A 57,138-nucleotide genomic window follows, 5' to 3' on the forward strand; every position below is an offset into this window, starting at 1 on the left:
GCCGCCGCGACGGCGGCGGCCGACCCCGCGGCGCGGCGGGACGCCGACGGCCCCGACCCGGCGCCGCTGGAGATGGCCGAGCCGTCGGGCAGGCGCCCGCCGGCGGGGTTGCCGGTGGCGGTGGAGCTCACGACGATGCCCTGCGGCCCGGCGATCTGGCCCGCCACGCCGTCGAGGCTGACCACGGTGCCGTCCTGCGGCGCGACGAGGTCGAGGTTCTCGGTGGCCTGGAACGCCTGGATGCGGTTCGCCCTCGCGGTCGCGAGCGTCGACTCCGCGCTCCGGACCCCGGCCTCGCCCGGGTCCTCGGAGGTCTGGGCGGTGGCGCCGCCCGCGGCCCCGCCCGACGAGGCCCCGGCGCCCGGCGCGGGGGTGGGCGACGGCTGCTGCTGCGCGGCGACCGGGCCGACGGCCTCGACCCCGCGCGACGAGCCCGCGAAGTTCCCCATGATCTCGGCCTCGCGCTGCTGCCGCGGGGACTGCCGGGGTTGCTGCTGTTGGGGTTGCTGCTGTTGGGGCTGCGTCTGCGGGGGCTTCTGTCCGGCAGCGGGCGCGGCGGGCGCGGCGGGCGCCGGTGCCGCCGGTGCCGCGGCGGGTGCCTGCCCAGCAGGGGCCTGCCCCGCCGGAGCCTGTGCGGCGGGAGCCTGGGCGGCCGGGGCCGCCTGCTGAGCCGTGCTCGGTGGGTTGTCCTTGGCGTAGCGCGCGTCGTCGACCTGCTGCTCCGCCGCGGACACCTGGGCGTCGGCGGCGTCGAGGTTCGCCCGGGCGTACTCGCCGTCGAGCACCGCGACGACCTGTCCCTTGGTCACCCGGTCCCCGAGACGCACCCGGACCTCGGCGATCTTCCCGCTCGCGGAGAAGTTCAGCGTCGCGCTGGTGGAGCTCGTGACGGTGCCCGACGCGGTCACCGTCTCCGCGACCGTGCCGCGCCCGAGGGGCGTGGTGCGCAGCGCGGTGTTCTCGGTGGACGACGACGAGGTCAGCGCGTAGGTGGTGCCCCCGGCCGCGAGCAGCACGGCGAGCAGGACGAGGCCGTTGACGATCCAGAGTCGTCGGGAGCCACCGGTCGCCATGCGCCGCAGACTAGGGCTGCACCGATTCCGCGTTGCGCCCGGGGGGTGACGATGCGGGAGCGGACTCCCGGCTGTGTGACCTGTCGGTGACGCTCAGGCGTACACCGAGGGGTCGAGCGTCCCGATGTAGGGAAGGTCGCGGTACCGCTCGGCGTAGTCGAGCCCGAAGCCGACCACGAACTCGTTGGGGATGTCGAACCCGACGTAGCTGACGTCCACGTCGAGCTTCGCGGCCTCCGGCTTGCGCAGCAGGGTCACCACCTGCAGCGACGCCGGGCCCCGCGACTCGAGGTTCTTGCGCAGCCACGAGAGCGTCAGGCCGGAGTCGATGATGTCCTCGACGATCAGCACGTGGCGCCCGGAGATGTCCCGGTCGAGGTCCTTGAGGATCCGCACGACGCCCGACGACGAGGTCGCCGACCCGTACGAGCTGATCGCCATGAACTCGAGCTGCGTCGGCAGCGGGAGGTGCCGCGCGAGGTCGGTCATGAACATGACCGCGCCCTTGAGCACCCCGACGAGCAGCAGGTCGGGCTCGCCCGGCTTCGGCTCGCCGTAGTCGGCGGCGATGGTGTCGGCCAGCTCCGCGATCTTGTCCTGGATCTCCTGGGAACTGATCAGCACGGACGCGATGTCGCCGTCGTACACCTCGAACGGACTCCTTCGTCGTCACCACTGGTGGCTCACCGCCCGGTACGCGCCGCGCGCACCGTCAGCCTGCCACGCGAGCGGATCACCTCCAAGCCACCGGGTAGTGACGGCGGCCCCTGTCCCCGCCAGCGGGCGACGAGATCGTCGACGGCCCGCACCTGCGCGTCGTCGGACTCCCGCACCCCGCGCGCGGTCAGCCAGGCCCGCAGCACCCGCCGGCGCACGGCCGCGGGCTCCTTCCCGACGATCTCCGTGGCCAGGCCGCCGTCGTCGTCCTCGGCCTCCCGGAGCACCACCGTGGCGAGCTCGGTGAGGGCGGCGTCGTCGTCGGCGAGCTGGGCCGCGGTGCGGGCGAGGGCGGAGGCGACGCCGCCCGCGAGGACCTCCTCGAGCAGCGGCAGCACCTCGTGGCGCAGGCGGACGCGGGTGTAGCGGGGGTCGTCGTTGTGGGGGTCGTCCCACGGCTCGAGGCCCGCCTCGACGCACGCCTGCCGGGTGGTGGCCCGCCGGACCGCGAGCAGCGGGCGGCACCACGGCGGCGTCCGGGCGCGCATCCCGGCGAGCGAGCGGGCGCCCGAGCCGCGGCCGAGGCCGAGCAGCACCGTCTCGGCCTGGTCGTCGAGGGTGTGCCCGAGCAGCACCGGCGCCCCGCCGAGCTCGTCGGACACCGCCCGCAGGGCCGCGTACCGGGCGTGGCGCGCTGCGGCCTCCGGGCCGTCGCTCCCCCGCCCGACGACCACCGGGACCACCCGGGCGGCCACGTCCAGCCCCGCCAGCGCGGTGCGGCCCCGCTCGGCGACCTCCGCCGACCCGGCCTGCAGACCGTGGTCGACCACCACGCCGTGGACCTCGGGCAGCACGAATGCGGCCGCGGCGGCCAGGGCGAGCGAGTCGGCACCGCCGGAGCACGCCACGACGACCGGACCACGGCGTTCGTCGGGAAGGTTCTGGCGCACGGCGCGGCGGATCTCCGCGACGGCCGGAGGAACCCGACTCACCGGTCAGCTCCCGTGGACGCGGTCCATCCACGCGGACGGGTCGGTGATCTCGGAGCGGTGGGGCAGGGTCTCGGGGGAGGTCCAGACGGCGTTGAAGCCGTCCATGCCGATGGTGCCGACCACCTCGTCGACGAAGACGCGACCCTGCTCGTACTGCTTGACCTTGGCCTGGACCCCGAGCAGGACGCGCAGCAGCCGGTCGACCGGCCCGCCGCCGCGACGACGCGAGGTGAAGCGGCCGCGGATGGTGGCGACCGACGGGATGACGGCAGGGCCGACCTCGTCCATGACGTGCTCGGCGTGACCCTCGAGCAACGTGGTGAGGGCGAGGAGGCGATCGAGGATCGCGCCCTGCTCCGGGCCCTGCAGCAGCTCCAGCAGGGAGAGGTCGCTGCGGTTCCGGACGGCCTTCGTGATGTCGGGCAGCCGGTCGAGGGCCGCCGACACCCCGCTCTCCATGCCGGAGGCGAAGGCGGTGACCTCGGAGCGGAAGTGGTCGCGCAGCCAGGGCACCGCGGTGAACTGCAGGCGGTGGGTGGCCTCGTGCACGCAGACCCAGAGCGCGAAGTCGTCGGCGTCGACGTCGAGCGCCTCGCGGGCGGCGGTGACGTTGGGGGCGACGAGCAGGAGGTGGCCGGCGTTGTCGGGGCCGGCGAAGGGGTCGTACTGGCCGAGCACCTTCGTCGAGAGGAACGCCAGCAGCGTGCCCATCTGCGCGCCCGCGACCGTGGCGGTGACGGTGCCGGCCGTGCGGGCCAGCAGACCGGCTCGTCCGCGCGCCGCGGTGGGCAGCGAGACGTCGGCGGTGAGGGTGCGGATGCCCTCGACGCCGGAGGCGATCCAGCCGGGCCGGTCGACCACGGCGGCGTCGGGGATGGCCAGGCCGGTCCCCAGCCCCGTGAGCTCGCGGACGTGCCCCTCCCCCACCCGGGCGCCGTCGGCGAGGCGCGCGACCTCGGCCCGGGCCTCATCGGGACCGACGGCGGGGCCGGGCGGCACGAGCCGGGAGCCGGTCGCGACGGCGAGGCCCCAGCTCACGGGCAGGCCGGTCGGGGTCTCGGTGACGGTCACGGCTCCACCGTACGTTCGCGCCTTGACGCCCCCGGCGTGTGTGCGTGCGTTTCCGTGCCGGAGCACGGAAACGCACGCACACAGGCCGGAGGCCTCACCGGCAGCCGCACCCGCGCAGCGCGGTGGCCAGGGCGTCGAGCCGGGGGCGGGCGCCGATCGGGTCGGGGCCGTTGGACATGAAGGCGAAGACGAGCAGGCGCCCGTCGACGTCGGAGACCACCCCGGCGAGCGCGTTGGTGCCGGTCAGCGTGCCGGTCTTGGCGCGCACCCAGCCGCGGCCGTCGGCGTTCGGGGAGCCGACGGTGAAGCGGTCGACCAGGGTGCCGCTCCCCGCCGCGACCGGCAGGCCGTCGAGCAGCGGGCGCAGCGCGGCGGTGCGGGGGTCGGCGGCGTCGGGGGCCGCGGCCGGGGTGAGGACGGCGGCCAGCACCGAGGCGGGGATGCGGTTCTGGGTGGAGAGCCCGGAGGCGTCGGCGGTGACCACGCCGGCCGGGTCGATGCCGTTCGCCGCGAGGACGGCCCGGATCGAGTCGGCGGCCCCGGCGAAGGACGCGGGCGCGTTCTCGTGCAGGGCGACCTCGCGCCCGAGCGCCTCGGCGAGCAGGTTGTCGGAGTTGACCATCGCGGTGTGCACGAGCTCGGTGAGCGGGGGCGAGTCGACCCGGCCGAGCACGGCGGCCCCGGCGGGCGCCGACCCCTCGCGCACCGTGACCCGGGCCCCGAGGCGCTGCCCCAGGGCGGTCGCGGCGTCCTGGGCGGGGGTGGCCGAGCGCGCGCCGTCGAGCGCGGTGGGGTCGAGGCGGCCGCCGTCGAGCATCGTCGGGACCATCGGGGCGAGGTTGCCGCCCGCGATGTCCACCGGGTCCCAGCCCGGGGCGAGGGCGGGGCCGCTGTAGCGGGAGGTGTCGACGTACACCGTGCGCGGCGGGGTACCGCCGCGGGCGGCGCGGACCTGCGCGACGAGGTCGTCGAGGTGCGCGGCGCCGGGGTAGACCGACTCCCGCCCGGCGGGCAGGGAGGACAGGCTCACGTCGCCGCCGCCGACGAGGACGACCGAGTCGGGCGTCGGGCCCGCGGTGACGGTGGTGCTCAGGCGGGTGTCGGGGTCGAGCACCAGCAGGGCGGCCGCGGCGGTGAGGAGCTTCGTCGACGACGCGGGGACCTGGGGCTCGGCCGGGTTCCGGGACCAGAGCGGGGTCTGCGGGGCGGCGGGGTCGAGGACGACGCCGGTGAGGTCGCCGAGACCCGCGGTCCGGCCCTCGAGGGCGGCGGCGACGCCGGCTCTCGTCGGGCTGGGGGCGGCGGCGGGCAGCGCGTCGAGCCGCGGGGAGAACACGACCGGGGCGGGCGGGTCGACCGCCGCCGACACCGGCAGGCCGAGGGTGCGGGCCAGGCCGGGTGCCGTGAGCACGGCGGCGGTCGCGAGACCACCGAGGAGCAGCACGACGACCGCGGCGACGAGCAGCCGGGTCGCCAGCCGCTGCGAGCGCGGCTCGTCCGCCCGGTGGCTCGTCGGGCGCTCGCCGCCGTCGGCCGGGCCGTCGGGTCGCTGGGAGACCTCGCTCGCGGTCACGGGCCCCCTCCCGGCGCCCGGGGGCGCACCTCCTGCGATCAGACCCACGTCTGGGCGCTGCCGCGGTAGGACAGACTAGATGCGACCGACGAGCCCGCCGGACCCCGTGTGGGTGAGGGGGCTCGAGACGACGCGGCAGGTGCCGCGACGGAGCAGTGAGGACGCGCCGTGGAGTTCGACGTTCTGATCGAGATCCCCAAGGGTGACCGGAACAAGTACGAGATGGACCACGAGTCGGGGCGGATGCGCCTGGACCGGACGCTCTTCACCGCCACGCAGTACCCGGCCGACTACGGGTACATCGAGAACACCCTCGGCCTCGACGGCGATCCGCTCGACGCGCTGGTGCTGATCCAGGAGCCGACGTTCCCCGGCTGTCTCGTGCTCGCCCGCACCATCGGCATGTTCCGCATGACCGACGAGAAGGGCGGCGACGACAAGGTGCTGTGCGTGCCGGCCCGCGACCCCCGCCAGGAGCACCTGCGCGACATCCACCACCTCTCCGACTTCTACCGCCTGGAGATCCAGCACTTCTTCGAGGTCTACAAGGACCTCGAGCCCGGCAAGAGCGTCGAGGGCGCCTCGTGGGTCGGCCGCGCCGACGCCGAGCAGGAGGTCCGCGACTCCTACAAGCGCGCCGAGGAGCACGGCGCGCACTGACGACGCTGCGCACACGACGACGGCGGGTGCCCCTCCTCGGTGGAGGGACACCCGCCGTCGTCGTCCACCGGATTAGCGGTCGGCGACCACCGGCAGCGGGGCCGTGACCGGGTCGGCCTCGTCCTGGGGCCGGGGCTCCGACGAGGCGGGCCGCGGGGGCTCGACCGTCAGCTCGACGGCCGTCCCGTGCCCGGAGACCGTGACCTGTTCCGAGACCGGGGCGAACCCGGAGGCGGTGAGCAGGTAGCGGCCCTCGGTGAGGTCGGTGACCTCGAAGCGCCCGGCGGTGTCGGTCACCGTGGAGGCGACCACGCGGCCGTCGGCGCCCATGAGCACCACCAGCGACTCGGGGACGGTGGCCCCCGACGACGAGCGCACCTGACCGCGCACGGTGTGCCGCGCGACGGGGACGCGGACGTCGTGGCGGGTGCCGCGGCGCCCGGCCGGGGCCGAGGAGTCGACCACCAGCCGCTCCGCCACCGGCTCCCGCCCGGGGGCGAGGACCGCGACGGTGTAGGTGCCGGGCTCGAGCTCCGGGCACTCCCACGTGCCGTCGGCGCCGGTGCGGCGCACCGCGCGCACCCCGCCGCGGGCGTCGGTGACGGTGATCGTCGCGCCGACCACCGGCGCGTCGGTGGTGTCGAGCACCGACCCGCCCACCGGGGTCGACCGCCGCAGGGCGAACTGCCGGCGGACCGGCACCCCGTCGAGCGGGACGAGCTCGGCGTGCGGGCGGAAGGTCGTCGGGTTGGCGACCACCACGTAGTTGCCGGGCAGCGGCGCGTGCAGGCGGAACGAGCCGTCGGCGGCCGAGAAGGTCCGGTCGACCACCGTGCCGTCGAGCGCGTGCAGCGCCATCGGGATGCCGGAGAGGGCGTCGCTGAAGCCGCCGCGGCCCTCGTCGGGACCGTCGGACAGCAGGCCGAGGACCACGGAGTCGCCGTGGCCGGCCTGCCGGTGGTCGGCCTGCTCGTGCTGCCCGCTCCCGAAGGACCAGGTCCCGAGCTGCCCGTCCCCGTCCGACCCGTGGCCGTTGCCGTTCGCGACGTGGCCGTTCGCGACGTGGCCGTTCGAGACCTGCCCGTCGCCCGTCGACCACTGCCCGGTCGCGACCGGCGACTCGTGCCGTCCGGCGCGGGGCACCGGGGACGGACGCAGCACCCGCTCGCTGCCGGCGGCGCCCGCCGCCCCGACCGCGGGGGCCGAGGTCGGGACGTCGAGGCCCCCGCGGGCGGGACCCGTGACCTCGGCGGCCGCGTCGACGCTGCCGGGGCCGGCGCCCTCGGCGGCCGCCTCGGCCTGCCGGGCCTGGATGCCCGAGGTGGTCCGCAGCGGGACCTCCTTGAGGAACCAGATCAGCACGAAGCCGACCGCGATCACGCAGGCGGCGACGAGGAACACGAGGTCCATCGAGGCCGCGAAGCCCTCGAAGAACGGCCGGGCGAGGCGGGGGTCCATCTGCTGCAGCACCGAGGAGTCCTCGGTGACGCGGGCGACACCCGCGGCCGGGTTCAGCGCCACGGCGTTCGCGGGGTTCGCCGCCACCGCCGGGTCGGCCGCCGCGGCCAGGAAGCCGGGGTCGGTCGACGCGGAGCGGAAGGCGGAGATGATGTTCCCGCCGAGCGTGGAGAACAGGATCGAGATGAAGACCGAGACGCCGAGCGTGCCGCCCAGCTGGCGGAAGAAGGTCGCCGAGGCGGTCGCGACACCCATGTCCGAGGCCGGGACGGCGTTCTGCACCGCGAGCACCAGGGTCTGCATGCAGTTACCGAGTCCGAGGCCGAAGACGACCATCAGCACCGCGATCAACCAGTACGGGGTGTCGGCGTGCAGCAGGAAGTGGAACAGCAGCATGCCGACGGTCATGAGCCCGAGGCCGATGACCGGGAAGACCTTGTACCGCCCGGTGCGGCTGGTCAGCTGACCGGAGATGATCGAGCCGACCATCAGCCCGCCGACCAGCGGGATCATCTCGAGCCCCGCCTGGGTGGGGCTGGAGCCCGTGACGATCTGCAGGTACTGCGGGACGATCGCGATGCCGCCGAACATGCCGATGCCGGTGATGACGGCGATGACCGTCGTCAGGCTGAACACGCCGTTGCGGAACAGCCGCAGCGGCAGCAGGGCGTCGTCGCCGTAGGCGCGCTCGGCCAGGACGAACCCGATGATCCCGACGACGCCGATGCCGTAGCAGAGCAGGGCGTTCGTCGAGCCCCAGCCCCAGGTCTGGCCCTGCTCGGCGACGATCAGCAGGGGCACGAGCGCGATGGCGAGCGCGGAGGCGCCGGGCCAGTCGATGCGCCGCTCCCGGCGGGTGTGCGGCAGGTTCAGCACGCGCCAGACCACGACGAGGGCGAGGATGCCGATCGGCACGTTGACGAGAAAGACCCAGCGCCAGCCGGTGATGCCGATGATCGAGTCGGTGCCGGCGAAGAACCCGCCGACCACGGGACCGACGACGCTCGCGGTACCGAACACGGCCAGGAAGAAGCCCTGGTACCGGGCGCGCTCCCGCGGCGGGACGATGTCGCCGATGATCGTCAGCGCCAGGCTCATCAGACCGCCGGCGCCGGCGCCCTGGATCGCGCGGAAGATCGCGAGCTCGTACATCGAGGTCGAGATCGTGCAGAGCACCGACCCGACCACGAAGATGCTGATCGCGAAGAGGAAGAACGGCTTGCGTCCGTAGAGGTCGGAGAGCTTGCCGTAGAGCGGCGTCGAGATCGTCGCCGTGATCAGGTAGGCCGTGGTGGCCCAGGCCTGCAGGTTGAGTCCGTTGAGGTCGTCCGCGATGGTGCGGATCGACGTGGACACGATGTTCTGGTCCAGGGCGGCCAGGAACATGCCGAGCATCAGCCCGGACAGGATCGTGAGGATCTGGCGGTGGGTGAAGGCGCCGCTGTCGGAGGCCTTCTCCGCGCTCACCGGGGGCGAGGCGGTCGTCGTGCTCATCGGTCCTCCTCGGCGCGCGGGGCGCCGGCGTCGTCGTGGTTCTCGAGCGCGGTGGTGAAGCGGTCCAGCAGGTCGACGAGGCGCTCGCGGTCGGCCTCGTCCCAGTCCCCGGTGACCTCGGAGATGCGGCGGTTGCGCAGGTCGCGGTTCGCGGCGAACACGCGGTGGCCCTCGTCGGTGGCGGCGAGCAGGCAGGCCCGCCCGTCGGCCGGGTCAGGACGCCGTTCGACGTAGCCGATGCGGACCAGCGTGGCGATCTGGCGGCTGACCGTGGAGGGGTCGGAGTGCACCGCCTCGGCCAGGGCGTTGGAGCGGTGCGGGCCCTCGATGACGAGGCGGGCCAGCAGGACGTAGGCGGCGCGCTCGACGCCGTCCTCCCGGGCCTTGGCCACCTTGCCGCGCTCGATGAGGCGGATGAGCCGGATCAGCTCGTGGCCGATGCGGTCGGAGGTCACCCACGCCGCGTCGGCCCCCGCGGGGACCGGCGGGAGTCGCCGCTCGCCCAGTGCTGCATTCATTGCGTGCTCCGTACAATCGCTTGGTCGGTACAACTATGCGCTTCGCTACCGACCTCGCGCCACCCGGGTACCACTACCGTGCGACGCCATGAGCGCCGACGTCGCCGAACGGTTCCACGACCGCGTCCGCTACGAGCGGTCCGGCCACGTCGCCACGATCACCTACGACCGCCCCGACAAGCTCAACGCCATCGACGGCGCGATGCGCGAGGGCCTCAACGAGGCGTTCTCCCGGTTCCGCGCCGACGACGAGGCGTGGGTCGGGGTGGTCACCGGCGAGGGCCGGGCGTTCTGCGCGGGAGCCGACTTCGCCTCGGAGGGCAACCCGGCGGGCGACTTCCCCGGCTCGTACTGGGAGCGCCCGACGGTGAACTCCTTCGAGTCGGGCTGGGAGATCCACAAGCCGGTGGTGGCCGCGGTCAACGGGCTCTGCCTGGGCTACGGGCTCACGCTCGTCACGTGGTGCGACATCGTCATCGCCTCCGACCGCGCGACGTTCGGCTTCCCGGAGGTCAAGCTCGGGGTCCCGACGATCGTCGGCGCGCTGCGGCTGCCGGGGCGGATCGGCTGGCAGCCGGCGATGGAGCTGCTCCTGACCGGCGAGACGATCTCCGCGGCCCGGGCGAAGGAGATCGGCCTCGCCCTGCAGGTGGTGCCGCACGACGACCTCCCCGGCGCCGTCGACGCCATGACCACCCGGCTGCTGGCCGGCGCCCCCCTGGCCCAGCGCGCGATCAAGGAGGTCGCGCGCCGGGGCCCGGAGATGTCGCAGACCGACGCGATCCGCTTCGGCGAGACGATGCGGCGCGTCGCGGGCGCCACCGAGGACGCCGTCGAGGGGGCGACGGCGGCCCGGGAGAAGCGGGCCCCGCGGTGGCAGGCCAGGTGAGCAGTGATCCGTGTCCAGACACGGATCACTGCTCGCAGGAGCGTCAGCTCACCCGCTCGAACACGGCCGCGAGGCCCTGCCCGCCGCCGATGCACATCGTCTCGAGCCCGTAGCGCGCTTCCCGACGATCCATCTCCCGCAGCATCGTCGTCAGGATGCGGACCCCGGTGGCCCCCACCGGGTGCCCGAGGGAGATGCCGGAGCCGTTCGGGTTGACCCGCTCGTCGGCGACCAGGTCGATCCCCCACTCCCGGCCCACCCCGAGCGCCTGGGCGGCGAAGGCCTCGTTGAGCTCGATGACGTCGAGGTCGGCCAGCGACAGGCCCGCCTGCCCCAGCGCCTTCTCCGTCGCCGGGACCGGCCCGATCCCCATGATCTCGGGACCGCACCCGGCCACGCCCCAGGACACCAGCCGGGCCAGCGGCCGCAGCCCCAGCTCGGCGGCCTTCTCCGGGGTGGTCACGATGCACACGGCGGCGCCGTCGTTCTGCCCCGAGGCGTTGCCCGCGGTCACCGTGGCGTCGGGATCCTGCTTCCCCATGATCGGGCGCAGCTTCGCGAGCGACTCCAGCGAGGCGTCGGGGCGGATGTGCTCGTCGGTGTCCACGACGGTGTCGCCCTTGCGGCCGTGGATGGTCACCGGCACCAGCTCGTCGGCGTAGCGACCCTCCTTGACCGCGGCGGTCGCCTTCTCGTGGCTGCGCACCGCGAGGCGGTCCTGCTCCTCGCGGCCGATCGAGTACTTCTTCCGCACGTTCTCCGCGGTCTCGATCATCCCGCCGGGCACCGGGTGGTTGACCCCGCCGGCGTGGACACGGCCCTGGGCGAGCGAGTCCTTCATCTCGAACCCGCCGGCCTTGGTGCCCCAGCGGACCTTGTCGGTGAAGTACGACGCGCCGGACATCGACTCCGCGCCGCCCGCCAGCACCAGGTCGTTGGCGCCGGACTGCACGGCCATCGCGGCGTAGAGCACCGCCTGCAGGCCCGACCCGCAGCGCCGATCGATCTGGATGCCCGGCACGGTCACGTCCAGCCCGGCGTCGAGCGCCGCCACCCGCCCGATCGCGGGGGCGTCCATCGTCGGGTAGCAGTGCCCGAACACGACGTCGTCGATCACCTCGGCGGTGATCCCGGTGCGGCGGACCAGCTCGCGGATCACGGTGGCGGCCAGCTCCTGCACCGGGACGTCGCGCAGGGACCCCCCGAATCCCCCGACCGGGGTGCGGATCGGCTCACAGACGACGGCTTCGCTCACGGCTTCTCTCCTGTCGGACGATGTGCGCTCCGCGCCCGTGAGCACTTTCCGGGGTCATGACCCCGGAAAGTGCTCACGAGGCGGAGCCACCTAGAGGATGTAGCGCAGGATGACCTCGGCGACGCACGCCGGCTTCGGCCAGCCCTCGATCTCGACGGTCCCCCCGATGGTGGCCTGCACGCCGTTCGCGACGTCGGCGACGTCCACCAGACGGCAGTGACCCCGCACACGGCTGCCCACCGGGACGGGGGCGGGGAACCGCACCTTGTTCAGCCCGTAGTTCACGGTCATCGAGACGCCGCTGACCTCGAAGGTGTCCCAGCCGAACTTCGGCATCAGCGCCACGGTGAGGAAGCCGTGGGCGACGGTGCGCCCGAACGGGCCCCCGGCGGCGCGCTCGGGGTCGGTGTGGATCCACTGGTGGTCGTCGGTGGCGTCGGCGAAGACGTCGATGCGCTGCTGGTCGACCATGACCCAGTCGCTGGTGCCGAGGTCCTCCCCCACCGCGGCGCGCAGCTCGTCGATGTCGGCGAACTTCCGCAAGGTGTGCTCCTGTCGGTCGGCGGACGGGTCTACAGGTCGGACGCGATCTCCTTCGCGGTGCCGACCAGCGACACGCGCTCGGCGGGGGTGCCCCCGAGCGGCGTGATGTTGAGGGTGGTGACGCCGGCCTCGGCGAAGGCCGCCATCCGCTCGGCCACGTAGGAGCGGGGGCCGATCAGCGAGATCGCCCGCAGCAGTTCCTCGGGGACCTCGGCGGCCGCCTCCTGCTTCTTGCCGTCGAGGTAGAGGTCCTGGATCTTGTCGGCCTCGTCGTCGTAGCCGTAGCGGTGGGCGACGTCGTTGTAGAAGTTCTTGCCCTTGGCGCCCATCCCGCCGACGTAGAGGGCGACCATGCCGCGCATCCCGTCGAGCATCTGGTTCGCCACGTCGTCGTCGTCGGTCACGTAGAACGAGGTCTGCAGGAACACCTGCAGCGGGTCGAGCGACGCGTCGCGCTTCGCCTTCCCGGCCTCGAGCGAGGGACCCCACACCTCGTGCGCCTTCTCCGGCACGAAGAAGATCGGCTGCCAGCCGTCGGCCTTCTCGGCGACGAGCGTGACGTTCTTCGGGCCGAGGGCCGCGACGAGGATCGGGATGTCGGCCCGGACCGGGTGGTTGATCAGCTTCAGCGGCTTGCCGAGGCCGGTGCCCTGCTCGGGCGGCAGCGGGATCGCGTAGTGCTTCCCGGCGTGCTCGACCTTCTCGCGCCGCCACACCTGCCGGCAGATGTCGATGATCTCGCGGGTGCGCCCGAGCGGGGCGTCGTAGGGCACCCCGTGGAAGCCCTCGATGACCTGCGGGCCGCTGGCCCCGATGCCGAGGGTGAACCGGCCGCCGGAGACGTAGTCGAGGCCGGCCGCGGTCATCGCCGTGAGCGTGGGGGTCCGCGTGTAGATCTGCAGGATCCCCGAGGCGATCTCCACCCGCTCGGTGCGGGCGGCGATGAACCCGAGCTGGCTCACCGCGTCGAAGCTGTAGGCCTCGGGGACGAAAACGATGTCGAGCCCGGCCTTCTCGTGCTCGGCCAGCTCGGCCATCGTCTCGTCGAAGCCGCCGGCGTAGTTGAGTCCCATCCCGATGCGCACGACCGTGGAGCCTGCCACGATCTCGGCCCCGTGAGCACCACCGGCCATCGCGTCCCCGTCACGGTCCGCGGCTACGAGACCGACGCCAACCGCCACCTCAACCACGCCGAGTACCACCGGTACGGCGAGCACGGCCGCGAGGAGACCCTGCGCGCGGCCGGGGTCGAGGTCGCGGCGCTGGCCGCTGCCGGGCTGGGCCCGGTGATCCTGGAGACCACCGTCCGGTTCCTCGCCGAGCTCGTGGTGGGCGACGAGGTGGAGATCGTCACGACGACGAGCTTCGGCGCCGGCAAGTCCTTCCGGATGGACGCCGAGCTCGTCCGGGTCCGCGACGGCGCGACCGCCGCGACCCTCACCGGGGTGATGGGCATCCTCGACCACGCCACCCGCCGGCTCGTCGCCGATCCGCGCGGCCGGCTCCGCGAGGTCTCGTCCGACCCCGCGCGGCTCGACGACGTCCTCTAGGTCGGCCAGTCCGCGGCGCGGATGCGGCGCCGCTCGAGGATCGTCCCGATCGTCGACCACTCGTCCCCGCCGAGGCGCGCCAGCGGCGCCAGCCGCCCGATATCGGGGTGCCCGTCGACGAGCGCCTCGGACGCGACCGCGGCGTGCACCACGCGCCCGAACACCATCGTCGAGTCGCCGAAGCACGTCATCGAGTGCAGGACGCACTCGAGGGCGACGGGCGAGCGCGCGACCCGCGGCGGGCGGACCTTCGTCGACGGCTCCCGCTCGAGGCCGACCTCGGCGAACTCGTCGCGGTCGTGGGCGAAGTCGGCGGCCGTGGCGTTGACCTCGTCGACGAGCGACTCCGGGGCCAGCGCGATCGTCATCTCCCCGGTGGCCTCGACGTTGCGCAGCGAGTCCTTCCGCCCGACCGAGGTGAACGCCACGATCGGCGGGTCGACGCACGCGACGGTGAAGAACGAGTGCGGGGCGAGGTTGTCGACCCCGTCCGGCGAGGTGGTGGCGACCCAGGCGATGGGGCGCGGCACCACCACCGAGGTCAGCAGCTTGTAGAAGGTCCGGGTGCCGAGCTCGGCGGGGTCGAAGTCGGTGCGCACGGCGGGGGGAGCCTCCTGGTCGGTCAGTTGCCGGTCGGCACCAGCGTGGTGGTCGGCGTCGTGGTGCGCGACCGCGAGCTGGTGGTGGGGGCCGCGCTCGTCGTCGCGTCGGGGGCGCTGGTGGTCGTCGTGGCCGCGGCGCCGGGCTCGTCGTCGTCCGGGTCGGGCTCGGTCGTCGTGGTGGTGGGCGCGGCGGTGCCGAACACCTCCCCGACGCTCGTCCCCGCGGGCCCGCCGGAGAGCGGGGAGCCCTTCACCCGCTCGATGCCGGTGACCACCACCATGGCGATCAGGAAGATGACGATCGCGGTGGCGACGAGCACGGCGATCCGCGCGCGGGGGAAGCTCGACCCCGCGGGGGCGCCGGCGGCGCCGAGGACGCGGGTCGGGGCCTCGTCGGGCGGCGGCGGGACCGTCGGACGCGGGCGCCGGGCGTCGATCCGGGTGCGCACGTGGTCGCGGGTGCGCTCGAGGGAGCGCTGGTAGAGGGCCTCGCCGACGGTGGTCACCATCGAGGCGACGGCCGCGCCCGCGACCGTGCCGGCCGCACCGCCGAGCAGACCGCCCGCGGCGGCGGTGGTGGTCGCGGCGAGGGCCTGGCCGGTGACGCGGACGGTCGAGAGTCCGCCGCCCCGGGCGGGCGGCGCGGGCGGGGAGGTGGGCACCGCGGCGTGGCGGACGGTGGGCGCGTCGAGCGCCGTGGTCGGGCCGGCCCGGTCGGGAGGAGCCGGAGCGGGGGGAGGTCGTTCGCGGGAGGGGTGACCCGGGGTGGGCACGTCGGCCCCGGGCCGACGGTCAGTCCCCCGACCGTCGATGACGCCCGCCCGACGCGCGGAGCATGACCGGCCGCGAGACGCGCTCGACGCCCGCGGTGGGGTCCTCGCCCCGGAACGACCGCCGCTCGGGACTCCGACCGACGCGGCCGAACGAACGCCTGACTTCGTCGTAGATCGGCGTCTGGGTCATGGCCGCAGACCCTACGACGGTCACACACCGCGATCCCGTGGGCCCTGACCACGCTCCCGGAGCGTTTGTGACGCCTGTGAGCAGGGGAAACGCGCTCGTCGGAGGGGTGACGCCGTCGCGATCCGCAGGAGCGCCGTGCCCACCGCCCGCGGAGTCCACGCCATCGGACGAAGCGATGTGACCGGAACGACACACTGCGTCACGAGGAGTGCCCGTGTACGGCAAACGCCCCGACATGACCGTGCATCAGGTGGAGCCGTACAACGCGGAGCCACCCCGGTCGGCGCTGGTCGGTCGGGCCATCACCCCCGTCGACGCGTTCTACTCCCGCAACCACGGGGCCGTGCCCGTCGGCGAACTGGCCACCTGGAGCCTCCGCGTGGAGGGCCTCGTCGGGAACCCCGGCTCCTGGAGCCTCGCCGACCTCCGGGAGCGCTTCGCCGAGCACACCGAGACCGCGACGCTGCAGTGCGCGGGCAACCGCCGCGAGGGCCTCGTCGCCGTCCGCGACATCCCCGGCGAGGCCCCGTGGGGCCCGACGGCCACGGCGACCGCCACGTGGACCGGCGTGCGGCTCGCCGACGTCCTCGCCGCCGCGGGGGTGTCCGCCGGCGCGACCCACGTCGAGTTCCTCGGGGCCGACCACTGCCCCGAGGCCGACCCGCCGCAGGAGTTCGGCGGCTCGGTACCACTGCGCAAGGCCACCATGCCGGAGGTGCTGCTCGCCTGGGCGATGAACGGCGAGCCGCTGCCCCCGGTCCACGGCGCCCCGCTGCGGGTCGTCGTCCCCGGCTACATCGGGGCGCGGAGCGTGAAGTGGGTCGACCGCGTGCGCGTGCTCGACGGGCCCTCCGCGAACTTCTTCCAGGCGTCGACCTACCGGCTGCTCCCGGCCGACGTCACGCCCACCGGCACCCCGGGCGAGGGCGTGGAGCTCGGTCTCGTCGCGGTGAACAGCGACGTCCTGCAGCCCGACGACGGCGCGACCGTCCCCGCCGGGCCCACGACGGTCCGGGGCTACGCGTTCGCGGGCGGCGACCGGACGGTGGCGCGGGTCGACGTCTCCACCGACGGCGGCACCACCTGGACCCAGGCCGAGCTCGAGGAGCAGGCGAGCACATGGTCCTGGCGGCACTGGTCGGCCACCGTCGAGGTCCCCACCGGCGAGGTCGAGGTGGTCGCGCGGGCCTGGGACTCGTCGGCGGCCCTGCAGCCCGAGCGCCCCGAGCACGTGTGGAACCCGAAGGGCTACGTCAACAACTCGTGGGCACGGGTGCACCTGACCGGGGCGTGACGTCGTCCGGGTCACGGGCCAGCGCCCGGGCCCGGAGCAGGACGTCGTCGAGCATCGCCGGGGTGAGGCGGCCGCTGCGGGTGTTCTGCGGGCTCGGGTGGTAGCAGCCGAGGAGCACCGGCCCGGCGTCCGTCCGGTGCTCGGCGCCGTGGCCGAACGCCGGTCGCGGCCGGAGCCCGGCCCAGTCGCACGCCGCCTCCCACGCCAGCCGGCCCAGGCACACGACCACCCGGAGCTCGCGCAGGGCCGCGACCTCCTCGGTGAGCCAGCCCAGGCAGGCGTCGCGCTCGGCGCGCGTCGGGCGGTGCTCGGGCGGCGGGCACCGCACGGCCGAGGCCATCCAGGCGCCGTGCAGGCGCAGCCCGTCGTCGCTGTGCTGCGAGGTGGCCTGGTTGGCCAGGCCGGTGCGGTGCAGGGCGGCGACGAGCGTGTCGGCCGACGGGTTGCCGGTGAACGCCCGGCCGACGCGGTTGCCGCCGTGCGGGGCGGTGGCGAGACCGAGGAGGTGGATCCGTGCCCGCGGGTCGCCGAAGCCGGGGACCGGGCGCGCCCAGTAGCCGCCGGTCGGGTCCACCGCGCGCCGGGCCGCCACGAGCCGCGGGCAGGCCGTGCACCCGACGATGCGGCCGGCCAGCTCGGTGAGGCGGAGCTCGTCCCCGTCCATGGCGCCACGGTAGGACCGCGTCGGATGTGGCACCGTCTGCCCCGTCGGCAGCGGGCGGGAGGAGCGCGGATGGCGGAGACCCCGGGAGGTGCGGCGCCCTCGGAGGAGGAGCGCACCGACGGTGCCCACGCCGAGCGCGAGCCCGACTACCGCTTCACCCTCGCCAACGAGCGGACCTTCCTCGCCTGGCTGCGCACGTCGCTCTCGCTGCTCGCCGCCGGGGTCGCGGTGGTCCAGCTGGTACCCGCCTTCCCGATCCCGGGCGCCCGCGCGGTGACCGGCGGCCTGCTCACGGCCCTCGCGGTGATCGCGGCCGGCTCCGGGGTGCTGCGCTGGCGCAGCGTCGAGACCGCGATCCGCCACGCCCGGCCGCTGCCGCCCCAGCGCATCCCGTGGGTGCTCGCCGCCGGTCTGGTGCTGCTCGCCCTCGTCTCGCTGGTGCTGGTCGTGCTGCGGGGCGCGACGTGACGAGCCCGTCCGACGCCGGGCTGCAGGCCGAACGCACCGGCCTCGCCTGGAGCCGGACCTCCCTCGGCGTCGCCGCGAACGCCGCGCTGCTCGCCGTCCGCGAGCTCTCGCACGCCCAGCTGACGCTCGCCCTGCTCCCCACCGGGCTGGCGGTCGTCATCGCGATCGCGACCGCCGTCTACGGGCGCCGCCGCACCCGCGCGCTGCGCCTCGCCCCGCTCCCCCACCCGGTGGCGGCCCGGGGACCGGTCCTGCTGCTGGGCTGGTCGGTGGTCGCCCTCGCGGTCCTCTCGGGCGTCGCCGTCATCCTGTAGCGGTCACCGCACGAAGGCGCTGTGCCCGGTGATCCGCTTCCCGACGATCAGCGTGTTCATCTCGCGGGTGCCCTCGTAGGAGTACAGCGCCTCGGCGTCGCCGAAGTACCGGGCGATCCCGTTGTCGATGATGATCCCGTTGCCGCCGACCACCTGGCGGCCGAGCGCGACCGTCTCGCGCATCCGGTCGGCGCAGAACTGCTTGGCGAGCGCCGAGTGCGCGTCCGAGCCGCCGCCGATGTCGATGAGCTGCGCGTTCTGCGCCGCCATCCCGATCGAGGCGGTGGTGTTGCCGAGCATCTGCACCAGCGCGTCCTGGACCATCTGGAACCCGGCGATCGGGCGACCGAACTGCTCGCGCTCCTTGGCGTAGGACAGGGCGAGCTCGTAGGCCGCCATCTGCACGCCGACGCAGGCCCAGGACGCGTTGCCGCGCGTGCGTCGCAGGACGCCGCCGGTGTCGGCGAAGGTGCCCTGCCCGCCGGAGAGGCGGCGGTCGTCGGGAACGCGGACGCCCTCGAGGCGGATGTCGGCGTTCTGCGTGATCCGCAGCCCGGTCTTGCCCTCGATCTTCGCCGTGGTCACCCCGGGGGTGTCGCGGTCGACGACGAACCCGCGGACGGCCTTGCCGTCCTCGGCGTCCCGCGCCCACACGACGATGATGTCGGCGAACGTGCCGTTGCCGATCCAGCGCTTCTCGCCGTCGATGACCCACTCGTCGCCGTCGCGGCGGGCGACCGTCTCCATCCCGCCCGCGACGTCGGACCCGCCGTGCGGCTCGGTCAGCCCGAAGGCGCCGATGATGTCCATGCGGGCCATGGCCGGCAGCCACCGCTCGCGCTGCTCCTCGGTGCCGGCGGCGTGGATCGAGCCCATGGTGAGGCCGGAGTGGATGCCGAAGAAGCTGTTGGTGGAGGCGTCGATCCGGGCGATCTCGGCGTGCAGGAAGCCCATGAGCAGCCGCCGGGCGGGCCCGTCGAGCCGCTTCGAGAGGCCGTAGGGCAGGCCCGCCAGCTCGAGGTCGGCGAAGCCGCGGACGAACTGCATCGGGAACTCGTCCGCCGCCCACGCCGCGTTCACCGCGGGCGCCACGTCGCTCGCGAGGTACCCCCGCAGGTCGTGCAGGATCGCCTGCTCCTGGTCGGTCAGCAGGGCGCCGTACTCGTAGAAGTCGGCGATGTGCCCGACGTCGGGGTCGAGCTCGAGGTGGGGGTGCGGGAGCTCGGCGAAGCGGGGCGCGACGTCGCTGCGGGACTCGGCGGGGGCGACCATGCACCCAGGGTGCGCCGAGCCCCGCCGCGACGCCATCCCGGGCCGCCCGGACGTCCCCGGCGTCACCCCCCGTCGAGGCGACCTCCGCAAAATGCTTGTACTATTCAAGTGAAATTCGGGTGGTCCGGGCTCCCGCGGGTGTCCCGGGAGCCTCCGGGCGGGAACAGTGCCCGGTGTCGCGGTCGGGAGCCTGTTCCGGCCGTGGGGAGGCCTGGTCGGGCCGCCCGGGGCGGTAGTGAGCAAGGAGTGCGACGGTGGACGGACAGCAGCCGATCACGATCTTCGGTCGGGTCTCACGCGGGGACGGCGGTCCGCTCCCCGGAGCGGCGCTGACCCTCTGCGACCTCGCGGGCGACCAGCTCGACCGCGCCGTGTCCGACGAGTCCGGCGAGTACCGCCTCACCCCGTCGACCGGTGGCACCTACCTGGTCATCTGCTCGTCGTCGACCCACCAGCCCAAGGCCTCGCTCGTCGCCGTGGCCGACGGCCCGCAGCGCCACGACGTCACGCTCGCCGGCGGCGGCGCGTCCCTCGACGGGACCGTCGGGACCGGGCACGAGGGCGGCGTCCGCGGCACCGCCGGCGTGGTGCTGACCCTCACCGACGTGCGGGGCACCGTCGTCGCGGTCGCCCGCTCGCAGGACGACGGGTCCTTCCGCTTCGCCGACCTCGACGAGGGCACGTACACGCTCACCGCGGCCGGCCCCGACACCACGCCCGTCGCCGAGACGGTCCAGATCCCCTCCGAGGGCCGGGTCACCCGCGACATCGCGCTGGTCACCCAGCTCCGCCTCACCGGCGTCGTGCGCTCCGCCTCCGGCGGCCGCCCCGTCGGCGAGGCCCTCGCGACCCTCGTCGGGGCCGACGGCAACGTCGTCGGCGCGGCCGTGACCGGCGAGGACGGCGCGTTCACCTTCGGCGAGGTCGCCCCCGGCACGTACACGATCACCGCGAGCGGCTACGCCCCCGTGGCCAGCGAGATCGAGGTCGGGGCCGGGACGCCCTCCGAGATCACGCTCACCCTCACCCCGCCGGCCCTCGGCCCGGCCGACGACGCCCCGGCCGACCACGGGTCGTTCTCCGACTTCGGCGCCGACGCCGTGCCCGCCGGGGCCTACGCCGCCGGGAGCAACGGGAACGGCACCAACGGGAACGGCAACGGGCTCGGCCACAACGGCCGGCACGCCTCGGCGGCCGACGGCTCGTTCGACACCACCTTCGACTCCGACGGCCGCCGATGACGGCCACACGCTCCGGGGTCCAGCGCGTCAGCGGCATCGCCGTCACCAGTGACGGCTGGCCCGTCCCGTTCGCGGTCGTCACCGTCATCGACGCGGCGGGCGTGCAGATCGGCGGCACCGGGGTGGGCGACGACGGGCGCTTCGTGCTCGACGACCTGCCCGCCGGGCCCTGCACCGTCATCACCTCGGCCGTCGGCCACACCCCGTCGGCCCGCCCCGTCGCGGGGCCCGGCTCCGGTGCCCTCGGGCGGGTGGTGCTCACCCGCACCGGCGCGCTCGAGCTCCCCGCCCCCGGCCGCTGGGACATCGACCCGGTGCACTCGCGCATCGCGGCCTCGGCGTTCCACCTCGGGATCACCAAGGTCCACGGGCGGCTGCGCAGCTTCACCGGGCACATCGACATGGGCACGTCGCTCGACACCACCACGGTGTCGGCCGCGATCGACTCCGGCAGCGTCGACACCGACGACGACCGCCGCGACGCCCACCTGCGCGCCCCCGACTTCCTCGACGTCCTGCGCTTCTCCGAGATCCGGTTCGACTCGACGCAGGTCGTCGGGCACGCGCCCGACCACTGGACGATGTACGGCGACCTCCTGCTCAAGGGCGTCAGCAACCGCGTCGCCCTCGACGTCGTCTACCACGGCGCGGGCCCCGACCTGTGGGGCGGCGAGCGCGCCGGGTTCTCCGCGACCACGCAGCTCTCCCGCGACGACTTCGACATTTCCTGGAACCAGTCGGTGATCGCGGGCATCTTCGCGATCGGGCGCACGCTGCGGGTGGAGATCGACATCGAGGCGGTCCGGGCCCCGGCCTGATCCGTGCTCCGTCGGTCGGGCCCCGGCCCCACCGTGTCGCCCTCAGGCGCCGATCGAGCTGCGGACGGTGCGGAGGAAGTGCGGTCGCCGCCGGAAGACGTCGAACCAGGAGAACCGGTAGATCGTCAGGTCGCGCAGCACGATCTGGTTCTGCCGGTCCCGGTCCTCGAACACGGCCATCTCCATCCCGTGCTCGGACCGCCCGTCGAACTCCAGCCCCGTGCGTTGCCGCCGGAACCCGAGGTCGACGTACGCGTCCCTCTGGTCGGCCCGGACGATCGGCATCTGGACCTCCGGCTCCTCCATGCCGTCGGCGACGATCGCCAGGCGACCTGCGGTCTCGAGCGGCGACCCGGACAACGGGCGAGCCGACGCGACGAGACGGCGCGCCCGGGCCACACCCGGCACCCCGCGGGCGCGACCGAGCGCCGCGTCGAGTTCCGCCCGGGCGACGAGCTTCCGCGCCAGCGCTCGTTCGACGGCCCACACGGCGCGGTACTCCTCCTCGGTCCGGCACAGGTCGACCACGGTGCGCGCGGTGCTCGTGAGTCGGAGCCCGTCGAGGTCGATCTGGTCCTCGGCGGCGATCGTCGTGGTGTGGAACCGCAGATCGGCGCGATGGGGACGCCGCTCCCCGCGCGGGATCGTGACCTCCTCCGGCCCACCGGACGGCACCTCGAGTCCGAGCACCCGAGCTGCCGTGCGGTGGCTCGCGACCGGATCGCAGCCGCGCACGGTGGCGCACGCCGCCCACGCCCGTTCCCACTCGTCGGGCTCGGCGCCCTCCTTGTAGACCCCGCGCTGGACTCGCTGGATCTTCCCGCGACGCAGGGCCTTGTCGATGAGGGTGACGTCCTCCACCAGGGCGAGGCGGCTGCGACGCAACAGCCCCGCGTCCCCGGGAGCGGGTTCGAACCACGGCATGACGACGAGGGTGTGGGCGTCGCGGCAGCGCACGGGAATCCGCGCCGGCCGCCTGGGGACAACCGCCCGGAGGACTGCCGGTGGGGACGGACGACTGCTCCGGACGGCGGTCGGCCGCCCTGTCGCGGGTTTCGCTCCCCGGCGCTCACCTTGTCGCAGTGACTCACAACGACAAGGCGACCCGAGAAGGACGGAATCCGCGACAGGGCCGTCGCGGGGGAACACGACTAGGACCCGGAGGTCCCGAGCACCACGTCGTGGGTCACCGCGACCCCGTCCACCGAGACCACCACGGCCCGGGGCCGCGGGGCGCGCCCGCCCATCCGGTGCGGGGTGCAGATCAGCACGAACTCGCCCGCCTCCGGCGGCTGGACGTCGAACCGGCCGTCGACCTCGGTGTGGGCGCGGTGGACCTGCCGCCCGGTCATGTCGACCAGGGTCACCGCCGCGGGGCTCGGCGTGCCGTGCGGGTCGATCACCCGCCCGACGAGGCGTCCGACGCCGGCCCGCACGCCCTCGTCGACGACCTCGGGCTCCGGCTCCGCGTCGGGGACCTCCTCGCGGGGGTCCGGGGCGAACTCCGGCTCCCCCGCCACCAGGCCACCGTGGTTCGCGCGGGTCACGATCGCCATGCAGACGATCGCGGCGGCCACGAGCAGCACGGGCACCGCGAAGGCGATGTCCGGCACCTCCGCCTGGATCACCGCGTTGCCGGCCGCCGCGACGACGATGACGCCGATCCGCAGCGGCGAGTTCCAGCGCCAGGTGAACGGCTTGTGCAGCTCCACGAGGCTCGACACCCAGTTGGTGACCGTCCCCGAGAGGAAGCTGGTCGGCGTGCCGGCCGGGCCGATGTAGCGCATCGCCGCGGCCTGGACGCCCATCGCGAGCCCCGACCCGACGACGAGCACGATCACCCGCACCGCGCCGATCGGCGAGGCGTCGTCGACTCCCCACCACACCACGCCGACCGCGATGAGGAGCGCGAGCTCGACGGTCAGGGCGATCCCCACCGCGTTGCGCCACGGCAGCCGCCGCATCGCCACCCCGCAGACGAGGGTCCCGACGACGAGGCCGCTGCAGTAGCCGCCGATCGCGCAGACGTTGTCGACCACCTGCGCCCACTCCTGCTGGCCGATGCCGAGGCCGAGCAGGACCAGGTTGCCGGTCATCGTCGAGGCGAACACCTGGTTGAACGCGAAGAAGGTGACGACGTCGATGGCCCCCGCTGCCGCCGTCAGGATCACGGTGACGGCGCCGAGCAGCCGTGGTCTCTGCTCTGGATGATCGAATCCGGTCACGCTCACCCACGGTCGCGGGCGTTCTTTGCCAACGCGTTACCTGCGACCGTGAGGAGCGTCATGCCGACCCGACGACGGGGCTCCTACCGGCGGTCGAGGACGAGGTCGAGGTCCACCGCGCCGCCGGTCACCGAGACCTGCGTGGCCCGCGGCGCGACCGTGGTGTCCCCGCCCTTCGGGGTGGCGATCACCAGGAAGTCGCCCGTCGACGGGGGCTCCAGCGCGAACCGGCCCTCGCCGTCGGCCTCGGTCCGGCCGGCCTGACGACCGGCGTGGTCGACGAGGGTCAGCACGGCTGGGGTCGGGGCGTCGTCGGGACCGAGCACGCGGCCCCGGAGCAGGCGTCCCGGAGCGCCGACGAGCGCGCCGTCGGCATCGTCGTACCCGGCGTGCGACGCCTCGGGCTCCGTGTACGCGTACTTGCCGCCGCGCAGCAGCGACGCGAGCGCCGCGACCACGCAGCAGAGGGCGGCGAACACGAGCGCGAAGGTGAGGCCGTCGGCGAACGGCCCGCTGATCAGCTGCGGGAAGAACGACCGGCCGGTGAGGAACTGCGCCTGCTCCGGGCCGACCCGGGCGAGCACGCCGGGCCCGAGGAGCGTCTCCATCGGGTTGTAGCCGAGCAGCGCGGCGAACAGCGTGGACACCGGGGGCAATTCGGAGATGCGTTGCGCGGCGTCGGCGGGCACGCCGTGGGCGACCAGGCCGTCGTGCAGGGCGGCCGGCAGCGACCGGGACAGCCCGAGGATCAGCATCGAGAAGAAGATGCCGATCGACAGGACCGTCGCGCCGTTCTGGAACGTCGAGGTCATGCCCGCGGCCGCCCCGCGCTGGCGCGGCGGGACCGAGTTCATGATCGCGGCGCGGTTCGGCGAGGAGAACAGGCCCATCGACAGGCCGTTGAGCGCGAGGATGATCGCGAAGCCGACGTACGAGAAATCGACGGGCAGGAACTTGAGCAGCAGGAAGCTCACCGCCGCGCCGAGCATGCCGACGGTGGCGTAGGCGCGGGCCCCGTGGCGGTCGGACAGGATCCCCGAGATCGGTCCGGCCACGAGGAAGCCGATGGTCAGCGGGACCATGTAGATGCCGGCCCAGAGCGGGGTCGACTCGTAGTCGTAGCCGTGCTGGGGCAGCCAGATGCCCTGCAGCCAGATGATGAGGATGAACTGCAGCCCGCCGCGACCGAGGGCGGCGAGCAGGCTCGCCACGTTGCCGGCGGTGAAGGCGCGGATGCGGAACAGCGACAGGTGGAACATCGGCTCGGCGACCCGGGTCTCGATCACCGCGAAGACGCCGAGCACGATCACGCCGCCGATCAGGCAGGTGAGCACCGTGGGCGACGTCCAGCCCATCACGTGACCGCCGTAGGGCTGGATGCCGTAGGTGATCCCGACGAGCACCGCGACCAGGCCGACCGCGAAGGTCACGTTGCCCCACCAGTCGATGCGCGCCTCGTGCCGCTCGCCGGTCTCGCGCAGCTTGTAGTAGGCCCAGACGGTGCCGAAGACGCCGATGGGCACGCTGACGACGAACACGAGGTGCCACGACACGGGCGCGAGGACGCCGCCGATGAGCAGGCCGAGGAACGACCCGGCGATCGCGGCGATCGAGTTGATGCCCAGGGCCAGGCCGCGCTGGTGGGTGGGGAAGGCGTCGGTGAGGATCGCGGTGGAGTTCGCGAGCAGCAGCGCGCCGCCGACGCCCTGCAGGACGCGCATGACGATCAGCCAGACCGCCCCGGCGTCCCCGTGCATCCAGGTCACGGCAAGCAGCACCGAGAAGACGGTGAACACGGCGAAGCCGAGGTTGTACATCCTCGTGCGCCCGTACATGTCCCCGATGCGCCCGAAGCTCACGACGAGCACCGCGGTGACCACGAGGTAGCCCATGATCAGCCAGAGCAGGTAGCTGACGTTCGACGGTGCGAGCGGGTCGATGTCGATGCCGCGGAAGATGTCGGGCAGCGCGATCAGCAGGATCGACATGTTGATCGTCACGATCAGCACGCCGAGGGTGGTGTTCGACAGCGCCACCCACTTGTAGCGGTCGGTCGACATGCTGGCCCCCCTTGTCGTTAGCTAGGCAAACGACAAGGTACTCCCTGTGGCGGCGGGTGGACCGTCAGGAGCCCGCGGGGACCAGCACGGGGAGCACCCGCTGGGCGAGGTCGACGAGCAACGAGCGCTGGGCCTCACCCGAGAGGTCCCCGCCCCGGGTGAGCGTGAGGCTGACCGTCACCCGGCGGTAGGCGACCACGAGGATCGGGCCGTCGGGATCGGCGAAGAAGGTGCCGGCGGCCGCCCCGATGGGGGTGTCGACCGGCGCCACGCCCTCCCCCTGGAGCACCCGGTTGTTCAGCGCGACCTGGGCGAGCGCGGCCTCGGGCGTGGTGTAGCCGCTGGCGAGCACCTTGAGGACCTGCGAGCCCGCCGGCGCGGCCCCGGCCCCGCCGACCGAGGAGTACGTGCAGGTCAGCCGCTCGAGGCGCCCGACCGACGGCGCCGGGACGTCGCGCAGCGCCCGGACGTCGACGGTGCCCAGCGGCAGGCCGAGCAGGTTCGGCAGGTCGTCCTTCGAAAGGACCTGGTTGCAGTCGGTGGGGATCAGCGTCGAGCGGGGCGGCGGCGCGCTCGACGCGGCGGCGGCACCCGGGCCCGGGAACGTCGGGATCGGCGGCGTCGCGAGCGTGCCCTCGGACGAGCACCCGCCCACCAGGGCCAGCAGCAGCGCCGCGACCGCAACTCGTCGTCCCCGCACCCTCGTCCTCTCGACCACGTCGCTCGTGATCGCCCACGGTAGCGGGCCCTCCCGACGGCACGGCCCGTACCGGCGGCGTTTGTGACGATCAGTGTCAGCATGGCCGCAGTGCTGACACCCGGGCTACTCCTCGGGGAGCTCCGCCAGCACCTTCTGCGCCACGCCGAACGCCCGGTTGGCGGCCGGGACCCCGGCGTACACCCCGACCTGCAGCAGCACCTCGCGGATCTCCTCGCGGGTCAGGCCGTTGCGCACGGCGGCGCGGACGTGCAGCGCGAGCTCGCCGTCGTGGTGCAGCGCGGCGAGGACCGAGAGCGTGACGATGCTGCGCTGGCGCCGGTCGAGCCCGGGCCGGTTCCAGATGCCGTCCCACGCGTACTGCGTGATGAACGCCTGGAAGTCCTGGGTCGTGGCGTCGGTGTTGGCGATCGACCGGTCGACGTGCTCGTCGCCGAGCACCTCCCGGCGGGTCGCGAGGCCGGCCGGGTCGAGTTCTGCGCTCATGCGGGGTCCTCCGAGGGGGAACGGGCGGCCAGGAAGGCGTCGACGAGGGCCGCCGACTCCCCCACGTGCGCCGCCGGGTCGAGCGCGGCGTCGATCTCCGCGCGGGTGACGTCGGTGCCGTGCAGCGCCTCGGCGAGCACGTCGGCGAACGCCCGGCCGGAGTCGCGCGACGTCGACGCGGCCACCGTGACCAGGCCCTTCGGGTCGTCGACGCGGCCCCGGAGGGCGGTCGCGACGTTCTCGGCGAGCAGCAGGCCGCCGGTGACCTCGAGCGAGGCGGCGACGGCCGCGGGGTCGAGGGCGAGGTGGGTGAGCGCGTCGGCGAGCCACGCGGCACCCGACCCGACGGTGCCCAGCAGCTCCCGCAGCGGGCGCCACTCGGCGTGCCACGGGCCGGCGGCGCGCTCGTACTCGTGCCCGGAGGCGGCATTCAGCACGGCCGCGACCAGACCCGGCACGGCGACGGCCGCGGCCCGGGCGGAGATCGCGCCGACCGGGTTCCGCTTGTGGGGCAGCGTCGAGGACCCGCCACGGCCGGGGACGTCCTCGCGCACCTCGCCGACCTCGGTCTGGGCGAGGAGCACCAGGTCGGTGGAGACCGAGCCGACCGCAGCGCCGGCGCGCCCGAGCACCCCGGCGAGCTCTGCGACGCGGCCGCGCTCGGTGTGCCAGGCGAGCACCGGCTCGTCGAGCCCCAGGCGGCGGGCGAAGGCGGCCCGCACCGCGAGGCCGTGCCCCGCGAAGGCGGCCAGCGTGCCCACGGCCCCGCCGAGCTGGGCCGCCGGTCGCCAGGAGCGCAGCGCGACGACGGCCGCGTCGAGCCCGCTCGCCCAGCCCGCGGCGCGCAGCCCGACGGTGACGGGCGCGGCCTGCTGGAGCAGCGTCCGGCCGGCCGCGGGGGTGTCGCGGTGGACCCTGGCGAGGACGGCGGCCGCGTCGGCGGCTGTGCCCAGGTCGGCGGCGATCACGTCGAGCGCCCGCCGGGCCACGAGCACGGACGCGGTGTCCATGACGTCCTGGCTGGTGGCGCCCCGGTGCACCGCCGCGGCGGCCTCGTCGGAGACCTCGGTCCGGACGACGGCCCGCAACTCGGTGACCAGCGGGACCACCGGGTTGCCGGCGGCGGCCGCGTCGGCGGCGATCTCCCCGACGTCGAACCGGTCGGCCGAACACGCGTCCGCGATGCCCGCGGCGAGGGCGGGCTCGAGGGTGCCCGCGTCGGCGGCGGCGAGCGCGAGCGCCGCCTCGACCTCGAGCAGCGCCCGCAGCCAGGCCGGGTCGCCGACGGCGTCCCGCACCCCGCCGCGGGCGAGGATCTCGTCGAAGAGGCCGGGAGTCACGGGCGCATCATGCCGCGCCCGTGCCGTGTCCCCGACCTCAGGATCAGGCGAACTCCTTGACGATGGTCGCGCAGAACGCGTCGAGGTCGTTCGGGTTGCGGCTGGTGATGAGGCCCTGGTCGACGACGACCTCCTCGTCGACGACGGTGCCGCCGGCGTTGCGGATGTCGGTGCGCAGGCTCGGGAACGACGTGAGGCGCTTGCCCTTGACGAGGTCGGCCTCGACGAGGGTCCACGGGGCGTGGCAGATCGCCGCGATCGGCTTGCCCGCGCCCGCGATGGCCTGCACGAACGAGATCACGTCGGCGTTCTGGCGCAGGGTGTCGGGGTTGCAGGTGCCGCCGGGCAGGATCACGGCGTCGAAGTCGTCGGCCGAGACCGAGCCGATGGCCTGGTCGACCGTGAAGGTGTCGGCGGGGGTGATGTCGCCGTTCATCGCCTGGATGTCGCCGGTGTCGACCGAGATCAGCGTGGTGGTGGCACCGGCGTCCTCGGCGGCCTGCCGGGGCTGGGTCAGTTCGACCTGCTCGACGCCGCTGGCGGCGAGGATCGCGATGCGCTTGCCGGAGAGTTCGTTGGCCATGGCATCGGGTTCCCGACCCCGTCGCCGGGCGAAACGGTGCTCATCCCCGCAGCCGGGGCGGCGGTCCCGCCTCGAGCTCGCCGCCCGCCTCGGCCGCGTCGGCCCGGGTCCGCGCCCAGGTCGCCACGCCCTCGGCGTCGACGCCGTGCCGGCCCGCCACCGACGTGCCGTCGACCAGGTTGTCCGCGCCGCGGCGCAGCAGCGACACCGCGCCGCGGCGGTTGCCCCGCTGGGCGTGGGTCAGGCCCACCGCGAGCTGCGCGAGGCCCTGCCACAAGGCGCGCTCGTCGCCGGGACCCGACTTCCACGCGCCCTCGAGGACCTCGTGGGCGTGGAAGGGGAAGCCGCCGTCGAGCAGGCGCTGGGCCTCGCGGAGCGACTCGTCGGGGGGCAGGACGACGTCCTCGTCGACCCGCTCCACGCCGGCCTCGCCGGGCGGCAGCGGTCGGCCCGCCGCGTCCCGGGGCCGGGCGCTGCGCGCCCGGCCCTCGTCGTCACGGTCCCGTTCGCGGGGGGAGGTCACGCCCCCACGGTGTCACGTCCGGCGCGAGGCGTCCGCCGGCTCGTCCGTCGTGCCGGTGGTGCCGGCCTCCGTCGCGGTGGCCTCGTCGCGCCCGGTCTCGTCGGAGTCCGACCCGTCGGTGTCAGCGGAGTCGCCGGACTTCGGCAGGTTGCCGCGCGTGGCGTAGAGGCTCGTGATCGTGACGACGGTGAGCGTCACCAGGATGACGACCAGCGAGAGCCAGGTCGGGATCTCGGGGATCGCCGGGTTGATGTCCTCGTGCAGGAAGTGCAGCACGAGCTTCACACCGATGAAGGCCAGGATGAACGACAGCCCGTAGGAGAGGTGCACGAGGCGGTCGAGGAGGCCGACGAGCAGGAAGTACAGAGCCCGCAGGCCGAGCAGGGCGAAGGCGTTGGCCGTGAAGACGATGTAGGCGTTCTGCGTGATCCCGAAGATCGCCGGGATCGAGTCGAGCGCGAAGACGAGGTCGACCGACAGGATCACCATCACGGTGATGAAGAGCGGCGTGACACCGAGCTTCCCCCCGACGCGCCGCCACAACTGCCCGTCGTGCTTGTCGCCCGCCTGCGTGTCCTCCTCGTGCACCGTGACGAGCTTGCGCGTCGCCCGCACCGCCAGGTTGTCGCTCATGTCCTTCGGCTCTTCGCCGTGCGACCGGAGCAGCCCGTAGGCCGTGTAGAGCAGGAACAGGCCGAAGATGACGAACACCCAGCTGAAGGCGTTGATCACCGCGGCACCGATGAGGATGAAGATCGCCCGCATCACGAGCGCCCCGATGACGCCCCAGAGCAGGACCTTCTGCTGGTTGCGCTTCGGCACGGCGAACTGGGCGAGGATCACCGCGAAGATGAACAGGTTGTCGACCGAGAGGCTCTTCTCGACCAGCCAGCCCGAGATGTACTCGATGCCCGACTGGGAGCCCATGAAGATCCACACGCCGGCGCCGAAGGCGAGAGCCACCGCGATGTAGATCACCGACCAGAGGGTGGCCTCACGGAAGCTGACCTCGTGGGGCGACCGGGCGTGCCAGATGTCGATGCCCACCAGGACGACGATGCCGCCGACCGTCGCCGCCCAGACCCACAACGGGACCGTCACGCTTCCTCCTCGTACCGCTCCGACAACTCCCCGACCAACGGGAGAGGAGCTCTTGAAGTTCCCTTTACCCGGTGAGGCCCGCCACGCCACCCGTCCCGGGGAACTCTGACCCCTCCGGCCCCGCCCTGCCTCCCACGCACCCCCACACGGGTCACGCTGCTGAGCCGTACGACAGCGGAGGAGGGGTCCGATCACGAGGTCCACGCCGGTGGTGCTGAGCGCCGCGGTGCTCGCTGCGCTGCTCGTCACACCGACCGCCCTGGCCGCGCCACCCCCGCCGCCGCCCGGTCCCGGCCCCACCGGCCGCGTCCTCGACGCCCTGGGAGCCCCGCGGGCCGACGACGTGCCCGGCACCGGGTACCGCGAGTTCACGACGACGGCCGCGACCGGCCGGGTGCGCGGGCACCTGATCCGGGTCGACCTCGCGAACCGGAGCGTGGCGATCGCCCTGCTGCGTCCCGCGTCGGTGGCGGCGACCGGCACCGTGCCCGACCTGGCGGCGCGCCGGAACGCGATCGGGGCCGTCAACGGCAACTTCTTCGACGAGGGCCGCACCGGCGCGTCGGTGGGCGTGGAGCTGGAGTCGGGGGCGCTGCTGAAGTCGGCGGTGCCGCTCGGGCGTCGCCCCGCCCCGCCCGGACCGCCCGGGTCGAGCCCGGACACGGTCGTCGGGATCGACCGGGCGGGCGTCGGGCACATCGGCCGGGTGCTGTTCTCGGGGTCGGTCCGCGCGGCCGGCCGCGACCTGCCCCTGGCCGGGCTGAACCTCTACGCCGTGCCGGTCGGCGGCATCGCGGTCTTCACCCCCGGCTGGGGCGCCCGCACCCGGGCCCGCACGGTGTGCGGCTCGGACACCGACGCGGCGGCCCCCTGCAGCCGGGACGCCGTCGAGGTGCGGGTGAAGGCCGGGAAGGCGGTGGCCGTGGGCGCGGTGGGGACCACCGCCGTGCCCGCCGGGGAGGTCGCCCTCGTCGCCCGCGACGCCGCGGCGGTGACGATGCGCGCGCTGCGCCCCGGCGACCCGGTCGACGCCCGCTGGACCGCGACCGCCCCCGACACCCCGCCGCTGCGGGTCGCCCTCGGGGCGCTCCCGCTCGTGCGCGGCGGCGCCCCCTGGCCGGGCCTGCAGACCTCCGAGCGGGCGCCGCGGACGGCGGTCGGGCTCTCCGCCGACGGCCGCACGCTGTTCCTGGTCGCGGTCGACGGCCGGCAGGAGGCGAGCGTCGGCGCCACGCTCGCGGAGCTCGGGCAGCTGGTGGTGGAGCTCGGCATCCCGCAGGCGGTCGCGCTCGACGGGGGCGGGTCGACGCAGATGGTGCGCCGCCCGGCCGGGGGACGCCTCGTCGTCGTGAACGCCCCGTCGCAGACGCCGCTGCGCCCGGTCGCCGACGGACTGGCCGTGGTGCCGGCGGGCTGACGAGGAATTCGACCCGGGCGGGAACACACGGCCCGGGGTCGTGGTTGGATCGGGTGTCCGAGCCGGGCGCCATGTGCCCCCGGGTCTCATTAATAAGTGCCGCCAGGGACGATCGTTCGGCTGAAGCCCTGGTGTGCCACGCGCCGCGAGGCGGCTCATAGCCCGGCTCGGACACCCTCATCACGAGAACGGCCCCGCACTCCGGTGGAGTGCGGGGCCGTCGTCGTCCGTGGGGCTACTGCCCGCCGCCCAGGCTCGGCAGCTGCTGGCCGAACTGGGTCGCGCACTGCTGGGCCGCCTGCTGCACCGCGGCGGGGTTGGGCGCGTTCTGCGACTGGCTGATGCAGTCCTGGAACTGCTGCAGGGTGTTGCCCCCGCCGACGCTGAAGAACGCGAAGCCGAACAGGAACAGCGCGACCGAGAGCACGACGTTCACGATGAACACGAGCACGCCGAGGATGAGCCCGGTCAGCGCCACGCCGCCGTTCGTCGCCTGCATCTTGCGGACGCGGCCGCGACCGATCACGCCGAAGACGATGGCGAGCAGGCCGAGCACGAGGCCCACGATCGGCAGCCAGAACGTGAGCACCGCGAGGATGCCGAACACGAGGGCGGCGACGCCCATCCCGTTCTTCGGCTTCGGCGGCGGCGCGGTCGACCCCGCGTCCCACTGGCCGTAGGTCTCGGTCACGACGGGTTCCTCTCTGACGGGGTACTTGCCCCACCTTCTACCCGTCGCGCCCGGATCGACACCGCCTGACCGGGTCAGGCCCGAGGAAGTCGCCTCGCACCCGGGTGGATCGTCCCGTGGTGCATGACGCCTCCCCCGGACCCGTCAGACCTGCGCCCCGTGCGCGATCGCCTCGTCCTGCCGTCGGGTCTCCGAGCCGGTCGCGATCGGCGCGCCGATCCAGGCCTCGGGGATCCCGAAGGCGTCGATCAGCGTGCGGGCGTGCGGGCGCAGCGTGCGGCAGAGCTTGTTGATCTCCGCCGTCACCGCCTTCGACCGTGCCGCCGAGATGCGGCCGTGCTCGAGGAACCAGCCCTTGTCGTTCTCGACGACCGACAGCGCGTAGAGGTCGCAGAGCGAGCGCATGAGCCGCGCGGCCGCCGGGTCGGTGACCGACTCGCACGCGCGGTTGAAGGCGTCGAGCACGAGGCCGTCGAGGTGGGCCCGGGCCGCGTGGAGCAGGTGGTCCTGCGCCCGGTTGAAGATGTCGAAGGCGCGGTCGGGGGAGACACCCTTGCCCCGGGCGGGCCGCAGGCGGCGGACCAGCGAGTCGAGCGTGTGCTCCTCGCGGTCGTCGAGCAGCTTGATCTGCCACGAGGAGTCGAGCATCTGGTCCTCGTCCCCGCCGGCCGCCGCCCCGCGCAGGCGCTCGGCGAGCTGGTGCAGCGACGTGCGCTCCGCGACGGTGTCGAGCACCTGGTCCGCGACGAAGCGGATGGTGCCGAAGGTGTCGAGGTTGCCGAAGTCGTCGGCGTAGCCCGAGATCAGGCCCTTGGCGACGAGCTGGAGCAGGACGGTGTTGTCGCCCTCGAACGTGGTGAAGACGTCGGTGTCGGCCCGCAGGGCCGCGAGCCGGTTCTCCGAGAGGTAGCCCTGCCCGCCGCACGCCTCGCGGCAGACCTGGATGACCTCGGTGGCGTTCCAGGTGGCGAGGGCCTTGATCCCCGCGGCGCGGGACTCGAGCTCCCGCTGGCGCTTCTCGTCGACCGAGCCGCCGGCCTCCCGCTCGGTCTGGATGTCGTGGAGCATCTCGACGAGCTCGTTCTGGGCGAAGCGCAGCGCGTAGGTGCGGGCGAGCAGCGGGAGCAGCTTCCGCTGGTGGGCGAGGTAGTCGAGGATCGCGATCTCGCCGTCGCCGCCCGGGGCCGCGAACTGGCGGCGGGCCTCGCCGTAGCGGATGGCGATCGTCAGGGCGAGCATCGCCGCGCCCACCGCCGATCCCGAGACGCTGACGCGGCCCCGGACGAGGGCGCCGAGCATCGTGAAGAAGCGGCGGTTCTCGCTGTCGATCGAGCTCGAGTAGGTGCCGTCGGCGGCGACGCTGCCGTGGCGGTCGAGCAGGTTCTCGCGCGGTACGCGGACGCCGTGGAAGGCGAGACGGCCGTTGTCGACGCCGTTGAGCCCCTCCTTGTGCCCGTCGTCGGTGATCTCGACCCCGGGCAGGACGTTCCCCGCCTCGTCGCGCAGGGGGACGAGGACCGCGTGGACGCCGTGCCGCGTCGGGGTCTCGCCCTCCGGCGCCGACCACAGCTGGACGAACACGGCGGCCATCCGGCCGTCGCGGGCCGCGTTGCCGATGTAGTCCTTGCGCGCCGACTCGGTGGGCGTGTCGACGACGAACTCGCCGGTGGCCGGGTCGTACGTCGCGGTGGTGTGCACCGACTGGACGTCGGAGCCGTGGCCGGTCTCGGTCATGCCGAAGCAGCCGGGCAGCGACAGGTCCATCACCGAGGGCAGGTAGCGGGCCTGCTGCTCGGGATTGCCGAGCGCCTGGATCGCGCCGCCGAACAGGCCCCACTGCACGCCGCTCTTGACCTGCAGGGACAGGTCGGCGAAGGCGAGCATCTCGAACGAGACCACCGAGCCGCCGATGTCGCCGCGACCGCCGACGGCGGTGGGGAAGCCGTGCACCGCGTGCCCGTCGGCCGCGAGCTGCTCGAGCATCTCCCACACCCGCTGCCGGTGGGTCTCCGAGTCGGCGGCGGGATCGACGCGCAGCTCCGCGAAGTCGTCGCGGGCGCGGATCTCGTCGCGCAGCCACGACCAGCGGCCGTCGAGCGAGTGGCGCATCGCGTCGACCGAGTGCCCGGTGACGTCGGAGGGCGAGGGCGGGACGGACAGCGGAGCGGCCATCGGGAAGGCCTCCTCATACGAAGTTACTGACGAGTAGGTCCAGTATTACCCCGTCTGCCGATCGTGCAACGTCCCCGGTGGGCGGCGTCACCGACCGGGGCGCCGCCGCGTCAGGCGGAGGCGGCCGAGGAGCTCACGGTGAGCGCCAGCCCGCCCCAGGCGAGGTCGGCGATCTCCTCGGTGATCACGCGGCGGGGGACGTCGGGGCGGGAGGTGAGCCAGTGGTCACCCACGGCCCGCACCATCCCGACGACCGCGTGCCCCCAGGTGGTGGCCGGGGTCGGGTCGCGTCCCTGGCGGTGCAGCTCCGTGGAGATGATCCCGCCCACGTGGTCGCCGATGAAGGACGTGAGGTCGCCGACGAAGTCGCTGTCGCCCGCCCCGGTGGCCCGCTCGGAACCGGGCGGGCGCATCACGTAGCGGTACAGATCGGAGTCGCCCTCGATGAGCGAGAGGTACGCGTCGATCCCCAGACGCAGGATGTCCGCCGGCGGCCCGGCCGCGCGCATCGCCTCCTGCACCTGCGCGACGATCACGGCGCCGACCCGCTCGCAGACGGCCTGGTAGAGGTCGAACTTGTCGGCGAAGTGGCGGTACACCACCGTCTTCGAGGTCCGGGCCTGCGCGGCCACCTGGCTCATGCCGACGTCGGGCCCGTGCTGACGGATCGCGACGATGGTCGCGAGGGTCAGCTCCTTGCGCCGGGCGGCCCGGTGGTCGTCCCACCGGCTGGAACGTTTGTCACGGCGGGGTGGCGGGGCAGTGTGAGCGTCACCGCTCGCGGCGTCGCCGGTCGACGAGGGGCCACGCTGCCCCTCGTCCTCGTGACGGTGCGGACGACGACTCACGGCACCCACGGTACCTGCTACTTTCGAGTAACGACGTTTCGTCTCCCTGGAGGAACCCATGGCCAGCCCCCGTCGCGCGGCGGTCGTCGGCGCCAACCGCATCCCCTTCGCCCGCTCCAACGGCGCGTACGCGCGCGCCTCCAACCAGGACATGCTCACGGCGGCGATCGACGGTCTCGTCGCCCGCTTCGGGCTGACCGAGGAGCGCATGGGCGAGGTGGTGGCCGGGGCCGTGCTGAAGCACAGCCGCGACTTCAACCTCACCCGCGAGGCGGTGCTCGGCTCCCGACTGTCCGCCGCCACCCCCACCTACGACGTGCAGCAGGCGTGCGGCACCGGTCTCGAGTCCGCGATCCTCGTCGGCAACAAGATCGCCCTCGGCCAGATCGAGGTCGGCATCGCCGGTGGCGTCGACACCACCTCCGACGCCCCGATCGCCGTCAACGACGACCTGCGCGCGGTCCTGCTGCAGGCCAACCGCGCCAAGTCGACCGCCGGGATGATCAAGGCCCTCGGCGGGCTGCGCCCCGGCCAGATCGTCCCGGAGATCCCGGCCAACCGGGAGCCGCGCACCGGCATGGCGATGGGTGAGCACGCCGCCATCACCGCCGCGCACTGGGGCATCGAGCGCACCGCGCAGGACGAGCTCACCGCCCTGTCGCACCAGAACCTCGGCAAGGCCTACGACGCCGGGTTCTTCGACGACCTGATGACGCCCTTCCTCGGGCTCACCAAGGACAACAACCTGCGCGCCGACTCCACCGTCGAGAAGCTCGGGAAGCTCAAGCCCGTGTTCTTCCCGGCGGGCGGCGACAAGGCCGAGGCCACCATGACGGCGGCGAACTCGACGCCGCTCACCGACGGTGCCGCCACCGTGCTGCTCGCGTCCGACGAGTGGGCCGCCGAGCGGGGCCTCCCCGTCCTGGCGCACCTCGTCGACGCCGAGACCGCCGCGGTCGACTACGTCCACGGCGACGAGGGCCTGCTCATGGCCCCCGCCTACGCCGTGCCGCGGCTCCTCGAGCGCAACGGCCTCACGCTGCAGGACTTCGACTTCTACGAGATCCACGAGGCCTTCGCCTCCACCGTGCTGGCGACGCTCGCCGCGTGGGAGAGCCCGCAGTTCTGCAAGGAGCGCCTGGGCCTCGACTCCCCGCTGGGCTCGATCGACCGCGCCAAGCTCAACGTGCACGGCTCGTCGCTCGCCACCGGCCACCCGTTCGCGGCGACCGGCGCGCGCATCGTCCCCACGCTCGCGAAGACGCTGCACCAGAACGGTGGCGGCCGCGGGCTCATCTCCATCTGCGCGGCCGGCGGCCAGGGCGTCGTCGCCATCCTCGAGGCCTGAGAAAGGACCGACATGTCGAACGACTGGTACTCCGACTTCGTCAACTCGGGCATCGGGAAGGCGATCGCCGGCAACGTCGGCCTGCCCCCGGTGCCGAAGCTGCGCCGCTGGGAGCCGGGCCAGCCCCTGCTCTCCGGGCCCGCGCTGCTCGGGACCGCGACCGCCGACGGGCGCGTCGCGAAGGTGGTCCGGGCGGTGCTCGCCGAGGCGGGCGTCGAGGTCCACGAGGACCCGAACGCCCCCGTCGGCGGCGGCTCGTCCACCTCGAAGGTCGCCGCGGCGATCGTCGACGCCACCGGGCTGTCCTCCCCGGCCGACCTCGCGGCGATCCAGGGCTTCCTGACGCCGTGCATGCGCCGGGTCGGGCCCTCGGGCCGCATCCTCGTGATCGGCGACGTCCCCGCGGAGGCCGAGCGGCCCGCCGTGCGCGCCGCCCGCCGCTCGCTCGAGGGCCTCGTCCGCTCCGCGGCGAAGGAGGCCCGCTACGGCGCGACGGTCAACCTGATCCACGTCGCCGACGGCGCGGAGAACGACCTCGAGTCGACCCTGCGCTTCTTCCTCTCCAGCCGGTCGGCGTTCGTCGACGGGCAGCGCCTCGACGTGGGCACCGTCCCCGGCTACACCGGCTCGTCGGCGGGCACCGACTGGGACCACCCCGTCCGCGGCAAGGTCGCCGTGGTGACCGGCGCCGCGCGCGGGATCGGGCGCACCGTGGCGAAGACCCTGGCCCGCGACGGCGCCACCGTCGTCGCCGTCGACATCCCGTCGGCGGGCGAGGCGCTGGCCCGAACCGCGAACGACGTCGGCGGCACCGCGCTGCAGCTCGACATCACCGCCGACGGCGCCGGCGAGGCGATCCTGTCCCACTGCGAGCGGCACGGTGGCATCGACATCGTCGTGCACAACGCCGGGATCACCCGCGACAAGCTGCTGGCCAACCAGGACACCGACCGCTGGAACTCGGTCATCGACGTCAACCTGAACGCCCAGCTGGCGATCAACGACGTCCTGATGGCCTCGTCCGACGACACCGGCTTCCACCGCGGCGGCCGCATCATCACGGTGTCGTCGATGGCCGGGATCGCGGGCAACCGCGGCCAGACGGCGTACGGGGCCTCGAAGGCCGGTGTCATCGGCCTCGTCGACGCCACCGCCCCGCTGCTCGCCGCGAAGGGCGCGACGATCAACGCCGTCGCCCCCGGGTTCATCGAGACCGACATGACCGCGGCGATGCCGGTCGGCACCCGCGAGGCCGGGCGGCGGCTCTCGTCGCTCACCCAGGGCGGCCTGCCCGTCGACGTCGCCGAGACGATCGCCTGGTTCGCCCAGGGCGCCTCGTACGCCGTCAACGGTCAGGTCCTGCGGGTCGACGGCCAGAACTACCTGGGGGCCTGAATGGGTCACGACACGCAGCGAAGCGGAGCTGGAGCATGAGCACAGAGACGCTGGACTCCGCTCCCACGTTGGGCGCGCTGTACGGGCGGGCGCTGCTCACCGCGCGCTCGGGCGGCGACACGCTGCCCGACCGCACGCTCGAACTGGTCAACGCCACGATCGACGCCGACGCGGTGGCCGACTACGCCCACGTGTGCGGGTTCCGGGTGGGCGGCGAGCTGCCGATCACCTACCCGCACATGCTGGCGTTCCCGCTGCAGATGCGGCTGATGACCGACCGCGAGTTCCCCCTGCCCGCGCCGGGCATGGTGCACCTGCGCAACGTCATCACCCAGCTGCGACCCCTGGCGGTCGGGGAGCCGCTGGTGGTGCGCGTGCACGCCGAGCGACTGGTGGCCCACCCCAAGGGCGCCCAGGTCGACCTCGTCTCCGAGGTCGGCGTTCCCGACGAGGCCGCGAGCTGGCACTCCCGCTCGACGTACTTCGTGCGGGGCGCCACCGCGGACGAGGCGACCGACTCCGCGCCACCGGAGCCCGACCCCGTCGTCGGGGACCGTCCGCACGCGGTGTGGAAGGTGCCCGGGGACATCGGCCGCCGCTACGCCGCGGTCTCGGGCGACGTGAACCCGATCCACGTCAACTCGCTCGCGGCGAAGGCGTTCGGCATGCCGGGCACCATCGCTCACGGCATGTGGTCGAAGGCCCGGGTCCTCGCGGCGCTCGCCGGCCGTACCGCCGACGCCTGCACGGTCGACGCGGTGTTCCGTTCGCCGCTGCGCACCCCGTCGACGGCGTACCTGTACACCGCCGCGGCCGCCGACGGCTGGGACGCCGCGCTGCGCTCGCGCTCGGGCAAGGACCACCTGCTGCTGACGGTGCGCCCGGCGTAACCGCCACGCCAGGAACGGGAGCCCCCTCGATCGGATCGGTCGATCGAGGGGGCTTCCGCGCGAGACGGGCACGAACCGGACCCGTCCGGCGTCGGACTTCACCGTCTCCCCAGGTCAGAGGGCCAGGATGTCCCCTCGTGACCGCCCTGCAGGAGTCCCCCGCCGAGCCGCCCGCGCCGCCCGTCCGCCGCCGGTGGGGCCGCCGGACGCTCGCGGCGGTGATCGTCGTGCTGGTGGTCCTGGCGGCGGTCGCGGCGCCGTCGGTGGTGCACGCCCTCACCCGTCCCGGGTCCGACACCGTCGCCGCCCGGCTCGCCGAGTGGGGCCGCGACCACGGCCTGGGCCCGGTGGTCACCTGGCTCGAGGCCCGGCAGTACGCGCTCCACCAGCCGCCCACCGGCGGTGTCCCCCCGGGCGGCATCCCGGTCGCGGCGGGCGCCGTCGCGGGACGTCCCGGGGCGCCGCCGGCCCTGCCCGCGCCGGCCGGCCTGAGCCCGCTGCCCGGCGAGGGGCAGTGGCAGACCGTGGTGTCCACGCCGCGCGGCGACGCCGTCCGCGTGGCCTCCGTCCGGCCCGACGCCCAGCACACCTCGTTCACCGTCGGCGTGCTGTGGATGGACCCCACGCTGGTGCACGGCGTGCTGCACCCCGGCAGCGAGGACCCGGGCGGCACCTGGCCGGTGCCCGCCGCGATCGACGGGACCGAGCAGCGGACGGTCGTCGCGGCCTTCTCCGCGGGGTTCCGGCTGCAGGGCGACAGCCACGGCGGGTGGTACCTCGACGGGCGGGAGGCCCGCCCGCTGGTCCCCGGCGCGGCCAGCCTCGTGCTGCGCCGCGACGGCACCGCCGACGTGGGCGCCTGGGGCAGCGAGGTGGGCATGGCCCCGGACGTGGTGGCGGTCCGGCAGAACCTGGTCCCCCTGGTAGACGGCCCGGACGGAGTGCACGGCGTGGTGAACCCGACCTGCGCCACCGGCGGCACCGCGGAGTGGGGCTCCACCGTGGGCCAGGCCGCCTACATCGACCGGTCCGCGTTCGGCGTGACCGCTACCGGCGCGGAGGTCTACGTCGGCGGCCCGGCGCTGTCGGTGTGCACGCTCGGGGAGATCCTCCGCTCGGCCGGGGTCGTGCGCGGGATGGAGCTCGACATCAACCCGGCCTGGGTCTCGGGGGCCTACTTCCACCCGACCGGCCGGCCGCACCCCGACGCCTTCCCGCTCTTCCCCGGCGAGCAGGTGGGCGCCCAGCACTACCTGCAGAACTCGAGCCGCGACTTCCTCTCGTTCGACCTGCGCTCGATCGCCGACACCGCCGGCGCGCCGCCCTCGATCCAGCACCGACGGGTGAACCGGCACCACACCTGACAGACATGGGATGTCAGGATGTCTGGTGTGCCTCTCGAGAGCCCGCGCCGGGCGAGCGTCATCGGTGACGTGATCACGCAGCTGGAGACGATGGTGGTCTCCGGCGAGTGGCCGGTGGGCACGCGGATCCCGCCGGAACCGGAGCTGGTCGCGGCGCTCGGGGTCGGCCGCAACTCCGTCCGCGAGGCGGTGCGCGCCCTCGCGCACACGGGGTTGCTCGAGGTCCGCCAGGGCGACGGGACCTGGGTGCGGGCCGACTCGGGACTGGGCACGGCCCTGGACCGCTACGTCCGCCGCTCCGACGCCCGCCACGTGCTCCAGGTGCGCCGCGGGCTGGAGCGCGAGGCCGCGCGGCTCGCCGCCGCGAACCGGACCCTCGACGACCTCGGGCGCCTCGACGCGGCGCTCGCGCGGCAGCACCGGCTCGCCGACGCGGCCGACCGCGAGGGGTTCGTCGCCGGTGACGCCGAGTTCCACCGGCTGGTCGCCGCGGCCGCCCACAACCCGGTGCTCGGCGACCTGCTCGACCACCTGGGCGACGCGCTCGCCCGCTCGATCGCCGCCACCGTCGAGGAGCATCCCGACTCGTTCCACGTCCACACCGAGCTCGTCGACGCGATCCGCGCGCAGGACGCCGAGGCCGCCGGACACGCCTCCGACGAGCTGCTCGACGGCCTCCTCGACGCCCTCGGCGGTGCCGCGTGAGCCGGACGACGGCCCGCTCGGTCCTCCTCGCCGTCGCGGTGCTGCTGATCGCCGCGAACCTGCGCCCGGCCGTCGTCGGGGTGTCGCCGCTGATCGCCCAGATCCGCGCCGACCTCGGGATCGGCAGTGCGGTCGCGGGCCTGGTCACGACGCTGCCCGTGCTCTGCTTCGGGCTGCTCGCGCCGGTCGCCGGGCGCCTCGCCCGCCGGCTGGGCGTGGAGACGCTCCTGCTCGCGGCGCTGGTCGTGCTCGCGGGCGGCATCCTGATCCGGCTCGTGCCCTCGCTCGCGACCCTGCTGCTCGGCTCGATGCTCGCCGGGGTCGCGATCGCGATCGGCAACACGCTGATGCCGGTGGTGGTGAAGCGCGACTTCCCGCACCGCACGGGCCTGATGACCGGTGCCTACTCGACGATGATCTCCGGCGGCGGCGCGGTCGCGGCCGCGGTGATGGTGCCGATCGAGGACGCGACCGGCCTGGGCTGGCGCGCGTCGCTGGCGCTGTGGGCGGTGTGGGCCGGGCTCGCGATCCTGCTCTGGCTGCCGTGGGTGCGCGGCGCCCGCCGCACCGCGCGCGCCGGCACCGGGACCCCTGCAGCGCCCCAGGTCCGCGGGCTGTGGCGCAGTCCCCTGGCCTGGCAGGTCACGCTGGTGATGGGGCTGCAGTCGCTGCAGTTCTACTCGTTCGTCGCGTGGGCGCCGACGCTGTTCGTCGACCAGGGCCGCTCCCCCGCGCAGGCGGGCCTGCTGCTCTCCCTGTCCGGGCTGACGTCGCTGGTCACGTCGGCGACCACCCCGATCCTCGCCACCCGGCGGCGCACGCAGTTCCACATGGTCGCCGTCCTGATCGCCCTCTGGGTGGTCGGCTACGTCGGCCTGCTGCTCGACGCGGGCACGCTGGCGCCGCTGTGGATGGTGCTGATCGGGCTCGGCCAGGGCGTCGGCATCTCGCTCGGCCTCACCCTGATCACGCTGCGCTCGCCCGACGCCGCGCACACCTCCGAGCTCTCCGGGATGGCCCAGGGCGTCGGCTACGTGGTCGCCGCGACCGGGCCGTTCGCGCTCGGCGCGATCCACGACGCCACCGGGAGCTGGACCTGGCCGGTGGTCACCCTGCTCGTCCTGCTCGTCCCGCTCGGGCTCGCGGGTCTCGGGGCGGCGCGGGACCGGCAGGTCGGGACACCCGCCCGTCCCGACGATGCCCGTCCCGACCCGACGCGGGAGGCGACGGAGCCGATCGCCTGACCGCGCGACCGCGCGTGACGCTCGGCGCACGTCCGTTCGCCCCCCGTTCACCCGATGTGTCCGCTTCGGCCGCGATCGGTGCCTACGGTCCGGTTCACCACCACCCCCGGTCGACGGAGCTCCCCACGTGAACCGACGTCTCCTGCCGCTGCTCACCCGCACCGGCCACCGCCGGTCGGGCACGCACTGCCGCTACAAGTGCGGCGACGCCTGCGACCGGCCCGTGCGCAACCGCAGCGACAACCCGACGTTCCGCGAGGTCGTGTCGGGCACCGTCAGCCGCCGCAGCGTCCTCGGGGCCGGCCTCGTCCTCGGCGCCTCCGGGGCCCTCGCCGCGTGCGGGGCGCCCGGGGCTCCCGCGGCCCCGCCGTCATCGGCGGCCCCGGTGCCGCCCGCCCCCGGCCTCGGCTTCACCGCCGTCCCGCCGAACACCGCCGACGCCGTGACGGTGCCGCCGGGCTACGCCCAGCAGGTGCTCATCCGCTGGGGCGACCCCGTGGTCACCGGGGCGCCGACGTTCGACGTCGCGAACCAGACCGCGGCCGCCCAGGCGCAGCAGTTCGGGTTCAACAACGACTTCCTCGCGGTGGTGCCGATCCCCGGCGACCCGACGCGGGCGCTGCTCGTCGCGAACCACGAGTACACGACCGAGCCGTTCATGCACCCGGGCTACGACGCGAAGGCGCCGACGCCGGAGCAGATCGCGATCGGGATGGCCGCCCACGGGATGAGCGTGGTCGCGGTCTCGCTCGACGCCTCGTCGGGACGGCCCACGGGCGTGCTGCAGGACCCGCTGAACCGGCGCGTCACCGCCACCACGCCCTTCCGGCTCGCCGGGCCGGTGGCGGGCGACCCGCTGGTGCGCACGAGCGCCGACCCCGAGGGCCGGACCGTCCTCGGCACGCTGAACAACTGCGCGGGCGGGACGACACCGTGGTCGACGGTGCTCTCCGGCGAGGAGAACATCGACCAGTACTTCGCGAACGGGAAGGCCGTCGCCGACCCGGTGCTGAAGGCCCGCTACGAGCGGCTCGGGCTCGACGGCGAGGCGAGCGAGCGGCTCTGGGAGACCGCCGACCCGCGCTTCGACCTGCTGCGCGAGCCGAACGAGGCGCACCGCTTCGGCTGGGTGGTCGAGCTCGACCCGTTCGACCCGGCCGCGCCGCCCGTCAAGCACACCGCGCTCGGGCGCTTCAAGCACGAGGGCGCGACCGTCCGGACGATGCCCGACGGCACCACGGTCGCGTACATGGGCGACGACGAGCGCTTCGAGTACGCCTACAAGTTCGTGTCCTCGGCGAAGGTCCGCCCGGGCACCGCACCGGCTGATCGGGCATTCAACCGGACCCTCCTCGACCAGGGCACGCTCTTCGTCGCGACGTTCACCGGCGGGCCCACCGAGGGCGGGGGCTCGGGCGGGCGCGGCGAGTGGCGCCCGCTCGTCGAGTCACTGCCCGACGGGACCGCGCGCTCGTTCGTCCCCGGCTTCTCCGGCACCGAGGTGCTGCTGTTCACCCGCCAGGCCGCCGACGTCGTCGGCGCCACGAAGATGGACCGGCCCGAGGACGTCGAGCCCCACCCGGTGACCGGGGCCGTGTACATGGCGCTGACGAACAACGACGAGCGCGGGGTGGAGCCGGGGGCGCCCGGCCCGGACGCGGCCAACCCCCGGGCCGACAACACCAACGGCCAGGTGGTGGAGCTCGTCGAGGACGGGTCGGACCCCACCGCGAGGACGTTCGCCTGGTCGCTGCTGCTCGTCTGCGGCGACCCGGCCGCGGCCGACACCTACTACGCCGGATTCGCGAAGGACCAGGTCAGCCCGATCTCCTGCCCGGACAACCTGGCCTTCGACCCCACCCACGGCCACCTGTGGATCTCCACCGACGGCAACGCGCTCGACGCCAACGACGGCCTCTTCGCGGTGTCGCTCGCCGGGGCCGACCGCGGCCGGGTCAAGCAGTTCCTCTCCGTGCCGACCGGCGCCGAGACCTGCGGGCCGGTCCTCATGCGGAACTGCGCGATGGTCTCGGTGCAGCACCCCGGCGAGGCCGACGACGCGAGCATCGACAGGCCCAAGTCGCACTGGCCCGACGGCGGCAGCAGCCCCGCCCGTCCCGCCGTGGTCGTGGTGTGGCGGTCCGACGGAGGTGCCTTCGGCACGTGAGCAGTAATCCGTGCCCAGACACGGATCACTGCTCACGGGGTGGTCACCTCGTGGGGCGCCAGGGGCCCGTGATCGCGTAGAGCGTGCCGGGCTCGTAGAGGTTCGCGAACAGGATGCGGCGGTCGGCGGAGAACACCGGGCCGGCCATCTCGTTCGTGTTCCGGTCGTTGCGGGCCATCGTGAACGTCTCGCCCCGCTCGGTCGCGCCCACCAGGTGCTGCACGCCCTCGCCGTCCTCGGCGATGATCACGCCGCCCCAGGGGGAGACCGTGATGTTGTCCGGGCCGTCGTAGTTCGTGCCGTCCTGGTCGGGGTTCGGGTTCACCCCGAACCGGAGCACCAGGCGCAGCGTCTGCGCCCGCGTGTCGTGGAACCACACCTGACCGTCGTGCGGCACCGGGCTCTCGGCGCGGGCGAAGCTCGTCACGACGTAGGCGCCGCCGTCGCCCCACCAGCAGCCCTCGAGCTTGCGGCCACGGGTGACCTGCGGCGGGTTCAGCTGCAGGCGCGTCGAGACCGTCCGGGCGTCGCGGTCGGGCACCGCGGTCCAGCTCACGCCGTACACGGTGCCCACCTGGGTGGCGCGGGAGAGGTCGTCGACCGGGTTGCCGGCCGAGTCCTTGCAGAGCATGGCCTCGTACGCGCCGTCGGTGGGGCCGAGGGTGCGCAGGGCGCGCTTGCCACCGCGGAAGCGGGCGGGCGGGGTCCAGCGGTAGAGCAGGCCGTTCGGCGCGGCGGCGTCCTCGGTGAGGTACATCTGCGACGACCGCGGGTCGACCGCGACCGCCTCGTGCGCGAAGCGCCCGAGCGCCCGGATCGGCTGCGGGTCACGGTTGGCGGCCTGGTCGACCGGGTCGACCTCGAAGACGTAGCCGTGGTCCTTGGTGAACCCGTTGGCGCCCGCCCGGTCCTCGGTCTCCTCGCAGGACAACCACGTGTCCCACGGGGTGATGCCGCCGGCGCAGTTCGTCGACGTCCCCGCGAGCGAGACCACCTCGCCCTGGCGGGCGCCGTCCTTGTCGGCCCGGACCGTCGTCGTGCCGCCCGGGGCGCCCGGGTCGTAGGTGAACCCGGCGATCGGCGGCACGGCGAGCGGCGCCAGGGCGCGGGCGCCGCGCAGTTCGTGGTTCTGCACGAGGATCGAGGAGTTCCCCGGTCCGCGGAACGCGCCCATGCCGTCGGAGTTGGTCGGGCTCGGCTCGCCGCTGTCGAGCTTCGTGACGCCGGCCTCGGAGACGACCGTGTAGCGGAAGCCCTGCGGCAGGGACAGCCGCTTCGCCGGGTCGGGGACGACCGGGCCGTAGCCCGGCCCGCCCGGCCCGGCCGGCGGGCCGGGCTGGGCGAGGCCGTTGGGGGCGGACAGCAGCCCGTCCACGCTCCCGGCCAGCAGGACGCCCGCGCCCACGGCGGCGGAGCGGGACAGGAAGCCGCGGCGCGACAGTCCCTGCACATCGGTCATGAGGAGAACTCCCAGGTGGTGGACGCCCCGCACCCGTACGAGTGGAGGCGTCGACCACCGTCAGCGATGCACGTGGACCGACGGTGAATCACGGACGACCTGCCGACGAACAGATCACCCGACCTTGACCAGCATCTTGCCCGTGTTCTCGCCGCGCAGGAGGCCCTGGAACGCCTCGACCGAGTGCTCCACGCCGTCGACGACGGTCTCGGAGAACTTGACCCGCCCGTCCGCGACCCACGGGGTGACCTCCTCCAGGAAGGCCGGGAAGCGGTCGAGCGAGTCCGAGACGATGAAGCCCTGGATGCGCAGCCGCTTCTTGACGATCTGGAACAGGTTGCGGGGGCCGGGCGTGGCGTCGTCGTCGGTGTCGTTGTAGTGCGCGATCGCCCCGCAGGCGGCGACGCGGGCGTTGTCGTTGGCGACGGCGATCGCGGCCTCGAGGTGGTCGGCGCCCACGTTGTCGAAGTAGACGTCGAGCCCGTCCGGCATGGCCTTCGCGAGCTGCTCGGTGACGGGGCCGTCCTTGTAGTTGAACGCCGCGTCGTAGCCGAGCTCACCGGTCAGCCAGGAGACCTTCTCGGCGCTGCCCGCGCTGCCGACCACCAGCGAGGCGCCCTTCTGCTTCGCGATCTGCCCGACGAGGCTGCCGACGCTGCCGGCCGCGGCGGAGACGAACACGGCGTCGCCGGCGGTGAAGGAGGCGTGGTCGAGCAGCCCCACCCAGGCGGTGAGCCCGGGGGCACCGAGCACGCCGAGGTAGGCCCGCGGGTCGACGCCGGAGACGTCGGGGACCTTCTGGAGGTGCCTCGCCTTGGCGATCCCGCGGTCGCGCCAGGCGAGGTTGCCCAGGACGAGGTCGCCGACGGCCACGTCGGTGACCTCGGACCCGACGGCGGTCACCTCGCCGACCGAGCGGCCGTCCATCGCCTGGTTCAGCTGGAACGGCGGGACGTAGGAGGGGACGTCGTTCATCCGGCCGCGCATGTACGGGTCGACGGAGAAGGCCCGGTTGGCGACCTCGACCTCCCCGGCGCCGGGGGCGGGGAGCTCGCGCTCGACGAGGGAGAAGTCCTGCGCGTCGGGGAAGCCGTGGGGACGGCGGACGAGGTGGACCTCGCGTGCGGTGCTCATGTCCCGACGAGTACCCGTATACCCGCGGTATGTGGCGGTTCCCGGGGATCTCTCACAAGCTGGGCCGCTAGATCCCAGCCGCTAGAACTTGCGGGTCAAGATCGCGGTAGCGAACGCTCCGGGCGCATCGGGTGCTTCATGCGAGTAGATCAAAGCGTTCCCGCTTGGAGTTAGCGAGAAGGGGATTGCAGAACACGCCCCGTCGGGGTCGTAGGGGACATCGCTCAGCCCAAGCTGACCCTCGGAACGAGAAATTAAGCCAACGCGGCTGGTGCAGCTGATGCCGTCTGCCAGGTAGAACGTCGACTTCTTCTGCCCAGTATTCGAGCCTTTCGGCAGCGTGATCACGACATCCTCACCTAGCTGTGAGCCATCGTCCGCCGAGACGAGCCGACCCGACCACGTTCCTGCTTCTACTCCCGTGAACGACAACTGCGGGGCAGCTCGAGAGACAGGCGGCTGGCTCTCATTCTGCTGCGTACCCGTCTGTGACGGCGTCGACGTCGCCTCCGGAGACGGACTGTCGTCAACCGCTTCGAGCACTCCTCCGATAATCACCACACCAACTGCTGCAACCAGTGCGCTCACGAGCAAACTCCCAATCAGCCGACGCCACCGCCGCCCACGAAGGGAGGTGGCTGCCCGACCCTCGCTAGACGTCGGCCGGAGGAACGGCACGGTGTGCACCGTGTGCTCGTCCGAGGTCATCGGGGCCGGCCGCGGCGCGGGCATCTGGTCAGCGAGTGCAGGCTGCTCGGTCGGTGTTGCACGTTGCGAAGGCGTCCCGTCGACCACCGCGGGCGCGACCGTTTCGCCGCGGGCTTTCTGCACTGCCTGGAGAGACTCGGCGAACTTGAGCGCCGTGCCGGTTCGGCGACGGAGATCGTGCGTCATTGCGGCCAGCAGAGGGACTGCAACATCCGCTGGCACCCCGTGCGCGACGAGGTCTGGCGGTTCGTCGCGAAGGATGCGCGCGATCAGCGCTGGGGTGCCCGCGTCTCCGACCTCGGCCGCGAAGGGCGGCCGGCCGGTCAGGAGGCAGACCAATGTCGCCGCCAGCGACCACACGTCGGAAGCTGGACCGGGCTGCTTCGCCTCGAGCACCTCGGGCGGGGCGTAGGCGAGGCTCGCCGTCACGACGCCGGATGTGGTTCGCGACCCACCGGCGAGTCGCGCGATACCGAAGTCGGCGAGCACGGGATCGCCATAGCGCGAGCGCAGGACGTTGGCCGGCTTCACGTCGCGGTGCAGCACGTTCGACCGGTGAGCGGTCTCCAGGGCACCCGCCAGCTGCACGCCGATCCGGAGCACCTCGGCGACGGACAAGCGACCGGCTTGCTTCTCCAGCGCACCGTCGGGCAGGTACTCCATGACCAGGAAGGGGGCGCCGCTTGCCGTGATCCCACCGTCGTAGACGGTGACGATGTGCGGGTGGTGGGCAAGGCTCCCCAGCGCGCGCCGCTCCCGGTCGAACCGCATCCGGACTGATTCTGGTGCTCCACCGAGGTGGACGACCTTCACCGCCACGGTCTGGTCGAACGCCTCCCGCCGCGCCCGGTACACCGTGGCGAACCCGCCCGAGCCGATCTCGACCAGGCCACTGAATCCCGGGATCAGCGGCGCCTCCCGCACGGCAGTCACGACCGCGAGCCCCCTGTCACGCGCACAAAGTAGCCGTCCGTGTTGATGTTCGAGAAGTTCGTGCCCGTAAGTGGCACATCGCTACCGCTCCATCACGGTGCGTACTTGAGGTTCGAGACTCCGCGTTCCGCGGGAACACCTTGTGAGCACGTGAGGTTGAGCGACACACGCTCAGTCCTCCTCCTGGCGCCCTCGAGACATGAGTCTCGGGGACTCAGGAATGAAAGCGGGTCGGGCGTTGCTGACTCCCACGACAGCCGCCGCAGGCACCAGCCGCAGGCGGCGGACCCCTCTGGAGAGGTACGCATGACCAGCGCATTCGGTCCCGGCGACCCCGGGTCCGGCCAGTTCGACGACTTCCTGGCCCGGTTCCTGGGCGGTAACTCGCCCCGCGGCGACCGGCGGATCGACATCACCGCGCTCATGACCGAGCAGGCCCGCAGCCTGGTCGGCACCGCGGCCCACATCGCCGTCGAGCGCGGCAGCACCGACCTCGACGCGTGGCACCTGCTGCTCGCGGCCCTGCAGGTCGAGCCGCTGCGCGCCCTGATCGCGGGCACCGGCGCCGACCCGGACGACCTCGTCCGGCACGCCGACGGCCTCCTGCCGCGCGCCGAGACCACCGGCCAGCCCCCGTCCCTGACCCCCACGGCCAAGCGCACGCTGCTCGACGCCCACCAGATCTCCCGGGCGCTCGGCGCGAGCTACATCGGCCCGGAGCACATCGTGCTCGCCCTCGCGGCCAACCCCGACTCGCCGTCGGGCAAGGCCCTGCAGGCCCGCGGGGTCGACCCGCAGTCGCTGCAGCGCAGCGCCAACGGCACCGGCCGTCCCCAGGCCGGCGGCAGCGCCGGCGCGGGCGGCGGACGCCCCGACTCCGACACCCCGACGATCGACCAGTTCGGCGTCGACCTGACCGCGAAGGCGCGGGCGGGCGAGCTCGACCCGGTGATCGGCCGGGAGGACGAGGTCGACCAGACCCTCGAGGTGCTCTCGCGGCGCACCAAGAACAACCCCGTGCTGATCGGCGAGGCCGGCGTCGGCAAGACCGCCGTCGTCGAGGGCATCGCCCAGCGCATCGTCGCGGGCGACGTGCCCGAGCAGCTCGAGAACAAGCGGATCGTCCAGCTCGACCTCACCGGGATGGTGGCGGGCACCCGCTACCGCGGTGACTTCGAGGAGCGGATGACCAAGCTCGTCGCCGAGGTCCGCGAGCACTCCGACACGCTGATCGTCTTCATCGACGAGCTGCACACCATGGTCGGGGCCGGCGGCTCCGGCGAGGGTGGCGGCATGGACGCCGGCAACATCCTCAAGCCGGCGCTGGCCCGCGGCGAGCTCCACATCGTCGGGGCGACGACGCTCGACGAGTACCGGCAGTCCATCGAGAAGGACGCCGCGCTCGAGCGCCGCTTCCAGTCGGTGCTGGTGCCCGAGCCCTCGGTCGCCGACACCGTCGCGATCCTGCACGGGCTGCGCGACCGCTACGAGGCGCACCACCAGGTGCGGTTCACCGACGAGGCGCTGACGGCGGCGGCGGAGCTCTCCGAGCGCTACGTGACCGACCGCTTCCTGCCCGACAAGGCGATCGACCTCGTCGACCAGGCGGGGGCGCGCAAGCGGCTCGGGTCGAAGGGCCCGCACACCGACACGCGCGAGCTGGAGCGCCGGCTCGAGTCGCTGCAGCGCGACAAGGACCAGGCCGTGGCCGACGAGGACTACGAGCGGGCCGGGAAGCTGCGCGACCAGGTCGCGCAGGCGACGAAGGCCCTCGAGGAGGCCCGCACCGAGCGGACGTCCGGCCAGGGCGGCGTGCTCACCGTCGGCGTCGAGGACATCGCCGAGATCGTCTCGCGGTCGACCGGCATCCCGGTCGCCCAGCTCACCGAGACCGAGCGGTCGAAGCTGCTCGGGCTCGAGGGCCAGCTCCACGAGCGGGTCGTCGGCCAGGACGACGCGGTGCGCGCGGTCGCCGAGGCGGTCCGCCGCTCGCGGGCGGGTCTGGGCGACCCCGACCGGCCGATCGGCAGCTTCCTCTTCCTCGGGCCCACGGGCGTCGGTAAGACCGAGCTGGCGAAGGCGCTGGCCGGCGCGATGTTCGGCGACGAGGACCGCATGGTCCGCGTCGACATGAGCGAGTACTCCGAGCGGCACACCGTCTCGCGGCTCGTCGGTTCGCCCCCCGGCTACGTCGGGTACGGCGAGGCCGGTCAGCTGACCGAGGAGATCCGTCGCCGCCCGTACTCGGTGGTGCTGCTCGACGAGATGGAGAAGGCCCACCCCGACGTCTTCAACACGCTGCTCCAGGTGCTCGACGACGGCCGGCTGACCGACTCGCAGGGCCGCACGGTCGACTTCCGCAACACGGTGGTCATCATGACGAGCAACGTCGGGTCGGAGCTCATCACGACGAACACCCAGGCGCTCGGCTTCGCGCCGTCGACCCAGAACGCCGACCGGTCCCTGCAGGAGCGGCTCATGCCGCGGCTGCGGGAGTCGTTCCGGCCGGAGTTCCTCAACCGGATCGACGAGGTGATCGTCTTCAAGCGGCTCGACCAGGCCCAGCTGCGGACCATCACCGACCTGCTGCTCGGCGAGACCCGCGAGCGGCTGGCGTCGCTGGAGATCGAGATCGAGTTCTCGACGGAGGCCGTCGACTGGCTCTCCGAGCACGGGTACCAGCCCGAGTTCGGGGCGCGGCCGCTGCGGCGCACCATCCAGCGCGAGGTCGGCAACCGGCTCTCGGCGATGCTCCTCGGCGACGAGGTGCACGCGGGGCAGGAGGTCCGGGTCGACGTCGACGGTGACGCCCTGCGCTTCACCGTGGCCGACCCGGCCCTGATCGGCTGATCCACGCTCGACGACGAAGGGCCCCTCCCGTGCGCGGGAGGGGCCCTTCGTGCGTGATCTTGCGGGGCTCGCGGGGTACAGGCCGTTCGGATTCGTCTCGGCAGAGGGAGCGTCATGAGTGGATCAGTGGGCGACCGGATCACCCTGCACGCGAACTCGACCGGCTCGTCCGACCGCGTCGGGACCATCGTCGGCGTCCTGGGGTCCGACGGCCCGCCCTATCGGGTCCGCTTCGACAACGGCGACGAGTCGATCCTGACGCCGGGGCCCGACGCGACCATCGAGGCGCCGTCGGTCGGCGAGCGCCTCGAGCAGGTGGCCGACCGGGCGACGGAGACCGCGCGGGAGACCGCCGAGAAGGCCCGCGAGACCGCGGAGGACGCCACCGGCCGCGCCGCGCGCGCCGTGGCCGACACCGCCGCGCGGATCGCCGAGCGCTTCGAGCGCTAGCGGGTCAGACCCGTCGCACCGCGGCGGTGCGGGTGTCGTAGACCAGCGAGCCGCGCTCGAAGTCCTGGCGGACGCCCCCGCTGACCGCGTACTGGTCCGAGCGCGGGTAGCCGTAGGTCGAGCGCTCCCAGCCGGCCCGCGCCCAGGCGTCGAGGATCGGCCCGCGCACCGGCCAGGCGCCCGTCTGCGGGGTCCAGTAGATCGAGCCGGTGACGAAGTGGTTGTAGCGGCCGCGCCGGTCGGGGGTGGTGAGCTCGTCGGTCCGCGGCAGCCCGACCGGGGAGGTCGCGGCCCCGACGAGGTCGTAGCGCTTGTTGATCTCCCCGACCACCGACCACGCCCCCGTGGCCGAGGACCAGTAGACCGACCCGTTGGACAGCGAGAAGCGGGTGACGCGGGCGCCCTGCCCCGTCGCGCTCTCCACCACCGACGGCTCGCCGAGCAGCGCACGCTGCGCGAGCCACTTCGTCCGGACCGGGTTGGTGGACAGGTCGCCGACGAGGGCGGCGGTGCGGTCGCGGATGGCCGGCATCGAGCGGATGCCCGTGTTGCCCGGGCACTCGGTGGCGCCGACGTCGCGGTGCGCGAACACCGTCGGCAGGGTCACCTGACGGCCGGCGGCGTACTTCGACGTCCCGCCCCCGGTGCTCGTCAACGTCGTGGTGGCCCGCGGGTCGCGGTAGAGCCCGCCGAGCTTGTACGCGGCGAGCCGCGCGGTGGCCTCGAGCTGCGCGGCGGGCAGGGCGACCGAGGTGAAGTCGCCCATCATCCCGATCCCGAAGGTCTCGCGGTTGAAGCCGCCGGCGTGGGCCGCGATCACCGACCGCTCGAGCCCGCCCTTGCGCCCCTCGAACACCGTGCCGAAGCGGTCGACGAGCACGTTGTAGCCGATGTCGCCCCAGCCCAGGGTCTTCGCGTGGTAGGCGTAGATCCCGCGCACGATCGCCGCGGACTCGGCGGCGGTGTAGGCGTTGGTCCCGGCCGTGTGGTGGATCGTCACCGCCCGCACCGTCGGGGTGAACTGCGGCGGCCACGTCATCAGCTTCTCGTCGGCGCCCCACTGGGCCCGGGTGACCAGCTTCGGCAGGCCGGGACTGACCGAGGCGGCCCGCGCCGAGGTGTCGTTGGTGCTCGTCGCGGGGTCGATGGAGGTCAGGGCCATGCGGCTGGTCGCCGGGGCCCCGTCGTCGACGGCCCGGACCTGGACCTCGCGGCTGTCGGCCACCCACACCGGCTCACTGCTGGCGACCTTCGCGCGGACGCCGTCGCGCTCGCTGTCCACGGGGTCGACCCGGGTCCAGGGCCCGAACGCCCCGTTCGCGAGGCGGCTGCGGAGCTCGATGAGGTCGGGGGTCGGCCCGGTCCAGCTCACCGCGACGAGCTTGAGCGGGTCGGGGCTGGACGCCTGGGCGGCGTTCGCCGAGTCGGGCGATGGCGCGGGCGCGCCGAGCGCCTCGCGCTCGACCTTGGGGTCGACCGGCTTCGCGGCGGGCAGGGGCGCCACCGGCGGCGGGTCCGCGGCCGGTGCCGTCGGCAGGGCCACCGGTGCCGCGGCCGGCGTCGGGGCCGCCGCGGCGAGACCCGGCCCCGCCATCAACGCCGCCACGACCACGATCGGCGCCCCGATCCCCCGGACCCGACGCCACCCGTTGTTCGACCGCACGCTTCCTCCCCCGACGAGACTGTCGGCTCTAGCGGTCGCGGGCACCTCGCCGTTACAGGGCCCGTTCCGTCACCTCCGAGGACGCGCACCGGAGTCGATCACTCGTCCGGCCCATGCCGGTGCCGCTAGAGGTCACCTACCGTCACCGACATGAGCGACGAGTCCTGGCTCCCTCCACCACCCGTGTCCTTCGACGGCGATCACGACGACCACGAGCACCACCGACACCAGGCGCACCACCACCCGGACGAGCGCGGGCTGCAGCTCGGCGACCAGGTCCGCAGCCGCTACGGCCGCGGCATCGCCGTCGGCGACCTGCTCTCCCACCTCGACTACCGCGTCAACGAGCTCCACGCCGCGTTCCTCGAGCCCGACCGGCACACCAGCCGCGTCCCCGGCGCCCAGGTGCGGATGTCCGGGCTCGACGCAGTGCTCAACACCGACGCCCACGCCTGGCGGACGCTCACCGAGCTCGGCGACCGCCTCGGGCGGGTGGAGCAGAAGCTCGACACGATCCTCGAGCGGCTCCCTCAGGCCTGACGCAGCGCCGGCTCGGCGGCCCGGACCGGCGCGGCCGGCAGCGTGACGGTGGTGCGCGTGTCCCCCGGCACGCTGGTCACCTCGACGGTGCCGCCGTGCTCGGTGACCACCGCGGAGACGATCGAGAGGCCCAGACCGGTCGACCCCGTGGACCGCGCGCGGGCCGCGTCGCCGCGGGCGAAACGCTCGAGGACGTGCGGCAGCAGCCCGGCGTCGATGCCGGGGCCGTCGTCGCGCACCACCAGCTGCACGGCGTGCCCCACCCGCGAGAGCCCGACGACGACGGTCGTCCCCGGCGGGGTGTGCGTGCGCGCGTTGGCCAGCAGGTTCGCGACCACCTGGTGCAGCCGCTCGGGGTCGCCGGTCACCGTGACCCCGGCCGGGTCGTCGTCGGGCTCCGGCAGGTCGAGCGACCACCGGTGCCCGGGCGAGGTGGCGTGGGCGTCGCTCACGGCGTCGACCACCAGCCGGGCCAGGTCGACGGGCTCGCGGGCGAGCGGGCGGCCGGCGTCGAGGCGCGCGAGCAGCAGGAGGTCCTCGACGAGCAGCGTCATGCGCTCGGTCTGCGACCCGACCCGCTCGAGCATCGCGGCGACCTCGGCGGGCATCTCGGTGCGCCCCTCCCCCGTCGCTTCGCTCGCCTCCATCCGCCGCCGGGCCAGCTCGGAGTAGCCGCGGATCGCCGCGAGGGGAGTCCGCAGCTCGTGGGAGGCGTCGGCGACGAACCGCCGCACCCGGGTCTCGGAGTCCTGCCGGGCGGCGAGCGAGCGGGCGACGTGGTCGAGCATCCGGTTGAGGGCCGCGCCGACCTGCCCCACCTCGGTCCGGGGGTCGGCGTCGGCCTCGGGCACGCGGTCCTCGAGCCGGACCTCCCCGCGCTCGAGCGGCAGCTCGGCGACCTGCCGGGCGGTGGTGGAGACGCGGTGCAGCGGACGGAGGGTGGCGCGGGTGGCGAACGCGGCGACGATCCCCGCGACGAGCACCCCGCCCCCGAAGATGATCGTCTCGTACAGGGCGAGGCTGCCGACCGTCTCGTTCATCCGGGCGGTGGAGACGCCGTAGTAGACCGTCGACCCGTCGGCGGTCGTCCGCGCCGAGAGCCGGTACGACGACCCGAGGGCCGGCAGGTCGACGGTCTCGGGCCGCTGCCCGGGCGCACCGGGGGACACCGCGAGGACCGGGTCGACGGCGGTGGGCGCCAGCCCCTGGTCGGAGGACCGGAAGCCGCCGAGGGCGCTCGCGGACACCACGCGGCCGTCGACGCTGCGGACCTCGATCCGGCTGGTGGGGGCGTCCCCGCCCCCGAAGCCGCCCCCGGCGTCCGGCGGCGGGGGCCGGCGGCCGGCGGCATCGTCGGGCGGGTCGGCGATGAACCCGATCGTCCGCATCACGTCCTGGTCGAGCTGCTGCTGCAGGTAGTGCCGCAGCGAGATCGCGGCGCCGACGCCCACCACGGCACACACGACCACCAGCAGCACCATCGTCGTCGCGACGATCCGGGCCTGGAGGGAGCGCACCCTGCGCATCCTCCTCACCCCGCCGGTTTGAGGACGTACCCAGCGCCGCGCACGGTGTGGATCATCGGGGTGCGGCCCGCGTCGATCTTCTTGCGCAGGTAGGAGATGTAGAGCTCGACGATGTTCGACTGGCCGCCGAAGTCGTAGTTCCACACCCGGTCGAGGATCTGGGCCTTCGAGAGCACCCGGCGCGGGTTGCGCATGAGGAAGCGCAGCAGCTCGAACTCGGTGGCGGTCAGGTCCACCTGGTCGCCGCCGCGGAAGACCTCGTGCGAGTCCTCGTCGAGGGTCAGGTCCCCGACGACGAGGCCCGCGTCGCCGCGCACGGCGGTCGCCACCGCGGCGCGGCGCAGGAGCCCCCGCAGCCGGGCGACGACCTCCTCGAGGCTGAACGGCTTCGTCACGTAGTCGTCGCCGCCGGCCGTGATGCCGGTGACCCGGTCCTCCACCGCGTCGCGCGCGGTGAGGAAGAGGACGGGCACGTCGGGGTTGTCGGCGCGCAGCCGGCGCAGGACCTCGAAGCCGTCGATGTCGGGCAGCATCACGTCGAGCACGACGACGTCGGGGCGGAACTCCCGGCCCTGCGACACCGCCCCGAGCCCGTCCCCCGCGCTGCGCACGTCCCAGCCCTCGTAGCGCAGGGCCATCGACAGCAGGTCGGCCAGCGTCGGCTCGTCGTCGACGACGAGGGCGCGGACCGGACTGCCGTCGGGTCGCCGCAGTTCTGCGCGGACTGCTGCGTTCATGGGCTCCACCATGACACCGCCCGATCCGCCCTCGCTGGGCGAACGCTGTGAGCCTGCTGTGCGCCCTCAGCGCACCGGCAGCGACGCGAAGCCCCGCAGGATCGTCGTCGGGCGGCGGGTGGGGGTCCCGGCGGGCGCCAGATCGGGGAAGCGCGTGAACAGGCTGCGCAGCGCGACCTCCCCCTCCATGCGCGCGAGGGCCGCGCCCAGGCAGTAGTGGATGCCGCTGGAGAACGCGACGTGCTCCTTCGCGTTCGGGCGCGCGACGTCGAAGCGGTCGGGGTCGGTGAAGACCGCCGGGTCGCGGTTGGCCGCGCCCAGCACCGTCACGACGATCTCCCCCTCGGCCACCGGCACGCCCTCGACGACCGTGTCGCGGCGGGCCATCCGCCCCGTGCGCTGCACCGGCGAGTCGTGGCGCAGGACCTCGTCGACCGCGTTCGGCCACAGCGACGGGTCGTCGGCGAGGACCGCACGCTGGTCGGGGTGCTC

Annotated in this window: 51 protein-coding genes and 1 pseudogene (1 of these 52 only partly in view); 19 read left to right on the plus strand and 33 right to left on the minus strand. The window is 73.8% G+C overall.

Annotated features, from left to right (window positions below):
* The 5 genes and pseudogenes from ACFPBZ_RS17435 to dacB all read right to left on the minus strand — a co-directional run.
* A pseudogene (locus tag ACFPBZ_RS17435) lies at window positions 1-1,073 on the minus strand (hypothetical protein); the annotation flags it as partial.
* Between the two features lie 93 nt (window positions 1,074-1,166).
* Window positions 1,167-1,721, minus strand: coding sequence for a hypoxanthine phosphoribosyltransferase (gene hpt, locus ACFPBZ_RS17440; protein WP_378037358.1), 555 nt, complete (start codon window positions 1,719-1,721; stop codon window positions 1,167-1,169).
* Window positions 1,722-1,756: 35 nt separating this feature from the next.
* Complete coding sequence (gene tilS / locus ACFPBZ_RS17445) at window positions 1,757-2,722, minus strand: tRNA lysidine(34) synthetase TilS (RefSeq protein ID WP_378037359.1); 966 nt, start codon at window positions 2,720-2,722, stop codon at window positions 1,757-1,759.
* A gap of 3 nt (window positions 2,723-2,725) precedes the next feature.
* The gene (locus tag ACFPBZ_RS17450) at window positions 2,726-3,793 is read right to left on the minus strand and encodes a zinc-dependent metalloprotease (RefSeq protein WP_378037360.1); all 1,068 of its coding nucleotides are present in this window, start codon (window positions 3,791-3,793) and stop codon (window positions 2,726-2,728) included.
* A gap of 94 nt (window positions 3,794-3,887) precedes the next feature.
* Window positions 3,888-5,366: a D-alanyl-D-alanine carboxypeptidase/D-alanyl-D-alanine endopeptidase gene (dacB, locus tag ACFPBZ_RS17455; RefSeq protein ID WP_378037361.1), complete on the minus strand. Its 1,479-nt coding sequence runs from the start codon at window positions 5,364-5,366 to the stop codon at window positions 3,888-3,890.
* A gap of 168 nt (window positions 5,367-5,534) precedes the next feature.
* Here dacB and ACFPBZ_RS17460 point away from each other — a divergent pair, with 168 nt between their 5' ends.
* Window positions 5,535-6,026, plus strand: coding sequence for an inorganic diphosphatase (locus ACFPBZ_RS17460; protein WP_378037362.1), 492 nt, complete (start codon window positions 5,535-5,537; stop codon window positions 6,024-6,026).
* 72 nt (window positions 6,027-6,098) lie between these two features.
* On the opposite strand, the gene ACFPBZ_RS17465 is transcribed toward ACFPBZ_RS17460, so the two are convergent.
* Window positions 6,099-8,978: an MFS transporter gene (locus ACFPBZ_RS17465; RefSeq protein ID WP_378037363.1), complete on the minus strand. Its 2,880-nt coding sequence runs from the start codon at window positions 8,976-8,978 to the stop codon at window positions 6,099-6,101.
* Window positions 8,975-9,496, minus strand: a complete 522-nt coding sequence (locus ACFPBZ_RS17470) for a MarR family winged helix-turn-helix transcriptional regulator (RefSeq protein WP_378037364.1) — start codon at window positions 9,494-9,496, stop codon at window positions 8,975-8,977. Before ACFPBZ_RS17470 ends, ACFPBZ_RS17465 begins: the two co-directional genes overlap by 4 nt.
* An 88-nt stretch (window positions 9,497-9,584) precedes the next feature.
* On the opposite strand from ACFPBZ_RS17470, the gene ACFPBZ_RS17475 reads away from it, so the two are divergent.
* Window positions 9,585-10,385, plus strand: a complete 801-nt coding sequence (locus ACFPBZ_RS17475; protein WP_378037365.1) for an enoyl-CoA hydratase/isomerase family protein — start codon at window positions 9,585-9,587, stop codon at window positions 10,383-10,385.
* A 43-nt stretch (window positions 10,386-10,428) separates the two neighbouring features.
* Here ACFPBZ_RS17475 and ACFPBZ_RS17480 read toward each other — a convergent pair whose 3' ends face one another.
* From ACFPBZ_RS17480 to ACFPBZ_RS17490, 3 genes are all read right to left on the minus strand, one after another.
* Window positions 10,429-11,640, minus strand: a complete 1,212-nt coding sequence (locus ACFPBZ_RS17480) for an acetyl-CoA C-acetyltransferase (RefSeq protein WP_378037366.1) — start codon at window positions 11,638-11,640, stop codon at window positions 10,429-10,431.
* 90 nt (window positions 11,641-11,730) lie between these two features.
* Window positions 11,731-12,183: a MaoC family dehydratase gene (locus tag ACFPBZ_RS17485; RefSeq protein WP_378037367.1), complete on the minus strand. Its 453-nt coding sequence runs from the start codon at window positions 12,181-12,183 to the stop codon at window positions 11,731-11,733.
* A gap of 29 nt (window positions 12,184-12,212) precedes the next feature.
* A complete protein-coding gene (locus ACFPBZ_RS17490) occupies window positions 12,213-13,268 on the minus strand; it encodes an LLM class F420-dependent oxidoreductase (protein ID WP_378037449.1) in 1,056 nt (351 codons plus the stop codon).
* Window positions 13,269-13,298: 30 nt separating this feature from the next.
* Here ACFPBZ_RS17490 and ACFPBZ_RS17495 point away from each other — a divergent pair, with 30 nt between their 5' ends.
* Window positions 13,299-13,733 (plus strand): acyl-CoA thioesterase, encoded by a 435-nt coding sequence (locus ACFPBZ_RS17495; protein ID WP_378037368.1) that lies wholly within the window; start codon window positions 13,299-13,301, stop codon window positions 13,731-13,733.
* Here ACFPBZ_RS17495 and ACFPBZ_RS17500 read toward each other — a convergent pair.
* Both ACFPBZ_RS17500 and ACFPBZ_RS17505 read right to left on the minus strand, forming a co-directional pair.
* Entirely contained in the window at window positions 13,730-14,332 is a 603-nt protein-coding gene (locus tag ACFPBZ_RS17500) for a flavin reductase family protein (RefSeq protein ID WP_378037369.1), read from the minus strand. The two genes, ACFPBZ_RS17495 and ACFPBZ_RS17500, sit on opposite strands and share 4 nt — an antisense overlap.
* 23 nt (window positions 14,333-14,355) lie before the next feature.
* Window positions 14,356-15,108, minus strand: coding sequence for a hypothetical protein (locus ACFPBZ_RS17505; RefSeq protein ID WP_378037370.1), 753 nt, complete (start codon window positions 15,106-15,108; stop codon window positions 14,356-14,358).
* Between the two features lie 404 nt (window positions 15,109-15,512).
* Between ACFPBZ_RS17505 and ACFPBZ_RS17510 the strand changes: the two genes are divergently transcribed.
* Window positions 15,513-16,592, plus strand: coding sequence for a sulfite oxidase (locus ACFPBZ_RS17510; RefSeq protein ID WP_378037371.1), 1,080 nt, complete (start codon window positions 15,513-15,515; stop codon window positions 16,590-16,592).
* On the opposite strand, the gene ACFPBZ_RS17515 is transcribed toward ACFPBZ_RS17510, so the two are convergent.
* Window positions 16,552-17,256: a uracil-DNA glycosylase gene (locus tag ACFPBZ_RS17515; RefSeq protein WP_378037372.1), complete on the minus strand. Its 705-nt coding sequence runs from the start codon at window positions 17,254-17,256 to the stop codon at window positions 16,552-16,554. The two genes, ACFPBZ_RS17510 and ACFPBZ_RS17515, sit on opposite strands and share 41 nt — an antisense overlap.
* A 69-nt stretch (window positions 17,257-17,325) precedes the next feature.
* Here ACFPBZ_RS17515 and ACFPBZ_RS17520 point away from each other — a divergent pair, with 69 nt between their 5' ends.
* Window positions 17,326-17,724, plus strand: coding sequence for a YidH family protein (locus ACFPBZ_RS17520; protein WP_378037373.1), 399 nt, complete (start codon window positions 17,326-17,328; stop codon window positions 17,722-17,724).
* Window positions 17,721-18,038: a DUF202 domain-containing protein gene (locus ACFPBZ_RS17525; RefSeq protein WP_378037374.1), complete on the plus strand. Its 318-nt coding sequence runs from the start codon at window positions 17,721-17,723 to the stop codon at window positions 18,036-18,038. Before ACFPBZ_RS17520 ends, ACFPBZ_RS17525 begins: the two co-directional genes overlap by 4 nt.
* A 3-nt stretch (window positions 18,039-18,041) precedes the next feature.
* Here the strand turns inward: ACFPBZ_RS17525 and ACFPBZ_RS17530 are convergent, their stop codons facing one another.
* Window positions 18,042-19,310, minus strand: coding sequence for an acyl-CoA dehydrogenase family protein (locus tag ACFPBZ_RS17530; protein WP_378037375.1), 1,269 nt, complete (start codon window positions 19,308-19,310; stop codon window positions 18,042-18,044).
* A gap of 254 nt (window positions 19,311-19,564) precedes the next feature.
* On the opposite strand from ACFPBZ_RS17530, the gene ACFPBZ_RS17535 reads away from it, so the two are divergent.
* Both ACFPBZ_RS17535 and ACFPBZ_RS17540 read left to right on the plus strand, forming a co-directional pair.
* On the plus strand, window positions 19,565-20,551 hold the full coding sequence (locus ACFPBZ_RS17535; protein WP_378037376.1) for an MSCRAMM family protein: 987 nt from the start codon (window positions 19,565-19,567) through the stop codon (window positions 20,549-20,551).
* A complete protein-coding gene (locus ACFPBZ_RS17540) occupies window positions 20,548-21,369 on the plus strand; it encodes a YceI family protein (protein WP_378037377.1) in 822 nt (273 codons plus the stop codon). Before ACFPBZ_RS17535 ends, ACFPBZ_RS17540 begins: the two co-directional genes overlap by 4 nt.
* Before the next feature lie 42 nt (window positions 21,370-21,411).
* Here ACFPBZ_RS17540 and ACFPBZ_RS17545 read toward each other — a convergent pair whose 3' ends face one another.
* From ACFPBZ_RS17545 to ACFPBZ_RS17585, 9 genes are all read right to left on the minus strand, one after another.
* Window positions 21,412-22,293 (minus strand): hypothetical protein, encoded by an 882-nt coding sequence (locus ACFPBZ_RS17545; RefSeq protein ID WP_378037378.1) that lies wholly within the window; start codon window positions 22,291-22,293, stop codon window positions 21,412-21,414.
* A gap of 227 nt (window positions 22,294-22,520) precedes the next feature.
* On the minus strand, window positions 22,521-23,594 hold the full coding sequence (locus ACFPBZ_RS17550) for a YoaK family protein (protein WP_378037379.1): 1,074 nt from the start codon (window positions 23,592-23,594) through the stop codon (window positions 22,521-22,523).
* Between the two features lie 83 nt (window positions 23,595-23,677).
* On the minus strand, window positions 23,678-25,654 hold the full coding sequence (locus ACFPBZ_RS17555; RefSeq protein ID WP_378037380.1) for an MFS transporter: 1,977 nt from the start codon (window positions 25,652-25,654) through the stop codon (window positions 23,678-23,680).
* A 64-nt stretch (window positions 25,655-25,718) separates the two neighbouring features.
* The gene (locus ACFPBZ_RS17560; protein ID WP_378037381.1) at window positions 25,719-26,354 is read right to left on the minus strand and encodes a hypothetical protein; all 636 of its coding nucleotides are present in this window, start codon (window positions 26,352-26,354) and stop codon (window positions 25,719-25,721) included.
* A 123-nt stretch (window positions 26,355-26,477) separates the two neighbouring features.
* The gene (gene pcaC, locus ACFPBZ_RS17565; protein ID WP_378037382.1) at window positions 26,478-26,858 is read right to left on the minus strand and encodes a 4-carboxymuconolactone decarboxylase; all 381 of its coding nucleotides are present in this window, start codon (window positions 26,856-26,858) and stop codon (window positions 26,478-26,480) included.
* Window positions 26,855-28,198 (minus strand): lyase family protein, encoded by a 1,344-nt coding sequence (locus tag ACFPBZ_RS17570; protein WP_378037383.1) that lies wholly within the window; start codon window positions 28,196-28,198, stop codon window positions 26,855-26,857. Before ACFPBZ_RS17570 ends, pcaC begins: the two co-directional genes overlap by 4 nt.
* A 43-nt stretch (window positions 28,199-28,241) precedes the next feature.
* Window positions 28,242-28,781, minus strand: coding sequence for a type 1 glutamine amidotransferase domain-containing protein (locus ACFPBZ_RS17575; protein ID WP_378037384.1), 540 nt, complete (start codon window positions 28,779-28,781; stop codon window positions 28,242-28,244).
* 40 nt (window positions 28,782-28,821) lie between these two features.
* Window positions 28,822-29,304, minus strand: a complete 483-nt coding sequence (locus ACFPBZ_RS17580; RefSeq protein WP_378037385.1) for a DUF309 domain-containing protein — start codon at window positions 29,302-29,304, stop codon at window positions 28,822-28,824.
* 12 nt (window positions 29,305-29,316) lie between these two features.
* A complete protein-coding gene (locus ACFPBZ_RS17585; protein WP_378037386.1) occupies window positions 29,317-30,405 on the minus strand; it encodes a TerC family protein in 1,089 nt (362 codons plus the stop codon).
* Between the two features lie 208 nt (window positions 30,406-30,613).
* On the opposite strand from ACFPBZ_RS17585, the gene ACFPBZ_RS17590 reads away from it, so the two are divergent.
* Window positions 30,614-31,822, plus strand: coding sequence for a phosphodiester glycosidase family protein (locus tag ACFPBZ_RS17590; protein ID WP_378037387.1), 1,209 nt, complete (start codon window positions 30,614-30,616; stop codon window positions 31,820-31,822).
* Between the two features lie 235 nt (window positions 31,823-32,057).
* On the opposite strand, the gene ACFPBZ_RS17595 is transcribed toward ACFPBZ_RS17590, so the two are convergent.
* From ACFPBZ_RS17595 to ACFPBZ_RS17605, 3 genes are all read right to left on the minus strand, one after another.
* Window positions 32,058-32,513 (minus strand): DUF4190 domain-containing protein, encoded by a 456-nt coding sequence (locus ACFPBZ_RS17595; protein WP_378037388.1) that lies wholly within the window; start codon window positions 32,511-32,513, stop codon window positions 32,058-32,060.
* A gap of 144 nt (window positions 32,514-32,657) precedes the next feature.
* Window positions 32,658-34,685, minus strand: coding sequence for an acyl-CoA dehydrogenase family protein (locus ACFPBZ_RS17600; RefSeq protein ID WP_378037389.1), 2,028 nt, complete (start codon window positions 34,683-34,685; stop codon window positions 32,658-32,660).
* 110 nt (window positions 34,686-34,795) lie between these two features.
* A complete protein-coding gene (locus ACFPBZ_RS17605; protein WP_378037390.1) occupies window positions 34,796-35,533 on the minus strand; it encodes a TetR family transcriptional regulator in 738 nt (245 codons plus the stop codon).
* A gap of 58 nt (window positions 35,534-35,591) precedes the next feature.
* On the opposite strand from ACFPBZ_RS17605, the gene ACFPBZ_RS17610 reads away from it, so the two are divergent.
* From ACFPBZ_RS17610 to ACFPBZ_RS17640, 7 genes are all read left to right on the plus strand, one after another.
* Window positions 35,592-36,881, plus strand: a complete 1,290-nt coding sequence (locus ACFPBZ_RS17610; protein ID WP_378037391.1) for an acetyl-CoA C-acetyltransferase — start codon at window positions 35,592-35,594, stop codon at window positions 36,879-36,881.
* Between the two features lie 12 nt (window positions 36,882-36,893).
* Window positions 36,894-38,276 (plus strand): 3-oxoacyl-ACP reductase, encoded by a 1,383-nt coding sequence (locus tag ACFPBZ_RS17615; protein WP_378037392.1) that lies wholly within the window; start codon window positions 36,894-36,896, stop codon window positions 38,274-38,276.
* A gap of 35 nt (window positions 38,277-38,311) precedes the next feature.
* Window positions 38,312-39,166 (plus strand): MaoC/PaaZ C-terminal domain-containing protein, encoded by an 855-nt coding sequence (locus tag ACFPBZ_RS17620; RefSeq protein WP_378037393.1) that lies wholly within the window; start codon window positions 38,312-38,314, stop codon window positions 39,164-39,166.
* A 137-nt stretch (window positions 39,167-39,303) separates the two neighbouring features.
* Complete coding sequence (locus tag ACFPBZ_RS17625; RefSeq protein WP_378037394.1) at window positions 39,304-40,530, plus strand: hypothetical protein; 1,227 nt, start codon at window positions 39,304-39,306, stop codon at window positions 40,528-40,530.
* An 18-nt stretch (window positions 40,531-40,548) separates the two neighbouring features.
* The gene (locus tag ACFPBZ_RS17630; protein ID WP_378037395.1) at window positions 40,549-41,235 is read left to right on the plus strand and encodes a FadR/GntR family transcriptional regulator; all 687 of its coding nucleotides are present in this window, start codon (window positions 40,549-40,551) and stop codon (window positions 41,233-41,235) included.
* Window positions 41,232-42,479 (plus strand): CynX/NimT family MFS transporter, encoded by a 1,248-nt coding sequence (locus ACFPBZ_RS17635; protein WP_378037396.1) that lies wholly within the window; start codon window positions 41,232-41,234, stop codon window positions 42,477-42,479. Before ACFPBZ_RS17630 ends, ACFPBZ_RS17635 begins: the two co-directional genes overlap by 4 nt.
* Before the next feature lie 127 nt (window positions 42,480-42,606).
* Window positions 42,607-44,646: a PhoX family protein gene (locus ACFPBZ_RS17640; protein WP_378037397.1), complete on the plus strand. Its 2,040-nt coding sequence runs from the start codon at window positions 42,607-42,609 to the stop codon at window positions 44,644-44,646.
* Window positions 44,647-44,689: 43 nt separating this feature from the next.
* On the opposite strand, the gene ACFPBZ_RS17645 is transcribed toward ACFPBZ_RS17640, so the two are convergent.
* The 3 genes from ACFPBZ_RS17645 to ACFPBZ_RS17655 all read right to left on the minus strand — a co-directional run bounded on the left by ACFPBZ_RS17645 (window position 44,690) and on the right by ACFPBZ_RS17655 (window position 48,880).
* Window positions 44,690-46,105 carry an alkaline phosphatase PhoX gene (locus tag ACFPBZ_RS17645; RefSeq protein WP_378037398.1) on the minus strand — a complete coding sequence of 472 codons (1,416 nt, stop codon included), beginning with the start codon at window positions 46,103-46,105 and terminating at the stop codon, window positions 44,690-44,692.
* 114 nt (window positions 46,106-46,219) lie between these two features.
* Window positions 46,220-47,239, minus strand: a complete 1,020-nt coding sequence (locus tag ACFPBZ_RS17650; RefSeq protein ID WP_378037399.1) for an NADP-dependent oxidoreductase — start codon at window positions 47,237-47,239, stop codon at window positions 46,220-46,222.
* Between the two features lie 81 nt (window positions 47,240-47,320).
* Window positions 47,321-48,880 (minus strand): serine/threonine-protein kinase, encoded by a 1,560-nt coding sequence (locus ACFPBZ_RS17655; RefSeq protein WP_378037400.1) that lies wholly within the window; start codon window positions 48,878-48,880, stop codon window positions 47,321-47,323.
* Window positions 48,881-49,186: 306 nt separating this feature from the next.
* Here ACFPBZ_RS17655 and ACFPBZ_RS17660 point away from each other — a divergent pair, with 306 nt between their 5' ends.
* Both ACFPBZ_RS17660 and ACFPBZ_RS17665 read left to right on the plus strand, forming a co-directional pair.
* Window positions 49,187-51,730, plus strand: coding sequence for an ATP-dependent Clp protease ATP-binding subunit (locus ACFPBZ_RS17660; protein ID WP_378037401.1), 2,544 nt, complete (start codon window positions 49,187-49,189; stop codon window positions 51,728-51,730).
* A gap of 114 nt (window positions 51,731-51,844) precedes the next feature.
* Window positions 51,845-52,180, plus strand: coding sequence for a DUF1918 domain-containing protein (locus tag ACFPBZ_RS17665; protein ID WP_378037402.1), 336 nt, complete (start codon window positions 51,845-51,847; stop codon window positions 52,178-52,180).
* 4 nt (window positions 52,181-52,184) lie between these two features.
* Here ACFPBZ_RS17665 and ACFPBZ_RS17670 read toward each other — a convergent pair whose 3' ends face one another.
* Window positions 52,185-53,843 (minus strand): N-acetylmuramoyl-L-alanine amidase, encoded by a 1,659-nt coding sequence (locus tag ACFPBZ_RS17670; protein ID WP_378037403.1) that lies wholly within the window; start codon window positions 53,841-53,843, stop codon window positions 52,185-52,187.
* Window positions 53,844-53,993: 150 nt separating this feature from the next.
* Here ACFPBZ_RS17670 and ACFPBZ_RS17675 point away from each other — a divergent pair, with 150 nt between their 5' ends.
* On the plus strand, window positions 53,994-54,383 hold the full coding sequence (locus tag ACFPBZ_RS17675) for a hypothetical protein (RefSeq protein WP_378037404.1): 390 nt from the start codon (window positions 53,994-53,996) through the stop codon (window positions 54,381-54,383).
* Here ACFPBZ_RS17675 and ACFPBZ_RS17680 read toward each other — a convergent pair.
* The 3 genes from ACFPBZ_RS17680 to ACFPBZ_RS17690 all read right to left on the minus strand — a co-directional run.
* Window positions 54,374-55,909 carry a sensor histidine kinase gene (locus ACFPBZ_RS17680; RefSeq protein WP_378037405.1) on the minus strand — a complete coding sequence of 512 codons (1,536 nt, stop codon included), beginning with the start codon at window positions 55,907-55,909 and terminating at the stop codon, window positions 54,374-54,376. The genes ACFPBZ_RS17675 and ACFPBZ_RS17680 overlap by 10 nt on opposite strands.
* 5 nt (window positions 55,910-55,914) lie before the next feature.
* Window positions 55,915-56,646 carry a response regulator transcription factor gene (locus tag ACFPBZ_RS17685; protein ID WP_378037406.1) on the minus strand — a complete coding sequence of 244 codons (732 nt, stop codon included), beginning with the start codon at window positions 56,644-56,646 and terminating at the stop codon, window positions 55,915-55,917.
* 66 nt (window positions 56,647-56,712) lie between these two features.
* A protein-coding gene (locus ACFPBZ_RS17690) for a cytochrome P450 (protein WP_378037407.1) crosses the window boundary here: on the minus strand, window positions 56,713-57,138 show its end. Its footprint extends 918 nt past the window's final position; only the last 426 of its 1,344 coding nucleotides appear in the window; the start codon falls outside the window, past its right edge — the gene reads right to left on this strand; its stop codon occupies window positions 56,713-56,715.

Source organism: Actinomycetospora atypica (assembly GCF_042653685.1).
GTDB lineage: Bacteria > Actinomycetota > Actinomycetes > Mycobacteriales > Pseudonocardiaceae > Actinomycetospora > Actinomycetospora atypica.

Coding starts and splice junctions, on each gene's coding strand:
- ACFPBZ_RS17645 (WP_378037398.1), bottom strand. CDS start 46,105: ATGACCGATGTGCAGGGACTGTCGCGCCGCGGCTTCCTGTCCCGCTCC.
- ACFPBZ_RS17520 (WP_378037373.1), top strand. CDS start 17,326: ATGGCGGAGACCCCGGGAGGTGCGGCGCCCTCGGAGGAGGAGCGCACC.
- ACFPBZ_RS17685 (WP_378037406.1), bottom strand. CDS start 56,646: ATGAACGCAGCAGTCCGCGCAGAACTGCGGCGACCCGACGGCAGTCCG.
- ACFPBZ_RS17470 (WP_378037364.1), bottom strand. CDS start 9,496: ATGAATGCAGCACTGGGCGAGCGGCGACTCCCGCCGGTCCCCGCGGGG.
- ACFPBZ_RS17680 (WP_378037405.1), bottom strand. CDS start 55,909: ATGCGCAGGGTGCGCTCCCTCCAGGCCCGGATCGTCGCGACGACGATG.
- ACFPBZ_RS17530 (WP_378037375.1), bottom strand. CDS start 19,310: ATGGTCGCCCCCGCCGAGTCCCGCAGCGACGTCGCGCCCCGCTTCGCC.
- ACFPBZ_RS17660 (WP_378037401.1), top strand. CDS start 49,187: ATGACCAGCGCATTCGGTCCCGGCGACCCCGGGTCCGGCCAGTTCGAC.
- ACFPBZ_RS17675 (WP_378037404.1), top strand. CDS start 53,994: ATGAGCGACGAGTCCTGGCTCCCTCCACCACCCGTGTCCTTCGACGGC.
- ACFPBZ_RS17610 (WP_378037391.1), top strand. CDS start 35,592: ATGGCCAGCCCCCGTCGCGCGGCGGTCGTCGGCGCCAACCGCATCCCC.
- ACFPBZ_RS17465 (WP_378037363.1), bottom strand. CDS start 8,978: ATGAGCACGACGACCGCCTCGCCCCCGGTGAGCGCGGAGAAGGCCTCC.
- ACFPBZ_RS17575 (WP_378037384.1), bottom strand. CDS start 28,781: ATGGCCAACGAACTCTCCGGCAAGCGCATCGCGATCCTCGCCGCCAGC.
- ACFPBZ_RS17540 (WP_378037377.1), top strand. CDS start 20,548: ATGACGGCCACACGCTCCGGGGTCCAGCGCGTCAGCGGCATCGCCGTC.
- ACFPBZ_RS17615 (WP_378037392.1), top strand. CDS start 36,894: ATGTCGAACGACTGGTACTCCGACTTCGTCAACTCGGGCATCGGGAAG.
- ACFPBZ_RS17665 (WP_378037402.1), top strand. CDS start 51,845: ATGAGTGGATCAGTGGGCGACCGGATCACCCTGCACGCGAACTCGACC.
- ACFPBZ_RS17600 (WP_378037389.1), bottom strand. CDS start 34,685: ATGGCCGCTCCGCTGTCCGTCCCGCCCTCGCCCTCCGACGTCACCGGG.
- ACFPBZ_RS17545 (WP_378037378.1), bottom strand. CDS start 22,293: ATGCCGTGGTTCGAACCCGCTCCCGGGGACGCGGGGCTGTTGCGTCGC.
- ACFPBZ_RS17475 (WP_378037365.1), top strand. CDS start 9,585: ATGAGCGCCGACGTCGCCGAACGGTTCCACGACCGCGTCCGCTACGAG.
- pcaC (WP_378037382.1), bottom strand. CDS start 26,858: ATGAGCGCAGAACTCGACCCGGCCGGCCTCGCGACCCGCCGGGAGGTG.
- ACFPBZ_RS17650 (WP_378037399.1), bottom strand. CDS start 47,239: ATGAGCACCGCACGCGAGGTCCACCTCGTCCGCCGTCCCCACGGCTTC.
- ACFPBZ_RS17630 (WP_378037395.1), top strand. CDS start 40,549: ATGTCTGGTGTGCCTCTCGAGAGCCCGCGCCGGGCGAGCGTCATCGGT.
- ACFPBZ_RS17555 (WP_378037380.1), bottom strand. CDS start 25,654: ATGTCGACCGACCGCTACAAGTGGGTGGCGCTGTCGAACACCACCCTC.
- ACFPBZ_RS17620 (WP_378037393.1), top strand. CDS start 38,312: ATGAGCACAGAGACGCTGGACTCCGCTCCCACGTTGGGCGCGCTGTAC.
- ACFPBZ_RS17515 (WP_378037372.1), bottom strand. CDS start 17,256: ATGGACGGGGACGAGCTCCGCCTCACCGAGCTGGCCGGCCGCATCGTC.